Consider the following 47703-nt stretch of genomic DNA (forward strand, 5'->3'; position numbering starts at 1 on the left):
ATACTGCGTCCAGCACCGGGAAACCGACCTGCAGTTCCTGGAACGCCTGGCCGCCGAAGAAGGCTGGCACTACCGCTACCAGCACGGCAGCGTGGATGGCGAAGAACAACCAGCGTTAATTCTCGCTGACCACCACGGCGACGCCCCGAAACTGGACCCGGTTACCTGCAACACCAAAGCCGGTGGCAGCACAAAGCAAGCCTGCGTGTTCCAGTTCGCCTACGAAGAACGGGTCAAAGCCGCTTCCGTGGCCATGAAGGACTACACCTTCAAGAACCCCGCCTACGCCCTGATGCATGAGCAAAGTGCCGGCGGTGTTAACCACCGGGAAGACTACCAGCACTACGACTATCCCGGCCGCTACAAAGCCGACGCCAGCGGCCAGCCGTTCACCCAGAACAAACTGGATGCGCTTAGAAACGACGCCGCCATGGCCAACGGCAAAAGCAACCGCCCGGACTTCACCCCCGGCGCCAAAGTGGAACTGCAGGACCATGACAGCCAGACCCTGAACCGGGAATGGCTGCTCACCGCTATTACCCACACCGGCAACCAGCCCCAGGCCCTGGAAGAAGAGGGTGGCAGCGAGCCCACCAGCTACCACAACACCTTCAGCGCCATCCCGGCCGACAAAACCTGGCGCCCCCTGTGTAATCACAAACCCGTGATGGACGGCCCCCAGATGGCGCTCGTCACCGGCCCCGAGGGTGAAGAAATCCACTGCGACCAGTACGGCCGGGTAAAAGTAAGATTCCCGTGGGATAGATACTCGAAGAACGACGAACACAGCAGTGCCTGGCTGCGTGTGGCCCAGGGCTGGGCCGGTGGCCAATACGGCTTCATGGCCCTGCCCAGAATCGGCCACGAAGTGATCGTGTCTTTCCTCGACGGCGACCCGGACCAGCCCATCATCACCGGAAGAACCTACCACGCCACCAACACACCGCCGTACGCGCTGCCGGAGCACAAAACCCGCACCACCCTGAAGACCAAAACCCACAAGGGCGAGGGCAGCAACGAACTGCGGTTTGAAGACGAAGCCGGCGAAGAACAGATCTACGTGCACGCCCAGAAAGACCTGGACCTGCTGACGGAAAACAACCGCACCGAAGTCATCAGGAACGACAGCCACCTGACGGTGGAGAACCACCAGTTCAGCCACATCAAAGCGGCGGACCATTGCACCACCGACGGCGAAAACCGGCTGTCCGTTGGCGCAGACTGCAGCCAGACCGTGGGCGGCACCTACCATCAGAAAACCGCCCGCACCATGGCCTCAGAAGCCGGCACCGAAGTGCATCACAAGGCCGGTGCCAAGGTGGTGCTGGATGCCGGGGCAGAGCTGACAATTTCCGGGGGTGGAAGTTTTATCAAGCTGGACCCCAGCGGCGTGACCTTGAGTGGGCCGGGGATCAAGATTAATTCCGGGGGCAGCCCGGGGAGTGGTTCGGGGCAGAATACAGTTGCTCCGGAACTGCCTGCAGTGCTTGATAGAGATCGGGCAGCAATGCAGCGGTCTCCTGAACTGGGAATGGTTAGTCAGCGTAAAGGTGCCTCTCCCGACCAAACGGAGTTTGAACAGTTACCGGGCTCTGATCGAAAGCTGATTATTGATGTGATTGGTGGGCACTTGGAGCGGGATTCAGTAGAGGCGGTGAAAGGAAGCGAAGGAGGGGAGAGCGTATGACGGACACGGTGGATTTTTCAGATGAGTCTCTGGATCGCTCAATTCTCAGAAGAGCGGACTACGACGATACAGATCCCAAAGACCTGGTGCTGACGATCCCCAAGCGTGATGGAGGCAAGATATCTGTTCCTCTTCTTAAGCATGCAAGATCCAATATTGAACGGGACGATTATCAGGAAAATACCCTACTTCGAGTAAAGCCTCTGGCTGAGATCGCCAGTAATCTGCCGGTTAACAGTGGCGGTGTTACCGTCTATCAAGGCAAAGGTGTGGCAATGCTTCGTCCAGGGTATTTGTACATTTTTCGCAAAGGCCGACTGTGGCGTGAGCTGGAGATCGGCGAGCAATCTCGCTTTAGTGACGTGGATCTTGAAGCAGTTCGCGCTGAAGTGATGGACCCTGGCTCTGGACTTCGGGTTATCAGGCCATCCAGCGGCGACTGGCTCGACGATCTATTGATACCGGTTTTCCTCCAGGGCCAGGCAGTCATGCACGACTTCCGCATGGCGTATAGCGAAGTACAGTGGGATTGGTCCTATATCGAGCAGCTTGAACAGGATGAACTCGCCTGCGACGCTAGAACAACGGGTGTAGGTCCTGCCTGGGCGACCGCTGGTGTGGAGGGTTTGCGCTTTAGTGGTGGCTTTTTGGCCTCACGGGTCGAGGATGTGGAAGAGCTCCGGGAAAGGGATCTGGGCATTGAGTTGATGCTGGAGAACCCTAGTGACTTCGCAATGGGGTTTGAGAGGCCCGGTGAGGATGAGCTATGTGTCAAGCTCGGTCGGCTGCTCGAGACTCCATTTGATCTGAGCTGTGAGCCAGGTGAGGATCAGCTCAAAGATCTGCGGCAGAAGAAGGGTGTGGCATGCCTGGCGCTTGATGATCCTTTATTCACTCTTCGTCACTCTATGTCTCAGCTACATCTGGCTCTCCACTATCTGGATGCCGTCGATGCCTCTATTCAGGACAATCCGATGGCGCACTCAGCGATGCTCATCCGTCAGGCTGTGTTCGACCCATCGCACCGTGGTCAGAACCCGTTGGCAAGATATGCATCTGCAATTGATCGATCGAAGCTGGATGAGGTGCTAAAAACCGACCAGAAGCAACAAGCTATCGACATTATTGATCGGCATCTTGAAAAGTTGCGAGATATGCTTGGCAGCGGAACTCTTGATGCGGTGCTTGAGGATTATCGAACTTGCAATGATGTTGCGGTCTGTGAGGGGTATCTGCTGGTCGCAGATAAACTCAATCTACTTCAGCAAATTCCCGGAGTGCTTAAGGCTCAGGGTGTAGACAAAGGAGGCCAGGTTCTATCCGATCTTCGTCGCTGGGTTCTTGAAGGCTCATTTTTAAGCAAATGGGCACCGGAAACTGTTGAGGGGGATGCGGAACCTCTTATCAGGAGACTGGAAACGTTGGCCAAGGACACGGCTGAGATCGATGGCGAGCTGTTGAAACGACTCAATCTTCAGTCTCTGGCCTATCTCGAAAAACAATTGAGTGAGCAAAATGGTGAAGTAGAGTCTGGTATTAAAGGTGTAGCCAATGCAGGCAAAGTAAGCGGGATGATAGCCGGGTCACTCAACGAATGGAGTGCTGCGCTTCTTACCGTAGGTAAACGCCTGGTGGAAGAAGACCTTATCGAGAGTGTTGAACTGCCCCGTCTTATGCAGGGAGCCTATTCTAATTTTGCGCTGGTGGACTCAAGCTTGAGGCGTATCAAGTTAATGGATAGGTCGGGGGCAATGAGGTCTGGTTTTATCATCGGCGTATCTGGCGACGGGATTGAACGCGGCCTGACGGACTTTGACCGCACGGAGGGCATGCTCACCAGAGCAAAGGATTATCTTTACGCAGACTTGCTGGATGACTCTGACGACTTGATGGCTTCCACCAGCCCCAAGCGTGCGTCGGAGGCGTTAGAAGAGGCTATCCATAAAGTTGCGGGTTCCTCCATGGTATTTTTCGCGCCGGATGATCATCCGGAAGTGCGTAAGTTGAGTTTGTTGAAGGTAGATTTAGCCAAGAGAGCGAACAGTATTGTGGATGGGCCAGTGGTGTCCCGTGGCATAGTCGTGTTTGCAGCGTTTAATCTTTTTCTTGAGTTAAATAGTCTGAACCGTGCCTTGAAGTCTGAGAGCGGCAACGTTGCTTTTGGTATAGCAAAGACATTTGCCGGTGCTGGTTCAGACTTAATTGCCGCTTCGTTAAAGTACAGTGAGGTATTGGGGAGGGCTTCAGCCGCATCGGGTGGAGTTAGCACTAGAACCTATCAAATAGCGACCCGACCGCTGTTTGATATGAAAAACTGGATGCTGATTGGTAATCGGTTAAAAGCATTAAAGGCTACAACTCTCGTTAAGGTGGCAGGGTTGGCAACGTTCATTGCTGGAGCTGCAGGCGCTGGTTTGAGCTTTTGGGAGATGCGCATCAGTTTGTCGAACAAGGACTTTGATGCTGCAACTGGTCACGCCATCGCAATGACGGGGAGTTTGCTTGTGCTAGCATCTCCCCTTATGCATACCTTGCTGGCGATTCCTGGTTGGGGATGGGCCATCTTTGGTCTTGCAATGGCTGTTGGCGGAGGACTGTATGCCGCGTCAGTCACAGACGATACGTTTGAACAACTTCTCAAGCGTGGTCCTTGGGGGACTCATCCCGATCATTCTCTACCCGGTATGGACCACAAGGCCTATTACAGCCAGTTGCTTTCTCTGCTCTCGCCAATTCACGTAACGGCTCAGCGATATGCAGACGTAGAACCCGATCCCGCATTAGGCCATCCTGATTATATGCCCAGGCCAGATGATTACGTCATCACGTTCCAATTTCCATTGGTTAGCCGCATCAAGTTGCATCAGGAATGTGAGGCGGGGTTGCCTGCCAGTCCATTCAGGTTGGTAGTCCAAGAGGTTGCGTATCTATCATCCACTACCACCGTTTCGGTGAAAGGTCTTACGGAATCAAGAACGAGCACTCAGATGCTCAAAACCACCCCGCTCACTAAGGTGACAGCCCGACAGTCGATTCCACAGCAATCAGCCGTTCGTTTCCTGGTCAGGCGTGAGATTCAGGACAGTGAGTACCAAAGCCTTTATTATCAGGAATCCGTTAAAGTGCGGGTGAGGGTGGGGTTGCAAGCTACTCTGAACACAGAATTGGGGCCGCTGGTTTTTCCTGCGCCGGTGTTTGAGGATTACGAACCTTTCGATTTGGCGCGACACGAGCAGCCTCCCCCGAAGAAGCGGATGCTCATGAATCCATATGATCAGCCAAAAGCTCCGTATTGGTACTTCACTGAGGTCAACGTATGACTGAACAACATATGCGTCGTCTGGCAGATGCGGCCTTTAGAGCAACGGATGTTGGACCACTGCCACCTTCACCCAAAGACCGAATGCGCATCGGCGAGGATCTTCAGCCTGTCGGTACCTATGCCGGCATTATTCCCTATTTCGGGACAATTGAAGATGTTGAAGCGCTACAGGATCACGAAAAGACAGATCCCGAGTTCGAGTCCAAAGATTGGTGGTGGGACCACCAAAGGATTCGATTTTTGAATGACAAATTGGGACTCAAGGTTTTAGTCCTTGCATTGCCGGTCATATGGGTTTTTTTCCTATGGTTCAGCGGTATAGCGTTAGTCGGTTGGGGAATTATTGAGGCAAATAACAACTTAGATATTGCATCCGAGATTCTGGTCTTTATTGGTGGGCTTCTTTCGCTAATGTGGTTTGCGTTTGCGATTTGGGTAACTCCGGTTACCACTAACTGGATCATGAGCACCGGCATGGGGTTTGTGCTCAAGCCCTTTGAAAAAGCGATCAACAAGAAACTGGACGACACTCTCGAGGACGGTTGTAGTGAGTTCAACCGAGCCACCGGGCTGGTTCGCCTGGCTCTCGGGCGAGGCCGGTTTTTCGAAGCCCCGTTTGTGGAATTCGATGCTTATGTGGATCGGGTGATCCAGCAAAGCGGTGTGTTCTATCGGCTCATTTTTGTGCATCGCTATACACAGAAGTCATTCCATAAAACGGCTTTCAGTACCATCGAATCCAGCAAATCAGAGGTCCTGGCACTTTGGGATGTACTTCAGACCTACATGGATGTGACGCAGCCCCTGCCAGATGTACCACGGCTGGAACCATTCCGACACCTGGATCCTGTCACCGCTGAACACGACCTGCGCAGCGGTCGTAACCCTCGCTTCTGGCGCGATCTGGATTTGGAAGCCTGGAAGGAAGGAGAGGGCAAGGAATGGCTGAAGCGGCAGGAGGAATATCCCTGGAATAAGCGCAAGTGCCGGCTTACGCCGCAACTCGGCAAGATCTCGATGGCGGAATACCGAGAGCTACGTCCAGCCGATGCATGGCCGATTTGATAACACGCTCGATTCTGTAATGGCTGGACCGAAAACCGGCGCCATTACAGAATCGAAGTTGCTTTACCAACTCCCCACATTCTCCATACTCGCCCAAGGCTCCCGAGCCGGCAGCGCATCGCCTTTCTGTAGCAACTCAATGGAGATCCCGTCCGGCGTCTTGATGAACGCCATATGGCCATCCCGGGGTGGGCGATTGATGGTGACGCCGTTGGCCTGGAGTTTCTCGCACAGGGCGTAGATATCGTCCACCCGGTAGGCCAGATGGCCGAAGTTGCGGCCGCCTGTGTATTCCTCTGGGTCCCAGTTGTAGGTCAGTTCGATCATGGGCGCCTTGTCTTCCCGGGCCCGGGCTTCGTCATCCGGAGCGGCAAGGAACACCAGGGTGAAGCGGCCTTTTTCGTTACTCTTCCGGCTGATTTCTACCATGCCCAGCAAATCGCAGAAGAAGTGCAGCGTGTCGTCCAGGTTGCTCACCCGGATCATGGTGTGCAGGTATTGCATAAGGTGCTCCTTGGCTGGTCAGGTTCTGAATTGTATACGCCACAGTTTACGGTATTCTTCGGCTATGACTAAAAACGAGATTACCGAGACGTTGCTGGCATTTGAGTTGCCAGCGGTCCGGCATCTGGCCTGGTTGTGTCTGTCGCCTCAGTTGTTAAAACATGAGCTCAGTTTCGATCCTGCCGCCCATCTGCCCCCCGAATTCCTGGAGACGTTGAAACGGTGGGAGCGGAACCCTGATACCCTGCCTGCGCGGTTGACGGAAACGCCGGAGGGTCGGCTTGGCCACTATTTCGAGCGCCTGTACGAGTTGTTACTGCGGGATCTGTTGGGTTGGGACATTGTACTGCAGAATCAGCAGGTTCAGGCCGAGGGGCGAACGCTGGGTGAGCTGGATTTTCTGGTTCGCAACCGGAGCTCCGGCCAACTGGAGCACCACGAAATTGCCATCAAGTTCTATCTCGGCTTCGTAACCGAGGCAAATCAGGTCCGGTGGTACGGACCCAATGCCCGGGATCGGCTGGATCTGAAGACTGAGCGCCTGCTGAATCACCAAAGCCGCTTGTGCCAGCGACCAGAAGCCCAGGGCTTGCTGGCCAGTGTTGGCGTCTGCGAAACGGTAACGCCACGAATTTTCATGCCAGGCTATCTGTTCTATCCGATTGCTCAAACGCTACCTGAGGCCCCGGCACAGGTGCCGAGGAAGCATCTGAAAGGTCACTGGATGAGGCTTGATCAGGCCCGGCAGGAGAATATCTCTGGCTGGGTGCCCCTGTTCAAGCCGGACTGGATCGGCCCCTGGACTCAATCGGCTGCGCCGGATACAGCATTGGCGAGGGCGGCGCTTGATCGGGTGGAGAGCGCCGGGATACCCCAGTTGTTTGCCGTTTTGAACAGGCGGCCGGAATCCGATCGCTGGGTAGAGGACAGTCGGGTGTTCGTTATGCCGCCCCAGTGGCCGGGTGCAGGCGCCTAAGACCATTGTAGGGGCTGTTCGGTTCACAGAAACGGGCGTTGGTCGTTGTCACATTCGTGACACGGTTCTAGAATTCCGGGCTGTTCAGGTGGCATCAGGACGATGCCCGTAAGCCAAGGAAGGAGATGCCCCGATGGAAGATTGGCAAGGATGTCTGTCTCCGGAGTGTCAGACCGCGCTGTTGATGGCCCGAGAAAGTGTTGGGCGCCGGGGCGGTTCTGTGATTACTGCCGAAGATTTTCTGCTGGCATTGCTCGATGCCATCCCCGCGATTCCCCCGTTTTTGCAACGCCAGAGTATCGATCTGGACGAACTCGTTCGCACCATTCAGGGTGAACAGCCCATCGTGACCGAGGTGGTCGGAGACGGTGATCTGTCCTCCCAGTTGATCTATTGGATTGCCTCCGCCCGCGAGTCGGCAGAGGTCCCCTGGCTCGATTGGCCGGTGCTTCTGAAAGCCCTGACGTCCCAATGTGAGCGGCTTCAGGATAAGGCCTATGTGGCTGTACTCGAGCTTGTGACCTGCTGGCCCTCGGCACATGACGTACCTGTGCCCACTTCCGATGCCCGTTTCGTTGCGCCGGTATCGATTGCGGAGCCAGCATGGCTCGCGCTGGCGGAAGATGTTGCGGTTGCCCTGGCGGCCAATCCCGAAGCATTGATTTGGGTTCGGGGCCCCAGGGGGGCCGGCAAGTCGGCCTGGCTGCACTCGCTCCTGAGCACTCCCGGCCTGGCCTGGGTTCAGGTTGATCCTCGCCGGGAGTCCGAAGTGCTGGCCTGCGATCAACCGGTTTTACCGTCAGCTGATTCCTCCTCTGAGCATTGGCCTGCACTGGTATTGGACAATGTCAGCCCCGCCGATTTGCTGACATTGATAGCCGAGCCGCTGGGGCTGATCCGGGATCTGGTTTCTGGCTGGTCTGGGCCAATCCTGCTGATTGGTCGTGATTCGATGACGGATTCCAGCGGTGTCGTTCGGTTGGGGCAGTTACTGGGACGTGAACCTGAGGTTCTGGAGTTGCCTCCAGTGAGCGTCCGTCAGCGGAGGGCGGTACTCACCGCACATCAACCGGCAACCGAAAAGCGTTGGAATATCCAGGTTTCCCAGGCGGCTCTCGAATATGCGGCTTCCCGACAAAGCAGCTGTGTCAGCACTCCTGGTGGTATGCTGCAGTGGGTACGGCGAGCCGCCGCCCGGCTGGATTTGTTTGCCAGTCGTGGCTCGGTGTCGGCAGCGGCACTGGAAGGCGAAAAAGAGGTGTGGCACCGGCAGTCGCTGGTTGCACTGGCGCGGGGAGAAGATTGCCATCTCCCGGAGCAGAAGGCGGAGGTCCTGATGATTGAACAGGCGGCGGCGGATGTTCTCTGGCACGAGCGCAAGCGGGCCGGCACGCTCCGACGATTGCTGGTGGACGATCTGCGCGAGGAACTGGAGCGATGGGTTGCAGCGAGGCCCGGGCCGGTTCACTATGTGCGACATTGCGAACAACTGCAGGGAGAATCCTTGGGTGCAGGATCTGGAAATCTACATTCGTGACCTTGAACCGGCCGCGGTCTCCAACTGGCTGGAAGGCCAACTGGACGAATTACAGTTGGACGATACCGACGTCAGTTCCGTGGTGAAGGGCATGGCCAGGTATAGCGGCGCGCGGGTGCGCATCACGCTGTATCCGGGCGCTTTCGGCAAGCGTTTCACTTCACTGGTGATGGAAGGCGATGAGCTGCCCTGGAACAGCGACCTGGATTGCGCTCGTAGTGCCTGGCGGGCAATGGATACTGAAATCCGCTGCAGCCCGGGAGACTGGAAAGAAGGGGACCCGGTGGAGGACGATAAGTGGTGGCGGCTGGATCATCGCGGCGAGCAGTTGGTGGTCTGGAACTGACAGTCACAAGGTTTTCGGCTTGAAACAAAAAAGCAGCCCCGAGAGGCTGCTTTTTTATTGGCGCGTGCGGGAGCTGTCTCAGTCGCTCAGGATAGACACGTTGTCTGCCTGCAGGCCTTTGTCTGCCTCAACCACGTTGAAGCGCACCAGTTGGCCCTGGCGAAGCACGCGGCGACCACGGCCACGGATGGCGCGGAAGTGCACAAAGATCTCGTCGCCACTGTCACGAACGATAAAGCCGAAGCCTTTCTTGACGTTGAACCACTTGACGGTGCCTTCCTCGTTACCTTCCGGAGTGCTGTCGTCAAAATCGTCTTCGTCGTCGTCATACTGATTGCTGGGCTGGGCACTGCGAGGTGCTGCCTTGCGCGCGGCTGAGTTCCTGGCGGCAGGCTGCTTGCCGGCGAGTGCAATCGCAACAAAGGCGGCAACGGCAAAGACAACAAACGCGAACAGATAGGCCGCTATGCCACCCTGGCTGCCCAGAGCTTCCAGGCCCTGGCCCAACGCCAGGATTTTCAGGGGTTCCGGAGTGGTGGTAAGCAGAAGGCCGAGTACAAACGGTGCCGGAATCGCGATCAGAATGGCAACAAGGATCGCTTTGGCTGGATTACGCATTGGTTGGTTATTCTCCATGGTTTAACACTGACGATAAAAAGCCGGACATCGGGTAACATGGCATGTCTGGCCGGTGAACGCCGCCAACCCCGGGAAAACTGATTATCCCGGGCGCAGGCGGTAAAAGGCGGCATGATACCAGATTACAGAAAGGGCTGACCAAACCTCATGAGCAAAAACTCCCTGGAAGAACGACTGGCAGAACTGGAAATGCGACTTGCGTTCCAGGATGAGCTGATCAACACGTTGAGTGATCAGGTCGCCAAGCAGGAGATGGACATTCGGGAACTGTGGGACGCCAAGAAAATGCTGCACAAGCAACTCAAGGATATCTCGCCGTCCAATATCCGGCGGGAAGAAGAGGAAACACCCCCGCCGCATTATTGATCAGAGGCTCATTGTGAGCCTCTGGTTCGATTCTTTATGCCAGCAGCTCGACCAGAATCTGTTCGTAGATCTCGGATAGTGTGTCCAGGTCCTCAGCCTTCACACACTCGTCCACCTTGTGAATGGTGGCGTTGATCGGGCCAAGTTCGACCACCTGGGCACCGGTGGGCGCAATGAAGCGACCGTCTGAGGTGCCGCCGGACGTAGACAGTTCTGTCTCACGGCCAGTCACGGTTCGAATGGCATTCTGTGCGGCCGATACCAGCGCGCCTTTGTCGGTCAGGAATGGCCGGCCACTGAGGTGCCATTGCAGATCGTATTTCAGGTTGTGCCGGTCCAGGATAGCGACCACTCTCTCTTCCAGGCTTTCCGCGGTGTTCTCGGTGCAGTAACGGAAGTTGAAGTGCACCAGGCACTCCCCGGGCACAATATTGCTGCCGACGCCGGCCTCGACACGAGTTATCTGGAAGGTGGTAGGCGGGAAGAAGTCGTTGCCGTTGTCCCAGAATTCCTTGGCCAACGCGTCCAGTGCCGGTGCAACGTTGTGGACGGCATTCTCGGCCAGATGCGGGTAGGCCACGTGGCCCTGAACGCCGTGAACGGTGAGGTATCCGTGAAGGGAGCCGCGCCGGCCATTCTTGATGACATCCCCTACCTGGTGGGTGCTGGACGGTTCGCCAATCAGGCACCAGTCCATTTTCTCATTGCGGGCTTCGAGGGTTTCCACCACTTTTACGGTGCCATCCTGGGCCGGGCCTTCCTCATCGCTGGTGATCAGCAGGGCAATCGAGCCCCGATGATTCGGGTGGTTGGCCACAAATCGTTCACAGGCGGTGATGAAGGCCGCCAGGCTTCCCTTCATGTCCGCTGCGCCCCGACCGTGCAGGTAGCCGTCCTTGATGATCGGGTCAAACGGCGGTTGCGCCCAGTTTTTCTCAGGGCCGGTGGGTACCACGTCGGTGTGGCCGGCAAATGCCAGAACCGGCCCATTGTTGCCCTTTCTTGCCCAAAGGTTGTCGGTTTCGCCAAAGCGCAGGTTTTCCCCACTGAAACCGAGCGGCGCCAGGCGTGACATCATGAGTTCCTGGCAGCCCGCGTCGTCCGGCGTTACGGATTGGCGGCGGATAAGGTCCTTGGCAAGTTCCAGGGTGGGGGAGAGCGACATAGGGAAACCTGTTCGATAAGGAAAGAGTAGAGGGAATAACACCACAGAACCCCCGGTGTCGGTGGGTTCTGTGGCGGGCTACAGCCTTAGTTGTTGGCGTGCAGTTCTTCGTTCAGTTCAATGGCGGTCTTGTTGGTTTTGCACTCAACCGCACCGGTCTGGCTATTGCGACGGAACAGCAGATCGTTTTTGCTGGCCAGATCGCGGGCTTTCACCACTTCCACCAGTTTGTTGTGGTCATCCAGCAGGGCCACCTTGGTGCCTGAGGTGATGTACAGGCCAGCTTCAACGGTGCAGCGATCGCCCAGCGGGATGCCGATGCCGGCATTGGCGCCCAGCAGGCAGTTCTCGCCCACGGAAATAATGATGTTGCCGCCGCCGGAAAGCGTGCCCATGGTGGAACAGCCGCCGCCCAGATCGGAGCCTTTACCGATCATCACGCCTGCGGAGATGCGCCCTTCGATCATGCTGGTGCCTTCGGTACCGGCGTTGAAGTTGATAAAGCCTTCATGCATGACGGTGGTACCTTCGCCTACGTAGGCCCCCAGACGTACCCTGGCGGTGTCGGCAATACGTACACCCTTGGGCACTACGTAATCCGTCATCTGCGGGAATTTGTCGACCGACTTCACTTCCAGAATACGGCCATCCAGGCGTGCCTGCAGTTGCCGCTCCGGCAGTTCATTCAGGTCAATGGCGCCTTCGTTGGTCCAGGCCAGGTTGGGCAGCAGGCCAAAAATGCCGTCCAGCTTCAGGCTGTGGGGCTTGGCCAGGCGGTGTGAGATCAGGTGCAGTTTCAGGTACACCTCCGGCGTGCTGGAAGCGGTATCGTCCGTTGCCAGTACGGTGACTACCACGGGGCGCTTGCTCTCAGCCGCTTTCTCGGCCAGTTTGGCCTGGTCTGTCCGGCCCAGTTGGCGAAGGGCGTTGGCAAACTGTGCCAGTTGTTCTGCTTTCACGCTGATGGCCTGGTTGCCACCCTTATAGTCCAGCGCAGACTCAACCACGTCGATCAGGTCTCTGTCGGGTGTCATGATCGGCTGCTGGTAGTACACCTCCAGCCATTCGCCCTGGTTGTTCTGGGTGCCGATTCCGATACCGAATGCAAAACTCATCTGGTGGTTGCTCCTGTTGTCATTAAATAGTCAGAAAAATTCAGCCCAGCCACGCAGACCAGTCGTCTGCGTTGAACCCCACGCTTACGCCGTCTCCGCGCTCGACGACAGGGCGTTTGATGATGGAGGGGTTGTCCAGCATGATCTGGTGGGCACTTTGGGCGCTAATGGTATCACGAACCTCGTCGGGAAGTTTTCGCCAGGTGGTCCCGCGTTTGTTCAGGAGCGTTTCCCAGCCAACGGCCTGCTCCCACTGGCTGAGCTTCTCGCTGCTCAGGCCGTCTTTCTTGAAATCATGGAACTCATAGTCCACGCCGTGTTCATCCAGCCACTTCCGGGCCTTTTTGACGGTGTCGCAGTTGCGGATGCCATATATCTTCATTGTTTAAAACCTTTTACGAACTCAACGATACGTTTCGCGGCCTCAACGCATTCCTCCAGGGGAGCCACCAGCGCCATGCGCACGCGGTTTTCACCCGGGTTGTGGCCGTTTACCGTGCGCGACAGATATCGGCCCGGCAATACGTGTACGTTCTGTCGGGCGGACAGCTCCCGGGCGAATGTTTCGTCGTCCATGGGCGTCTCCGGCCAGAGGTAGAAGCCGGCATCCGGGAAGTCGACGTTCATCACTTCGCGCAGAATGGGCACGACTGCCTCGAACTTGGCCCGGTAGGCGGCGCGGTTTTCGCGCACATGGTCTTCATCGTTCCAGGCGGCGATACTGGCCAGCTGATTATGTATAGGCATGGCACAGCCATGGTAGGTGCGGTATTTCAGGTAGCCGGCCAGTACCTCGGCGTCGCCGGCCACAAAACCGGACCGCAGGCCCGGCAGGTTGCTGCGTTTGGACAGGCTGTGGAACACCACACAGCGCTTGAAATCGTGGCGGTCGATGGCGGCGCAGGTTTGCAGCAAGCCTTCCGGCGGGTTGGCTTCGTCCGGGTAGAGCTCTGAATAGCACTCGTCCGAGGCAATCAGGAAATCGTGCCGGTCAGCCAGTTCAATCACTTTTACCAGGGTTTCCCTCGGAATCACCGCTCCACTCGGATTGCCGGGCGAGCACAGGAACAGGATCTGGCAGTTCTCCCAGACCGACTCGGGCACGGCGTCGAAGTCCGGGATGAAGCCATTGCCGCCATCGCAGGGCAGATAAACCGGTGTGGCGCCGGCCAGGAAGGCTGCGCCTTCGTAGATCTGATAGAAAGGATTGGGGCTGACCACGGTGGCGGGTTTGCCAGCATCCACAACCGCCTGAACCAGGGCGAAGATGGCTTCGCGGGTTCCGTTTACGGGCACCACGTGGCGGTTCGGATCCAATGACGCCGGTGCAAGATCAAACCGGTGGGTTGCCCATGCGGCAATCGCGCTACGAAGTTCGTCCGTGCCTTTGGTCGTGGGGTAATTCGCCAGTTTATCCAGATTATCGGCAATAACGTCCTTTACGAAGGCTGGCGATGGGTGCTTGGGCTCACCAATTCCCAGGGAGATGGGCGCCAGATGTTCTGGCACCGAAATGCCGGCCTTCAGTTTGGCCAGTTTCTCGAAGGGATAGGGGTGAAGTCTTTCCAGATTGGGGTTCATTGAATCTCGTCCAGCATTTTACAGAGGTCCTGTTGCAGGGCCTGGCACACGCCCGGGTCGCGCAGGGGTTCGCCCTGTTCGTCGGTGATGAAGAACACGTCTTCAACCCGCTCTCCCAGAGTGGCAATCTTGGCGTTGGTCAGCCGCACACGGTGTTCCAGCAACACCTGGCCAATCCTCGCCAGCAGACCGGGGCGGTCCGGCGTGATCAGTTCCATCACCGTGCGCTGATTGATGGTGTCGTTGGAGAAGGTCACCTCGGTCGGGAACGCAAAGTGTTTCAACTGCCTTGGCGTTCTGCGATGGATGATGTCCGGATAGTCTTCCGGGTCGTCCAGTTCTTCAATCAGTCGCTTGCGTACGCGCTCCTTCCGGGCCGGGTCGATACCCAGCGGCTGCCCCTTGTCATCCAGAACCACATAGGAGCTGATGGAATAGGGGCCTTCGGTGGAATTGATGCGGGCATCCACAATGTTCAGGTTCAGCTGTTCCAGAACAGCGGTGGTGGCGGCAAACAGGGCGACGCGATCTTTCATGTAGATGATGATCTGGGAATAGCCGTCAGTCGGGCCACCCCGGGTGTCCCGGATCAGCACCAGAGGATCCGGGTTGTCGCCGTGGCGAATGATGGCGGCTGTTTGCCAGGCGATATCCACAGTGGAATCCTGCAGGAAGTATTCGTCGTCCACGGTATTCCAGATATGGTCGATCTGTTCATCGGTCATATTCTGGGCGTGGAGGATTTCCCTGGCTTCCTCCTGGGTGGCCCGGATCCAGGACTGCCGGTCTACCGGATTGTCAGTGCCGCGGCGCAGCGCCCGTTTGGTTTCTATATAAAGCTGGCGCAACAACGACGCGCGCCAGGTGTTCCACAGTTTGGGATTGGTGGCACTGATATCGCAAACCGTGAGGATGTAGAGATAGTCCAGGTGGGCGAGGCTGGGTACCGCGCGGGCAAAGGCCTGAATGATGTCCGGGTCGGAAATATCCTTGCGCTGCGCGGTCATCGACATCAACAGGTGGTTTTCCACCAGCCAGGACACCAGTTGGGTGTCCCGTTCACTGAGATGGTGCCGCTCGCAAAAGGCTTCGGCATCAATGGCGCCAAGCTCGGAATGGTCGCCGCCCCGGCCTTTCGCCACGTCGTGGTAGAGGCCGGCAATAAACAGGGTTTCCAGTTTGGGTAGCCGGTGTATCAGACGGGAGGCCAGGGGGTATTCGGTTCGGGCCTCGGTGCTGTTGAGCCTCACCATATTGCGGATCACCCGCATGGTGTGGGCGTCTACCGTATAGATATGGAAAAGGTCGTGTTGCATCTGCCCGATGATCTGGCCGAACTCCGGCAGGTAGCGGCCCAGCACGTTGTACTTCTTCATGGCCGACAGAGTCTGGTCCAGGGCGTGGGGCGTGCGTAGCAGCTCCATAAACAGCGTGGTGACGGCCAGGTCAGACCGGAACGCGTCATCAATCAGATGCCTGTGGGCCCGGAGTGAGCGAATCGTGGTGGCCCGGATACCTTTGATCTCCGGGTGTTGCGCCATCAGCACGAAGATTTCCATGATCGCGTACGGGGCGTAGGCGAACACCTGATTGTTCACCGCTTCAATGTAAAGGTTGCGAACCTGGAAACGTTTGTTCAGGGGGCGGATTTCATCTTCGCCGCCGCTGCCAATGATGGCTTCGTCATAATACTGCAGGATCACGTCGGCCAGCTCCGCCAGTGCAAGCACAGTGCGGTAGTACTGCTGCATCATCAGCTCTACGCCCAGACGTTTACCTTCGTCCTGGTAACCGAGCATTTGTGCCAGGGCGCGCTGGTGGTCAAATAACAGTCGATTTTCATTGCGGTCGGCCAGCAGTTGAAGGCCAAATCGGAGCCGCCAGAGGAAGGTCTCCCCCTGGTACAGAATCTGGTGCTCTTCTTCGGTCAGGATGCTGAAGCGGGTGAGGTCGGCAATATTCTGCAGGCCGAAATGGCGCTTGGTGATCCAGCCGATGGTCTGGATATCCCGAAGGGCGCCAGGAGAGCCTTTGACGTTGGGCTCCAGATTGTACTCCGTGTCGCCGTACTTCTTGTGACGTTGCTGCTGCTCTTCACGTTTGGCGAGGAAGTAGTCCCGATCGGAGCTGACGTCGTCCGAATACACCATCTCACTGAGTTCGGCCCGTAAACCATCCGGGCCTGCGATCGTGCGTGTTTCCAGCAGGTTGGTCAGAATGGTGATGTCTTCCCGGGCGGCCTGAATGGATTCCGCCAGGCTGCGAACGCTGTGGCCAATATCCAGTTTGAGGTCCCAAAGCAGGGTGACAAACGCTCCCAGGTCTTCCTGCCAGTCCTCTTCTATGCCATTGCGGGTCAGGATCAGCAGGTCAATATCGGAATGAGGGTGCAGCTCGCCCCGGCCATACCCCCCCACGGCCACCAGTGCAATGTCTGCGGAGCGGGAGAACGGGTATCGGTTCCAGATCAGCCGGAGTACCTTGTCGATGGTGTTGGCCCTGGCAAGAACCAGGGCGCGGACATCGGCACCTTGCTGAAATGCCTCGGCATCAGCGTTATAACTTTCCCGCAACAGTTCGCGTGCGGCAAACACCGGTGAGGTGTCGTTACTGATTCGGGATTCCAGCTCGCTTCGGTCCACTTAGAATGACTCTTCCGATCGGCGGGTCAGCACCTCATAGCCATCCGCAGTTACCAGAATGGTGTGCTCCCACTGTGCCGACAGTTTGTGATCCTTGGTGACCACCGTCCAGCCATCTGCCAGTAGCTTGGTCTGGTATTTGCCCTGGTTGATCATCGGCTCGATGGTAAAGGTCATGCCTTCTTTGAGTTCCATGCCGGTGCCGGGCTTGCCGTAGTGCATTACCTGAGGCTCCTCATGAAACACTTTGCCAATGCCGTGGCCGCAATAGTCTCTGACAACGGAGTAACGGTGTTTCTCGGCATGCTGCTGTATTACGTGGCCAATATCACCCAGGCGGGTTCCGGGCTTCACCAGTTCAATGCCTTTATACAGGCACTCCTGGGTGATCTGGATCAGGCGTTCGGTGCCGGGCTTGGGCTTACCCACAATCCACATCTTGCTGGTGTCGCCGTGGTAACTGTCTTTGATGACGGTGACATCAATATTGATGATGTCGCCTTCTTTCAGCACCTTCTTCTCGGACGGGATGCCGTGACAGATTACGTGGTTGACGGATGTGCAGATAGACTTGGGGAAGCCCTTGTAGTTCAGGGGAGCGGGGATTGCCTGCTGTGTGTTGACGATATAGTCGTGCGCAATGCGATCCAGCTCTTCCGTGGTGATGCCGGGTTTGACATGTTCGTCGAGCATTTCCAGAACTTCGGCAGCCAGGCGACCGGCCACGCGCATCTTTTCAATCTCTTCGGGGGTCTTGATAGTTACCTGCATCGGGCTTCCTGTTGATTTGTATCAAACCGGCATTTTAAGGGGCGGCGACATAAGGTACAAGGCGGGGAGCAGGCTATGCTGGCCATAGCCCGGGGCTAAAAATAATGGCGTTTGGCCTGGCAGATATGGTATAAACGCGCCCGCCGGAAACGAATCCGGCAAATTCACACACGTGTCAGCACGTTGTCCCAGGGTGCCGGCTCCTGTTTAAAGGAGGCTGGTTGGGGCAATCGGACGCGTGGAGGACTAACCCGAAGCTAAAAGGTAAATATCATGGCTCAGGTAAATATGCGTGACCTGCTCAAGGCAGGTGCTCACTTCGGTCACCAGACTCGCTACTGGAACCCGAAAATGTCGAAGTTCATCTTCGGCGCCCGTAACAAGATTCATATCATCAACCTGGAGCAGACTGTTCCGGCCATGAATGAAGCGCTGAACTTCATTCAGTCTCTGGCTGAGAACAAGAACAAGATCCTGTTTGTTGGTACCAAGCGCGCGGCTTCCAAGATCATCAAGGAAGAAGCTCAGCGTTCCGGTCAGCCGTACGTTAACCATCGCTGGTTGGGTGGTATGCTGACCAACTACAAGACCATCCGTCAGTCTATCCGTCGCTACCGTGATCTGGAAGCCCAGAGCCAGGACGGTACTTTCGACAAGCTGACCAAGAAAGAAGCCCTTGAGCGTACCCGTGAGATGGATAAGCTCGAGCGCTCCATCGGTGGTATCAAGGATATGGGTGGCCTGCCGGATGCCCTGTTCGTTATCGACGTAGACCACGAGCGTATCGCCATCAAGGAAGCCAACAAGCTGGGTATTCCTGTTATCGGTGTTGTTGATACCAACAGCGATCCCGATGGTGTTGATTACGTAATCCCGGGTAACGATGACGCCATCCGCGCTATCCAGATCTACGTGAAAGCCGTTGCCGATACCTGTCTGGAAGCTTCCCAGTCTGCCGGCGCTGGCGCTGACGAGTTTGTTGAAGTCAGCGAAGATGCTGCAGGCGCTGCTCCGGCCGCCGAGTAACATCCAGGCTTAACGTTTGAGTTGTAAGGTATGCCCGCCTGTATATGCGGGTATACCTCCCCACCGAATTCGGAAAAGACAAGAGGATTGAACATGGCTGCAATTACCGCTGCAATGGTCAAAGAGCTGCGTGAGCGTACTGGCCTTGGCATGATGGAGTGCAAAAAAGCACTGGTTGAAGCTGAAGGCAATGTTGAAACTGCGATTGAAGAGCTGCGCAAGTCTTCCGGTCTGAAAGCCGCCAAGAAGGCCGGCCGTACTGCCGCTGAAGGCGTGTCTCTGGTCAAGGTGTCTGACGACAACACCGTGGCCTTCATTCTGGAAGTGAACTCCGAAACTGACTTCGTTGCTCGCGACGACAACTTCATGAACTTCGCCAACGACGTTCTGAATGTTGCCTTCGAGAAGGGCGAAACTGACGTTGCCAAGCTGATGGAAGGCGACCTGGAAGCCAAGCGTGAGGCGCTGGTTCAGAAGATCGGTGAAAACATCACCGTTCGTCGCATCATCAAGGTTGAAGGCCCGGTTGTGGGTGGTTACGTGCACAGCAACAACAAGATCGCTTCCGTTGTTGCCCTGACTGCAGGTAACGAAGAGCTGGCTCGCGATATCGCCATGCACGTTGCTGCTGTTAACCCGCGCGTTGGCAAGCCTGACGACATGCCGGCTGAAGAGCTGGAAAAAGAGAAAGAGATCATCAAGGCCCAGCCGGATATGGAAGGCAAGCCTGCTGAGATCGTTGAAAAGATGATGGGTGGCCGCATCAAGAAGTTCCTGGCTGAAAACAGCCTGGTTGAGCAGCCGTTCGTCAAGAACCCGGACCAGAAAGTGGGTGACCTGATCAAGTCGGCCGGTGGCGACCTGGTTGGTTTCATTCGCCTGGAAGTGGGTGAAGGCATCGAGAAAGAAGAAGTGGATTTTGCTGCTGAAGTGGCTGCTGCCGCTGGCACAGGCAAGGCCTGATTCCTCTTCGAGGCACTGCCGTGCAATATGGCAGTGCCACCTGAGTCTGCCACGTCAGCCGGGTTCGCCCGGCTTTCGTGGCGGGCTTGTATCTGAGATACCCCTTTTTTGAGGAGTATGTCAGATACAAGCCTGCAACGGGTTTGCGCCGGATAGCCAACAGACGAGAAGGGGACCACCATGCCGACATCTTCGAAAAACCAGCCCAGATACAAGCGTGTTCTGCTCAAGCTCAGTGGCGAAGCCCTGATGGGAGAGCACGATTTCGGTATTGATCCCAAAGTTCTTGATCGTATGGCCCTGGAAATCGGTGCCCTTATTGGCATTGGTGTTCAAGTGGGGCTGGTCATTGGCGGTGGCAACCTGTTTCGCGGTGCAGCCCTCAATGCGGCAGGCCTTGATCGCGTGACTGGAGATCACATGGGGATGCTGGCCACGGTCATGAACGGCCTGGCCATGCGTGATGCGCTGGAGCGCTCGAACATCCGTACCCGCGTGATGTCTGCTATCCCCATGAGCGGTATTGTTGAGCATTATGACCGTCGCCGTGCGGTGCGGGATCTCAAGGAAGGTGATGTGGTCATCTTCAGTGCGGGTACCGGCAACCCGTTCTTCACCACGGACTCTGCAGCCTGCCTGCGTGGCATTGAAATTGAAGCTGACGCTGTTCTGAAGGCAACCAAGGTAGATGGCGTTTACTCGGCCGATCCCCATCTTGATCCTACCGCAGTAAAATACGACCACCTGACCTATGATGAGGTTCTGGACAAGAAACTGGGCGTGATGGATCTCACGGCCATCTGCCTGGCGCGGGATCACGGTATGCCGCTGCGGGTCTTCGACATGAACCGCCCCGGTGTGCTCACGCGCATTGTGACCGGGGAACGGGAAGGCACATTGATTGAATGAATAAGGCTGCCGGCGCCTGAAGTGCCGGCTTCCTGCATGGAACCAGACGAACGAATTGAGGAAGCTGACGTGATTAACGACATCAAAGCTGAAGCCGAAAAGAAAATGAAAAAGAGCCTGGAAGCTCTGCACTCGGCTTTCAATAAAATCCGTACCGGACGTGCCCATCCGGCGATCCTGGACAGCGTAATGGTGAACTACTACGGTCAGGAAACACCGCTGAAGCAGGTGGCCAGCGTGAACGTGGAAGACAACCGGACGTTGACCGTTGCGCCCTGGGAAAAGAATCTGGTGCCCACGATTGAAAAGGCGATCATGACGTCTGACCTTGGCCTGAATCCGGCCACCAGCGGCGACATCATCCGCGTGCCCATGCCGATGCTGACCGAGGAGACCCGTAAAGAAATGGTCAAGCAGGCAAAGGCGGATGCGGAGCACGGTCGGGTGTCTATTCGTAATGCTCGTCGCGATGCCAACCACATGATCAAAGAGCTGGTAAAGGAAAAGGAAATCAGCGAAGACGATCAGCACCGTGGCGAAGATGAAATTCAGAAGCTCACCGACAAATACATCGCCGAAGTTGAAAAGATGTTGAAGTCGAAGGAAGAGGACCTGATGGCGGTTTAAGCGCCCGGGTTCATACAGGAGCAGGATCAGCGGCGGGGGAGTCCCGCCGCACAGAGGATTTCATGACGGCAAAAGTTACCGCAGAAATTCCGGTGGCAGCAGATAACTGCCCCCGGCATGTCGCCATTATCATGGATGGCAATAACCGCTGGGCCAAAGCGCACCGGCTTAAGGGAGTGGCGGGCCACAAGGCCGGGGTGGATGCGGTCAAGGCGGTGGTGGAAACCTGCGCCAAAGAGGGCGTGGAGGTATTGACCCTGTTTGCCTTTTCCAGCGAGAACTGGCGCCGGCCCAAGGATGAAGTCTCCGCTCTTATGCGTCTGTTCCTGATCGCATTGGAGCGGGAAGTCCGTAAACTACATCGCAACAATATCCGCCTACGGATTATCGGTGATCGTTCAGCCTTCAATCCAGCGCTCCAGGAACATATGGAGAAAGCCGAGGCCCTGACCCGTGACAATACCCGTATGACGGTGGTGATTGCGGCCAATTACGGTGGGCATTGGGACATAACCCAGGCGACCCGTAAGGTGGCGGAGCAAGTGAAGGCGGGTCAGCTGGAACCGTCAGATATCACCGATGACCTGATCCAGGAGCACTTGAGCATCGGTGATCTTCCCATGCCGGATCTCCTTATCCGGACAGCAGGCGAACAGCGCATCAGCAATTTCCTGTTATGGCACCTGGCCTACACCGAATTCTACTTTTCCGAGGTGTTCTGGCCGGATTTCAAGCGCGAGCAAATGCTCAAGGCGCTTGATGCCTATGCCCATCGACAGCGCCGTTTCGGTCAGACCGACGACCAGATTGCTGCTCGCGCTGCACAACAATAACGACCAAGCGACCAATACCGTGCTTAAAACCCGAATCATTACCGCACTCATCCTGGCGCCGATTGCAATCGGTGGTATTTTTTTCCTTCCGCCTCTGGGGTTCGCCCTGTTTACCGGCGCCATCATCGCGTTAGGGGCCTGGGAATGGGCCAATATGTCCGGAATCGAAAGCCAGCCCGGACGCGTCGGGTATGCACTGGTTATGGCGGCGCTTCTCTATGCCCTGGGTGACCTGCCAGCATTGTTGGTGCTTTGGCTGGCGATTGCGTGGTGGCTGGTTTGTTTCTGGCTGGTCAGACGGTATCCCGCCGGATCCGAGCGCTGGGGCGCTATCCCGGTCAGGGCACTGATGGGGTTCATGGTGCTGGTGCCCGCGTGGGTGGGCCTGAATCACCTTCGCAATGGCGGCTTCCAGTTTGGCGACGTGGCCAACAATCTGGTCGTTATTCTGTATATTTTTCTGGTGGTGTGGGTGGCTGATATCGGCGCCTATTTTGCCGGCCGCGCCTTTGGTAAAGCCAAGCTGGCGCCTCGCGTCAGTCCCGGCAAATCCTGGGCTGGCGTATGGGGAGGATTGGCTGCAGTGGCCTTACTCGCCATTGTGGCCAGCCTCCTGGCCAACGCAGGTGTCGCGGAAGCCATGCTGCTGGTGGTGGCAAGTCTGGTGACCGGTTTTGTCTCGGTTCTTGGCGATTTACTTGAAAGCATGCTGAAGCGCTTTCGAGGCATCAAGGACAGCAGTCAGCTGCTGCCCGGGCATGGCGGCATTATGGATCGTATCGACAGCCTCACTGCGGCCATTCCGGTATTTGCCCTGATGATTACTCTGTTGGGCTGGTTGACCGCCGGCCAGGTCGTGGCATGACGAAACGCTCGATTACGGTTCTTGGCGCAACCGGCTCCATCGGCTTGAGTACCCTGGATGTTATTCGCAGGCATCCGGACCGCTTTTCAGTGTATGCCCTGACCGCAGGAAGCCGGGCGGATGAATTAGCAACCCTGTGCCGTGAATTTCGACCGGCCGTTGCGGTGATGGCCGATTCAGAAGCTGCTGAACGCCTGAAGGCGCTGTTGGCGGATATGCCCGAGACCCGAGTGCTGGCGGGAGAAACGGGGCTCTGTGAGGTGGCGGCTTCAGCGGAGTCGGACACCGTGATGGCTGCCATTGTCGGCGCTGCCGGCCTGGCGCCAACGCTGGCCGCAGTCCGGGCCGGCAAACGCGTTCTTCTTGCCAACAAAGAAGCGTTGGTGATGTCCGGCAAACTGTTTATGGACGCGGTTGAGCGCCACGGGGCCGAGCTGCTGCCCATTGACTCCGAGCATAACGCCATTTTTCAGTGTATGCCGGCGGACAAGGTGCGAGACCCTCATGGGGCGGGTATTACCCGTATCCTTCTGACCGCCTCCGGCGGACCTTTCCGGGAGTCTGCGGCTGAGGACTTACGGGCGGTGACGCCGGCCCAGGCCTGCGCCCATCCTAACTGGTCAATGGGCCAGAAGATTTCTGTGGACTCTGCAACCCTGATGAACAAGGGCCTGGAGTTGATTGAAGCCTGCTGGCTGTTCAATACCACGCCGGCAAACGTGCAGGTTCATGTCCACCCCGAAAGCATCATTCACTCCATGGTTGAATATGCCGACGGCTCGGTGCTTGCCCAGTTGGGAAGCCCGGATATGCGTACACCCATTGCCAATGGCCTGGCCTGGCCTGAGCGTATTGAGGCTGGTGTTGCGCCCCTGGATTTGTTCGCCATTGGCCGTTTTCACTTTGAGCGCCCGGATTTGGAGCGTTTCCCCTGTTTGCGCCTTGCGGCCGAAGCCTTTGCTGCAGGCGGTACAGCGCCAGCGGTACTCAATGCGGCGAACGAGGTTGCAGTGGCGGCGTTTCTGGAAGGCCGGCTGTGCTTTGCCGATATCCCCGTTATTATAGAGCGAACCCTGACGGCCACAGACGTTGTGCCAGCGGACAGCTTTGACACTATTTTCGCGAAAGATGCCGAGGCTCGCAGCCGGGCCAGGGAACAGATCAGCCTGCTGGCTGTCTGACGTCCCTGGGCCTGACAGGCCGCTCATTCAGCCATAAACCGGAACGTCTATGCAGATCATTCAAACCGTACTGGCACTGGCGCTTACCCTCGGAATTCTGGTAACGCTGCACGAATACGGCCATTTCTGGGTGGCACGCCGATTCGGTGTGAAGGTGCTTCGTTTTTCAGTGGGGTTCGGCAAGCCTCTGTTTTCGTGGTATGACCGTCACGGAACCGAATATGCGGTAGCGGCTATCCCCCTGGGGGGATACGTGAAAATGCTGGATGAGCGGGAAGGCCCGGTACCGGAAGAGCTACGTGATCAGGCGTTTACCTCGAAACCTCCTTCCCAGCGCATCGCCATTGCGGCTGCCGGCCCAATTGCCAATTTTCTGTTCGCGATTCTCGCTTACTGGGTGTTGAGTGTTGTTGGCGTTACCACCGTCGCTCCGGTGGTTGGCGAGGTGGCCCAGGGCAGCGTTGCGGAACGGGCAGGGCTGGAAAGCGGGATGGAAATCCATACCGTTGACGGCCATAGGGTGACCTCCTGGCGAGACGTCAACATGCGGCTGCTCGAGAGGGCGGGGGAGTACGGTCAGGTTTCGCTGGAGATTTCCCGGGATGGTTCCAGGGGCACTGTGGCGGGTCCATTGGACGGCTGGCGCCTGAGTGATGATACTCCGAACCCGCTGGCGGAATTCGGGATATCCCCCTGGCGTCCGGATGTGCCCGCGGTGCTGGGTGAGGTGACTGCCGATGGTCGGGCAAATGCGGCCGGGCTGCAAGGCGGTGACCGCATATTGGCTGTTGATGGCGAGCCGGTACCGGACTGGTTTGCTCTGGTGGAGCATATTCGGAATGCCCCGGAACAGACTCTGGAACTGACCATCGAGCGCTCTGGCGATGAATTGAATGTTCCGGTAACACCTGCTTCGAGAACGCTTGAGGATGGTCAGGTCGTTGGTTTCGTAGGTGCCGGCGTAAGCGCAGTGAACTGGCCTGATGAACTGTTGCGGGAGGTCCGCTACGGGCCGTTGGCGGCGATACCGAATGCTGTGAATGAAACCTGGGCCGACACCCGCCTGACACTGGTGGCGATTAAAAAGATGGTCACCGGGCTGCTGTCTCCGACCAATCTCAGTGGACCGATTACCATTGCCCGGGTTGCCGAGGCGAGTGTCAGCTCGGGGTTCGAAGACTTTGTGCGCTTTCTGGCATATCTGAGTGTCAGTCTTGGCGTGCTTAACCTGCTCCCCGTTCCGGTTCTGGATGGTGGGCACATTGTGTACTACACCATCGAAGCCATTCGCCGGAAGCCACTTTCCGAGCAGGCCCAGGCCTTTGGATTACGAATCGGTATGGCTTTGATACTGACTTTAATGGTGTTTGCTCTTTACAACGACCTGATGCGGTTGTGAGAATTGCGGGCTCCTTACCGCACATTAACCAGGCGAAATAACTGAATGAGACGTTCCCTTCTAGCTGTAGCCGTTGGCCTAGCAATTACCGCAACCGGTATAAAGCCAGCGCTGGCGGATGAATTCACGGTTGCGGATATCGAGGTAGAGGGCCTTCAGCGGGTTTCAGCGGGTTCTGTGTTTTCGGCTTTTCCGGTGAACATCGGCGAGCGTATGGACGAGACCCGGTTGGCCGACGCCATCAAGGATCTGTTCCGGACCGGATTGTTTACGGATATTCAGGCCAGTCGTGATGAGGGTGTGCTGATTCTGTCGGTGCGTGAACGCCCGTCGATTTCCTCCATTGAGATCGAGGGTAACAAGAATATCGAAACCGAGATGCTGATGGATGCCCTGGCCGGTGCGGGCCTGGAGGAAGGTCAGGTATTTCGGCGTGCTACCCTGGAGAAACTGGAACTGGAGATCCTTCGCTCCTACATCGCCCAGGGCCGCTACAACGCAAGGGTAAAAGCCACCGCGGAAGAGTTACCCAGGAACCGTGTTGCCATTCGCCTGGACATCAACGAGGGTTCTGTCGCTGCCATTCAGCACATCAATATTGTTGGGAACGAAGATTTCAGTGATGAAGAACTCATCGGCCTCTTCGAGTTGCGTACCAGTAGCTGGTGGAACTCGCTGACCAACAAAGATAAATACGCCCGGGAACGTCTGAGCGGGGATCTGGAGTCTCTGCGTTCGTTTTATCTTGATCGGGGCTATCTGGACTTCAACGTTGAATCCAGCCAGGTGTCCATCTCGCCGGACAAGCAGGAAGTCTTTATCGCCATCGCCGTTAATGAAGGCCCCCAATACACCATCTCCGACATTCGCTTGCGCGGTGAGCTGATTGTCGGTGAGGAAGAGCTACGGAAATTCATTCCGGTTAAAGAAGGCGATGTATTCTCCCGTGCACAGATGACGGCGATTTCCGAAGCGCTCTCGTTCCGGCTCGGCCGCGAAGGCTATGCGTTTGCCAACGTCAATGCGGTACCGGAGCCGGGTGAAGACAATACAGCTGCGGTTACCTTCTTCGTGGAGCCCGGCAAACGGGCCTATGTACGCCGGGTGAACTTCGACGGCAACGTGTCCACTAAGGATGAGGTGCTGCGCCAGGAGATGACCCAGATGGAGGGCGGGGTAGCCTCGTCCGACCGCATCGAGTTCTCCAAGACCCGTCTTGAGCGCCTGGGTTACTTCCAGACTGTTGATGTTGAAACGGTCCCGGTACCCGGCACCGATGACCTGGTCGATGTGAACTACAGCGTGCAGGAACAACCAACGGGCAGCTTGTCCGCATCGGTGGGTTTCTCGCAAAACTCGGGCGTGATTCTGGGCGCGTCTGTGTCCGAGAATAATTTCTTCGGTACCGGCAAGCGTGTCTCGTTTGGTGTGAACTTCAGTGATTCGGTAAAGAGCGCCAACGTTTCCTACCTGGATCCATACTACACGGTGGATGGGGTAAGCCGGGGCTTCAGTTTATTTGCCCGTGAAACCGATTACGAGGAAGAAGACATTTCCTCTTACCTGCTCGATGAGTACGGTGGCCGGGTAACGTTCGGGTATCCGACAGATTCCATTACGCGGTTGAATTTCGGTGCTGGCGTTACCCAATCAAACATTAAGCCGGGTGTATTCTCAGCCCAGGAAGTTCGCGATTTTATCGCCGACGAAGGGGATTCGTTCACCAATTACTTCCTGTTTGGTAGCTGGCGGCGGAGTACTCTCAACCGAGGTGTACTGCCAACCAAGGGTTACAGTCATTCCCTGTCGCTGGATGTCGCTGTTCCAGGCAGTGACCTGACCTTCTACAAGGCGACCCACAAAACGGATTTCTATTTCCCGCTGACGGATTCCGCCAACTGGGTCTTCAGAGCGCGATCGGAGATCGGGTATGGGGACGGCTACGGTGACCGCAGTCAGATGCCGTTCTTCGAGCATTTCTATTCCGGGGGCTATGGCTCTGTTCGGGGATATGAAGCAAACTCTTTGGGTAACAAGGCGGAGCGTGCAGCAGGCGACTTCTCGGATCCCGATCCGTTCGGTGGTAACGTTCTGACAGAAGGCGGGCTGGAGTTGATCTTCCCGACGCCTTTTGCAGGAGATTCGCGTTCGATGCGCACGTCGTTCTTTGTCGATGCCGGTCAGGTGTTTGATACCGAAAGAGGTTTTGACCCTGAGTTGGGTGAGGTACGGACTTCAGCTGGTATCAGTTTCCAGTGGATCACCGCGGTAGGTCCCTTGGCTTTCAGTCTGGCCAAGCCGCTGAACGATAAATCCGGTGACGATACCCAGGTCTTCCAGTTCTCACTGGGGCAGACGTTCTGACCGGGCTATAAAAAAAGAAAGAATGAAACAAAGGAGAAGATTGATGACCCGTTTGATGACTATCCTTGCCGCCGCTCTCATGGCCTTCTCGGCCCAGGTGGCGGCGGAGACCCGTATTGGTGTGGTGGATCTGCGCCAGGCCCTGTTCTCTTCCAATGATGCCCAGGCCTTCAGCGAAAAACTCCAGCAGGATTTTGCCGGCGACGAAGCCCAGGTGCGTGAAGCTCAGGAGGCCGCTCGCAAGTTAAAGGATCGGCTGGAGAAGGACGGCGCCATGATGAACGAGAGCGAGCGTAATCAGTTGGCCGCCGAGTTTCAGGAAAAGGTAAAGGAGTTTAATTTCCTCAAGCAGCGCCTCGACGCCACCGTTAACCAGCGCAAGCAGCAGTTTCTGGAAGGTGCGCGCCCTGAGGTGGACGCCGCTGTGAAGGAACTCCTGGAAGAAAATGACCTTGATCTGATTCTGCCCAGCGAAGCGGTGGTTTACGTTAAGCCGGAGATGAATCTGACCACACAACTGCTTGAAAAACTGAACCAGTGATGTAGAAAGGGGCTCCCCGGCCCCTGTGTTTGGAGAAAACGATGACACAGAAGTCCTATCGGCTGCAGGAGATTGCCGAGGCATTGGGAGCGAGCCTCCGGGGAGACCCCGATATCCGTATTACCGGGCTTGCCACCTTGCAGGCGGCGGTTCCGGGCCAGATCAGTTTTCTGGCAAATCCCTCCTATGCCAAATACCTGAAAGATACCCGGGCGTCAGCGGTGATTGTGTCCTCGGCTGCGGCGGATGATGTTCCGACCAATGTCCTGTTACTGGACAATCCCTACCTGGGCTATGCTCACCTCAGTCATTGGTTTGATCCGGCTCCCAAGGCTTCCCCGGGCATTCATCCAACTGCCGTGGTTGATGAGTCTGCCAGTATTCCTGAATCTGCATCCATAGGCCCGCATGTTGTGATTGAGGCCGGGGTTTGTATTGGTGAGCGCGTAGCGATCGGTGCAGGTGGTTTTGTCGGTGCGAGAGCGAGTATCGGGGACGACAGTATCCTTCGGCCCCGGGTCACGCTTGCACATGATGTGGTAGTCGGTAAGCGCTGTCACATTCTCAGTGGTGCGGTGGTTGGTTCCGACGGCTTCGGCTTTGCCAACGAAAAAGGCGTCTGGCACCGCATCGCGCAGCTTGGTGCCGTGGTGCTGGGCGATGACGTGGAGGTTGGCGCCAATACCACCATAGACCGTGGCGCCCTGGACGACACCACAATAGGCAACGGCGTAAAGCTGGACAACCTGATTCAGATTGCCCACAACGTACAGATTGGTGATCACAGCGCAATGGCGGCGAAAGTCGGAATTGCAGGTAGCACCCGGATTGGCAATCACTGCGTGTTTGGTGGCGCCTCTGGCGTGGCTGGTCACCTTGAAATAGCCGACCAGGTTCACCTCACCGGCATGACCCTGGTAACCGGTGATATTCGTGAATCGGGGGTCTACTCCTCCGGCACCAGTGCGGATACCAATCGCCAATGGCGGAAAAATGCCGTCCGTTTTCGTCAACTGGATGCTCTGGCGCGACGGATCAAAGAACTGGAAAAGAAATTAGAGGGCTGAGGCCGATCAAGATGATGCACATCGATGAAATTCTGGAGTACCTGCCGCACCGTTACCCCTTTTTGCTGGTGGATCGGGTGACTGAGGTCGAAAAAGGGAAGTCGATCAAGGGGTACAAGAATGTATCGTTCAATGAGCCCTTTTTTACCGGTCACTTTCCGGACAATCCGATTATGCCGGGTGTCCTGATTATTGAAGCCATGGCGCAACTGTCGGGGATTCTTGGTTTTGTGACTGTGGAACGGAAACCGTCGGACGGCGTGGTACAATATCTGGCTGGATCCAGTAAAGCGCGTTTCAAGCGCCCCGTTTTACCGGGTGATCGCTTGGATATGGAGTCTGAGTTTATCTCTGGCAAGCGCGGTATCTGGAAGTTTGATTGCCGTGCCCTCGTAGATGGCGAGGTAGTATGCGTGGCAGAAATACTTACCGCTGAGAGAGAAGTTTGATGGCGACAAATGACTGGTCGGGTGTCCATCCTCAAGCGATTGTGGACCCGTCAGCCAAACTGGCGGATAACGTGACGGTTGGCCCCTGGAGCTATATTGGTCCGGGGGTGGAGATTGGTGAAGGCACCGAGATTCTCTCTCACGTGGTCATCAAGGGGCCGACGGTAATTGGCCGTAACAACCGAATCTTCCAGTTCTCCAGCATCGGCGAAGAGTGCCAGGACAAGAAATACGCTGGTGAGCCGACCACGCTGGTCATTGGTGATGACAATGTTATCCGCGAGAATTGCACTATTCATCGTGGCACCATTCAGGACCGGGGTGAGACCAGGATCGGTAATGGCAATTTGCTGATGGCTTATGTGCACGTGGCTCACGACTGTATTGTCGGCAACCATACCATTCTGGCCAACTGTGCCACGCTGGCAGGGCATGTATCGGTAGGAGATCATGCCATTCTGGGCGGCGGTACGATGGTGCATCAGTTCTGCCATATCGGGCCCCACAGCATGGCTGCCGGGGGCAGTATCGTGCTCAAGGATATTCCCGCCTATGTCATGGCCAGCGGCCAGTCTGCCCAACCTCATGGAATGAATGTGGAAGGGCTGAAGCGTCGTGGTTTTGCCAAGGATACGCTCCTGAGTCTCCGCAGAGCCTATAAGGTGGTCTACCGCCAGGGTCTGACGACGGAGCAGGCCATCGAAGAGCTTGAGCGCAACTTTGCCGATGTCCCTGAGGTTCTCCCGCTGATTGACTCGCTCAAGGGAGCGGATCGCGGCATCATCCGTTAAGCCAGCCGGAGGCCGCTGGTGACACAGCTAAAGGCCAATTCGGCCACATTCTCAGGGCGAACCATCGCCATCATTGCCGGCGAGGCATCGGGAGATATTCTCGGTGCCGGACTGATTCGTGCGCTACGAAAGCGTTACCCGAAGGCTCGTTTTGTCGGCATCGGCGGTGATGAAATGATCGCTGAGGGTTTTCACTCGCTGGTGCCAATGGAACGGCTTTCCGTGATGGGTCTGGTGGAAGTGCTTGGCCGGATCCGTGAGCTGTTCAGTATCCGTGCGCGCTTGCTGGATTATCTGTTTACTACCCCTCCGGATGTTGTGATTGGAATCGATTCACCGGATTTTACGTTGGCCATCGAACGTCGGTGCCGGGAAGCAGGCATTCCCTCTGCACACTACGTGAGTCCTTCAGTTTGGGCCTGGCGCCAGAAGCGTATCTTCAAGATTGCCAAGTCTGTCGACCTTATGCTGACGTTGTTCCCCTTTGAGGCCCGGTTTTATGAGGAGCACCATGTGCCCGTGTCGTTTGTGGGGCACCCCCTGGCTGACAGGATAGCGCTGGAACCGGATACTCTGGCTGCGCGTGAGAGCCTCGGTCTTGAGGTGGACAAACCCGTGCTGGCGGTATTGCCGGGTAGTCGGGGTGGTGAGGTTGAGCGCCTCGGCACTCTGTTTATCGAGGCGTCCCGTTGGCTCCAGGCTCGTCGCCCGGATCTGCAGCTGGTTATTCCCTGCGTCAATCGGGACCGTGAGCGGCAGGTGCGTGATCTGGTTGAATCCCTGGAGGTGAGCTTGCCGGTCACGCTGGTTCGTGGTCGGTCGAGGGATGTGATGGCTGCCAGCGATGTGGTGCTGCTGGCATCAGGTACCGCGACACTGGAGGCGATGTTACTGAAAAAACCGATGGTGGTAGGTTACCGGCTCAGCGATTTCAGTTACAAGATATTGTCCAGGTTGGTCAAGGTTCCCTGGGTGGCGCTTCCTAATTTGTTGGCCCAGGAGCAGCTGGTGCCCGAGTTGTTACAGGACGACGCAACGCCGGAGAAGTTGGGGGCGGCGGTTCTGGAAAGGCTGGAAAACGAACAGGAACGCGACAGGCTGCACCAGGCGTTTCTGGAGTTGCACCAGGTGCTGCGCCAGGGCGCCGACGAACGTGCGGCGGCAGCGGTGTCTGAGCTGCTGGAGTCTCGAAGCTGATGGTGGCCAAGGCACTTCCTCCTTTTCAGTGTTCCTATCGCGGCTCGCTATTGGCGGGTGTGGACGAAGTGGGGCGTGGCCCGCTCATCGGGGCGGTTGTGACGGCCGCTGTGATTCTTGATCCAGTGCGGCCTATCCCCGGGCTGGCGGATTCCAAAAAGCTTACCGAAAAGAAACGCCTGCGATTATATGACGATATTCTGGAAAACGCGGCTGCCTGGAGCCTGGGCCGATGCGAGGCCAGTGAAATCGACGAGCTGAACATTTACCAGGCGACAATGCTGGCCATGAAGCGTGCCGTTGAGGGGCTCTCGATAGCCCCGGAGTACGTTCTTGTGGACGGGAACCGTTGCCCGAAGTGGCGCTGGCCATCCGAGCCCGTGATCAAAGGTGATAGTCGGGTTGAGGCGATCAGTGCTGCCTCCATCCTGGCAAAGGTGACGCGAGATCGCGAGATGGAGGCGCTGGATGTCCGGTTTCCGGGTTTTGGGCTCGCCCAGCACAAAGGGTACCCCACGCCTGTGCATCTCGAGGCGCTCAATCGCCTTGGGGTGACCCCGGAGCATCGCCGATCCTTTCGGCCGGTAAAAATGGCGCTGGATGCCGTCGGGGTTTATGGAGGTTCGTCCGCGTCTGTTCAGGAGTTGAACTATCCTGCCGATTTATTTGAAAATATCGATTGACAGGGTGCGGGGCCGGCGGTAGTATACGCGCCACGTTGACAGGGGCAACCCAGTTAACAAACAGTTTGATGCGGGGTGGAGCAGTCTGGTAGCTCGTCGGGCTCATAACCCGAAGGTCGTTGGTTCGAATCCAGCCCCCGCTACCATATAAAAGAAAGGCAGATCAGTAACTTACTGGTCTGCCTTTTTTGCGTTTGGGGTGGCAGAAATTCCCTGTGACGTATATGTGACATATATGTGCCAATCCTTGTGACACGCCATTTGGGTGTTCAGGTGAGAATGACCGTAAGTCTGTTGGTGTCACACTCGAAAATCCACGCAGTTAAAATCTTGTTTTAGCTTATCCTCGGCAAATCCATCCCGGTAATTGCCGACCGCACTTTTCTTTATTACCTACTCGTCCTTCTGAAATTCCAGCAAATCGCTGACTTCGCATTTGAACAGCGTGCAGAGTTTGTCGAGCGCTTCGAGATCGATGCGCTGAGCGGTTTCTTTATAAAGCAGTGTCACGGTATTCCGGTTTAAACCAGTCTCTCGAGCTACGTCCACAATCTTCATCTTGTGCTCGCCCATGAGTCGGGCCAGGTGGCATCGAATCATTCTAAAATCATCCTTAATAAATAAATGTCATCCAGAATGGCAAAAAGTGCTTGCAAATGTACTTTTGTTGCCTAAAATGTCATTTAGGATGACATTCTGATATGGGGAATGTCTTTTGTTGATCTAGCGTAGCGCAACAGAAGGAACAATTCGATGGAAAATTCCTACACCTACCTGACTACTGAAGAACTCGCAGGACGCATTAAGTACGACTGCAGAACCATTCGCCAGTGCCTGAAAGACACCGTTTTGCTTGAGGGAAAACACTACATCAAGCCCTTTGGCCGTCGAAAGATTCTTTTCCTCTGGGAAGAGGTTGAAAAGGAAATGCTGGTTACTGCCCGTGAACATGAACACTTGGCGATTCCGATGGCTAGCGGGGTGGTTTGCCATGGGTAAGGTCAGATCACGTAAAGAAACGGGCCGGCTGTATCTCGACTTCATGTACGCGGGTCATCGCTGTCGTGAGCAAACAGCGCTGAAAGATACGCCAGCAAACCGTAAGAGGGTACAGGCGCTGCTGCAGAAGGTCGAAGCCAAGATCCTTCTTGGCGACTTTAACTATGCAGAGTATTTCCCAGACAGTGGTAATCTTAAGAAAATTGAACAAAAAGGTGGGGGCTCCCAGGCTGCGGCCGGCTCTGGCGATCTCGATACTCCGCTTTTCATAGACTTCGCCGACCAATGGTTCCTGGAATCCAAAATTCAGTGGCGGAACTCTCACACCCGTAACGTGGAATCCATTTTAGAGAGTTCCTTGAAGCCTGCCTTCAAAACCAAGCGGGTCAGAGAGATCACCAAGGCGGATATTCTTGCGGCCCGCAACAAGATGGCCCGGCGCAAGGGCAGGGGCGCGAGTGGTTTGATGGCGCCCAAGACCATCAATAGTCATATGACAATCCTGAGGATGATCCTGACCGAAGCGGCGGAACGTTACGACTTCACGAACCCTTATCTCAATATCAAGCCGCTGAAACAGCAGAAGGTCCATATCGAGCCGTTTTCCATGATGGAAGTGGAGACCATCCTCAATTGTGTGCGAGAGGACTACCGCAACTACTACCTGGTGCGGTTTTACACCGGCATGCGCACGGGAGAGGTGGATGGCCTCAAGTGGGAGCATGTGGACTTTGAGCGCCGCGAGATTTTGGTTCGCGAAACCCTGATCCACGGCAAGACGGAATACACCAAAACGGACGGCTCCCAACGGGAGATTCCCATGTTTGGTCCGGTTTACGACGCACTGAAGGCCCAGTACGAGGCTACCGGCAAGCTCAGTAAATTCGTGTTTTGCAATCGGCTGGGAGAGCCGTTGGATCATAATAATGTGACTAAGCGTGTTTGGTATCCGCTGCTAGAGCACCTCAGGCTCAAGAAGCGCCGGCCCTACCAGACGCGACACACGGCGGCGACGTTGCTTCTTGCCGCCGGGGAAAACCCGGAATGGGTTGCCCGCACGCTGGGCCACTCGTCCACCGAAATGCTGTTCAAAGTGTATTCCCGGTATATCCCGAACCTGACACGTATGGATGGCAGTGCCTTTGAACGCCTGATCCAGAGCCGTGTGATCGACAACGATAAGGAGGTTGGCGATGAAACTGAATGATCTGCGCCCGTTAACGCAAGAAACCTTCAGGGGCACCTACCGCCTTACCGGTCGCATCGCCTGTTTCGATGACGAAGGTATTCCATACCTGAAGCTGCGCCTGAGCAGTTGTGCCAGCGATATGGTGGTGCTGGCAGTCATTGGCTCTATCGTGATTCCAGAACACTTGGGTCACATGGATCTGGTGGTCGTCAAAGGGCAGGTGTGTGTCGGTCCGGAGGACAGCGAGGTGCTGCTGACTGAAATCCGACGCCCGCTACAGGCGGATGTTGCCCGCTTGCCGGCACTGCAAACTCTGCCGCGCACCTTCTGCCCGAAACCGGAAGCACTGGATCAGTTGATCGCGGCAGTCCGCTCTCTGGAGTGCGACTACTTGCAGGTCTTCATCAAACGGGTGCTGGAGCGCCGGGATCGGCTGGAGGTGTTCCTCAAGGCGCCAGCCAGCAAGAAATACCATCACAACGATCCTGGCGGTTTGCTGGCGCACTCTCTGGAGGTGGCGCAGAACGTGTTGCGAATGGCACAGATAAACGAGCCGGAGATGCCGCGATCTCTTCAGGAGCTTGGCTTCGTCGCTGGCCTGTTGCACGACATCGGCAAGACCTACACCTATGATATGTACGGTAAACCCACGGCGGCTGCACGACTGTGTGACCACGCCGATCTCACCCTGGAAGCCTGTGCTTTGGGTTTGGCTTATCTCGATAAAGTGGATTCGGGCGCAGCACTGGCCCTAAGGCACATCTGGACCTGCGCCTCGCCGGGTGCTCGCTATGGCAATGCTCCCGCCATGACTCTTGCCCGTTACGTTCGGGATGCCGATGCCCAGAGTGCCATGGCCGACAATCAGCGTAAGGCTTACCGGAAACGCCAGCCTGCTGGCTTTGGCCGACTTGGAAACAACGTGTACTGGAGGCCGTCAATCGAGGCCCATGGATGAGGCAATGAATCAACAGGCTGAGGGGTGTGAGCACAGTGTGGCCACACCCCTTTTTCGTAGTGTGGCAACCGAAAAATGCTCAGATGAACAGACAGGTATTTCCTGCTGAACGGTGATAAGGTCTGATAAAAGCCCAGAGTGAAAGATATGCTGAAGACTTATTACCTTCACGGTTTCGCCAGCCGGTTTGATACCACCAGTGAAAAACTCAAAACCCTCGCCAAGCTGGGCCCGGTGTATGGTCACGACATTGACTACACCCAAGGTTCGGAAGACGTTATTGAAGAGAGCTTGGACAAGCTGATGCAAGTGAACCCGGACCTTCTGGTTGGAACCTCGATGGGGGGATGGCTGGCGGGCATTCTGGGAGCCGAATCCGGCATTCCGTTTGTTGCCATCAATCCAGTGACGGATCCTGCTCACATGCTCAAACCTTGGATAGGGCAGGGTTTAGATCATCAGGGGCAGGCCTATCAACTGGCGGACGAAGTGGTTTCTAGCTACTACCCATTCACCCACTATGGCAGCGGGTTAGTGCTGCTGGATAAGGGGGATGAACTGCTTCCGTGGAATGACACCGTCAGGGTGCTTGGAGACTATTTTCCGGTTCATAGCTTTGAGGGCGGCAGCCACCGGTTTGAACACATGGAGCAAGCTTTGAGGCTGATTCGGGAGCATGTGAAGGATTAAAACCAGGATTGGATAAAGGACGAACCGAAACCATGAACTATGACACTCTCAAACAGCGTCACCGTAACGAACGAGCAGGCTATTCCTCTAATCTCAGCCTGCGAGTTCACCGGTCTCTGAGTTGGTTAAAGCGAGCAGAGCAACTTGACGATCCAGACAGCCAGTTCATCTTTCTGTGGATTGCTTTCAACGCGGCCTATGCCACAGAGATCAACGAAGAATACCGGACGACGGAGAAAACAGCCTTCCGTGGATTTCTAAAGAAGTTATCCGATCTTGATGCGGATAAACAGCTGGATGGACTGACCTGGACAGAATTCCCCCGAAGTATTCGGGTGCTGCTCGGTAATCGCTTTGTGTTTCAGCCGTTCTGGGATTATCAAAACGGAAAACTCAGCGAGGATGAGTGGCAGGATCAGTTTGCCCGGGCAAAAGTCGCTGCCCAATCAGCCTTGGGTTCCGAGGATACCGCGACGGTGCTGGGCATTGCGCTTAGCCGAATTTACACACTGCGAAACCAGTTGATACATGGCGGTGCTACTTGGGGTAGCAAGGTGAACCGCGACCAAATTCGTGACTGCGTCGGTCTGATGAGCAAACTGGTTCCCATCATCCTGACAATTATGATGGATCACCCCGAGACGCTTTGGGGCGATGCCTGTTATCCAGTTGTGAAGGATTAAAGCTAATAAGGGGGGAGCTAACGGCAAGCTGAGGGTTTCTCCCTCGGTTTCGGGACAACCGAATGCGTCAGAGCACGACCAATCACATAACCGGCTGCCACACCCACCAGCGCCGTCACTGGCCCGATCAGGCCGCCCACTAAGCCGCCAACAAACATCAGTATTACGCTTTTCATACAGACTCCTCCCGCCTTCCTGGCAGCTGCACTATTCCGAGTATAGGGCATTGTGCCCAATGATGGGTTGACCCGCTGATATTGTCTCTCCAAAATACTGTATATTCAACCAGTATCAGGTGTAAAGCATGTCCTGCATTCTGCTTGGCGACTACCAATCCGTCTCACGGCTAAATATCCCAATGTTTCTGGAGCGGGTCTCCGCTGGCTTTCCGTCACCAGCGGAAGATTACGTTGAGAAAACCATCGACCTGAACGAGCTGTGCATTCAGCATCCTGCCGCCACGTTTTTCGTGCGGGTTCAGGGAGAATCCATGATCGACGCCGGCATCTATCCCGGCGATGTGCTGGTGGTGGATCGATCGCTCATAGCAAAGCATGGCGATATCATCATCGCCAGTCTGGAGAGTGAGATGACGGTGAAGCAATTGCACGTGACGCCTCCGCCCGTTCGCCTCCTTCCACGAAATTCGGCGTACCAGCCCATCACCATTGAGGGCGATATGGTGATGGAAGTGTTTGGGGTGGTGACCAATGTGATCCGTTCTTTGAAGCGGGGAGGGCCGGGATGATGTCTGTATGTCTGAGGGAGACCAAGGTGCAATGAAGCAGCCTGTATTGGCGCTGGTAGACTGCAATAATTTCTACGCCTCCTGTGAGAAGCTATTCCGTCCGGATCTGCGCAACACGCCTGTGGTTGTGCTATCCAACAACGACGGCTGCGTGGTCGCCCGCTCGAAAGAAGCCAAGGCACTGGGGATCAAGATGTTTTGTACCACAGACAATGTAACTTGCCTGTTGCAGTCTTAAACCACCCTTTTATACTGAATAAAAATACAGTATTGGAGATTCGAGGGTGGAGTTCCTTCTTGCTACGTCAGAGTTTGAAATCAGGGGCCACTGCTATGAAGGGTTCCCGATTCTTCTCAAAGCCAATCATGATGTGTTTGTCGAAGGAATGGAATTTCTCGTTCATCACTGCTTAAAACGTGGAAGTGTGCAAAGCCGAGGTAGCTGGGAAACGTTTGGAAGAGATCTGTGTGATTATTTCGAGTTCATCGAAGCCAATGGGTTTGATTGGAGAGAGCTTGATCACCGAAATCACGAAACTCTGTTAGCCCTGTATCGGGACATTTCCTTTGATCGATTTAACCTCAATGCCTCAACCGTCAATCGACGACTTCATCTAGTAATCAAGTTCTATCAATTTGCTCTCAAGCAAGGTTGGGTAAGCACACTGCCTTACGACCTTGAGACAGTGAGAGTGAGGCAGACAAAGGGTTTCCTGACACACAAAGATACCTCCGGGGGATATGCAGTAAAGCCGGATGTGCTGCTGAAAACCACGCCAACCAGGATCAAAGTCCTCAACAAAGAGCAGGTCGATGAGCTGCTCAAAACTATCAAGAACAAAACTCTCCGATTGATCGTTCGGTTGGCATTGCTGACGGGTTTGCGAAAAGAAGAGCTGCTGACGTTTCCAGTTACCTCTGTGTCGGCACCTCAGTCGGTCTCGGCCCGGAGTCATGTGAAGGTTGAGCTAGATCCCCAACAGATGAAAACCAAGGGAGACGTTCCACGGACGATCCATGTGCCTATTTCATTGATGGCGGATCTCTGGGATTACCTGATCCACGAACGTCATGAGACGATTAGACAGCGCGGGACGCACCCGAAGACGCTCTTTGTCACGGCAAAGGGAAAACCCTGGAGTATTCGGACCTCACTCAACAATCAACTGAACAGACTGGACTTATCGTTTGCCTGTCATCCCCATGTACTGCGTCATACCTATGCGACACACACCCTGAAATCGCTGATGACCCGCAAAAGCAATACGTTCAATCCGTTGCTCTATGTGAGAGATCGACTGGGGCACAGTAGCATCGTGACCACCGAAAAATACCTGCACTTTCTGGATGATATCGAAGACGATCTGCGCACCAGCTATCAGGAGGAAATTGAGGACACGGCCAGGGAGGTAGCCTGCGCATGAAAAAAGACTTTACGTTGGTGAGCCAGGAAACTGGGGTGCAGGACGCCGGCAAATCCACGAGTGCGGCGAAGGTCAGTATCGTCGATCAGATGATACCCTCAAATCCGGCAAACACCGTGGTTTCTTTTCCCGAAAGTGCCTCCTCTATAAGAACCGCTGACTTCGGGCCGTTTTACGGTCAGGGCTATGACGACATCACTGCGGCCTGTCAAAGTGCGATTGAAAAGCTGGTTGCTGAGAGCTTGGAGACGAAGGGTAACTCCCTGGCGGTTACAACCGTTGTAGGTTACTGGCTGTACGGTTTTCGCAAAGCTACGCCGTTTCTTTCTTTGCTTCATACAGCCAGTGGCAAAAACCTCTCCATGGGGGACCTGAACACCCATACAATCAATCAGTTCGTGCAGTACCTGAGAAACGAGCCCATCGGATACGTCACGCAAAAGAGCTATTACACGAAGGCCATAGCCCTGCTCAGAGCCTGTTATCGTTTCGGCTTTTGGCCGGAAGTGGATATTAAAACGGTGTGGCCAGCCAACCCCTTTCCGAACTCCAACAAGCGTTCCAAAGGTCAGAAAGCGCTCAGCAAGAACGAGAAACGCCGGGTGGTCAAAGCCCTGCGAAAAGAAATGGAACGGATCGTGGCACACTCTGATCCGCTAGACAGCTATGATCTGGCGGTGTGTGTGCTTTCCATCGCATTGTCTACGGGTATGAATCGTACGCCCATTCTGGAGCTGGTGACGGACTGTGTGCAGCCCCACCCGTTAAAGTCCAACCTACGGCTTCTGGTGAGCTTTAAGCGCCGTGGAAATGCCACTCAGGTTGTCGCCTTGAGAAAATCCGAGGAAGTGTCCGAGATGGCCAGTATCCATTTGTATGCGGCTGATGCAATTGATCTGATCGTTGAGCGAAACGCGAGCATCCGAGGCCAGTTCAGTGACCCGAATCGCTTGCTGGTTTATGAATCCATGAGCAAGCGTTGTCAGCGGAAACCAACCCGACTGACCAAGAATATGCTTACAGAAAGAGTCAACAGGCTTGTTGATGAACACCAGCTCCAGACCGACGATGGCAGGCCGCTCAAACTGAATATTAGTCGATTGAGACAAACGCTCCTGAACCGCGTCTGGGAAATGTCCGGGCAAGACCCTTTGGCGACGGCCAGAACAGGCCGACACGCCATCTCAACAGGGAACGCTCATTATTGGGAGGCTCCTCCGGAGGCCGAAAAGAATATGCGGTTCTTGGGCGAGGTCCGCGTTCAAGAACTTCTCGGCGCATCCACCATCATCGCCAGTGATCGGACCCCCGTGGCGTCCTGCCAGGATATGCGGCGGGGGCATCGCGCTCCAAAAAACGGTGAGCCCTGTCAGGACTATTTAGGATGCTTCCGGTGCAAGAGCTTTGTCGTCACCGGCGATGACCTCTATCGCCTGTTCAGCTTCTACTGGGCCGCCCTGCGAAACTACCACAGCTTTGGTGGCAAGCGCTGGACCAAATACCTGAAGCAAGTCGTTCGGCTGATCGATGAAGAGATTGCGCCCCACTTTGATGAGACTCAGGTGAACGAGCAGCGCGAAAAAGCGAAGACGAATCCACACCCCTTCTGGCGAGACCTGAGCATGGCGAGGATGGCGATATGAGCATGGTATCCAAGGCAGTGGTGCTGGCCGACCGTCAACGGCTTCGGGAAGCCCTGCCGAGCGGCGAAGGCTTACTCGGCATTGTCACCACCGATCGGGCAGAGGGGGTACTGTATGTGCTGTCTCGCTACGAAGACATGGTTTGGTGGTTACCGAAGACCGGTTGCCCGACAAGTCTCGTGGACTGCAAGCGCAAGTTGGATTTTGCCCGCATCAGATGTAAACAACTCCGGTCCGAATCCAAAGCAGTCATGGCGAGACTGATCTGGGCAAACACGAAGTTAGCGGTCTCAACAGTTTCTGGCCAGTTCATGAAACTTGTGGTTTGGTTGAACTGGCTGCACGACCAGGGTATCCGAAGCCTTGCCCAAGTCACGCCTATGGTTGCAGACCGCTATGTTCAACACGTAAACCAGCTCACCTCACCTAACAGGATCGGTGGGCCTCTGGCTCCTGGCACGAAAGCACAACGACTCCTGGTTGTGGAGACGTGCTGGCGCCACCTGCTGGATACACCAAACGGTTTCGACCACCCCTGGCCCGAGAACTCCGCAAGTGCGCTGGCCAAATTGAAACAAGCAACTAAGCCGAAAACCGACATCATTCCGGAAGAGGTGCTGCACCCTCTCTTCCAACAGTCCGAATCCCTGTTGAGCAGGGCTACCGAGTTGCTGGGACATCGAGACGCGGTGGGCGACTATCAATTACGCTACAAAAACCTATCTGGTCAGATAAAGGAAAAATCTCGCTTCCTGAAAACCCGCGGCTGGGATCTGGGTTTTGGAGCCTTAAACAACGCCCTTCGCGAGCTGCGCGATGGTTGCTTCGTGATCATCCTGGCCACCACCGGCATCCGGGCTCATGAGTTGGGCAACATCAGGCGGGATCACTGGTACAGCGAGGTTCGGGATGGTGAGCGTTTTTACTTCCTCGGCTCGCGCTCGGATAAAACCCATGAGGGCGAAACGTCATGGCTGTGCCCCGAGATCGCCATTCACGCCGTGAAGACGCTCGAACGGCTTTCAGAGCCCATGCAAATTGAGCTTGAACAGGCTCTGGAACATGCCATAGCAGTCGGTGATCATCAGGAGGTGACTCGCTTACAGGAGTGTTCTGAGTGTGTTGGGCTGACTAGAAGCATGAAAAAGGGTAATCCCATAAGTGTGATCAGTTGGCAATCATTGGATGATCGGCTGAAGAGATTTGCAACAAGCCTGAAGCTTGACTGGAAACTGGCATCGCACCAGTTCCGCCGCACATTTGCGAATTACGTTGTCCATCACAAGCTGGGCGACCTTCGTTACCTGCGAGACCACTTCAAGCACTGGAGCCTGGATATGACCATCTTGTATGTAATGAACGAGGCGCAGGATCTGGAGCTTTATGATGAAATCTATGCCGCGTTTGATGAAAAGCGTCAAGCCATCGTCGGTCACTGGCTGGAGCCGGACACACCGCTCTCCGGTGGCATGGGGGAGCATGTCCGTCAGATGCGAAGCCGCACAGAGAAGACTCGCACCTATAAAGATCGTCGGGAAATGGTTCAGGCCATCAGTGAACTGGTGTACTTGCGGTCCACAGGCATTGCCTGGTGCACCAATGACACCGGCGTAGACTGTGCAGGTGGCCAGTGCGAGAACTGTGAGCACGGTTGCATTGACGATAACCACAAGCCGTTCTGGGAAGGCCTTTACCAGCAACAAATTGAGCTGCGCCAGATCGAGGATCTGGACGCCTCGGGATCGAAGACCGTCGAAAGGACCATGGATCGATGCGAGAAGGTCCTGGCCGATCTCGGCGTAGACATCAACCGCCTCAAGGAGCAACTGGCCGATGTCGAAACCATCTGAGTCAGAGACTCACAAACGAATCCGCATGGCCATCGTGCGACTGGAAAAAGGCCAGCCCAAGTTAGTTGAGAAAGGGCGGAAGGTCTCGGTGGCTGCCGTGGCTGAGGAAGCTGGAGTCAGTCGTGCCCTGATTCACAAAGACTATCCTGACTTGATGGAACGCATCCGGGGCAATGCCAACAAAGCGATCCAGAGCCAGCGTGACGAGAAGCATCTCCAGCTCAAACAGGAGCGCTTCAAGAATCGTCAGCTACGTTCAAAGATCGTGGATCTAACGGAGCAGCGCAATGCACTTGCCTCAAAAAACGCTACCTTGGCACTCGAAAACCGTCGTCTGTTGGCTATTTTAGAGAGTAAAAACGTGACAGTTTTTAGGGGGAAACCGAGTGAGTAGTGCTATACATGTTTTGGCCGCCCGGTATTAAACAAAAGCGGACATTCGCGTTCTATCCTTTACTCTCGTTTTTGCCCTGAGTAGCTGTGAATGGTCTGACTTTGGATCTTAAAGAAAGCGACTATAAGAGGTCAGGCTCGGCTGATGGGCGATACTGCGGCCGAAGCTCTGACAGCGTTACTCTGCAAAACCCTGAAGGTCTCTACCTTGGGGTATTATTTGCCACTAGGGTATGTGGGCCGGCTACCAGAATGCCCTAGATAATCCAGCCGCCAGAATACCTGAAGTAATCGCCAGTAATGGTCTTTTAATCAGTAACATCACAACGGCTGTACTCGCTAACGCCAGACGGGCTCCATGATCCCCTTCGACTGCCATGGGGGCAATAATAGCCACTAACACGGAACCAGACATGGCATGAATGAACTGTTTGACTCGAAAGCTGATCGGCACAAAAGACATCACGTAAACACCGCCCCAGCGGGTGGCCAACGTAACCAATGCCATCGCCAGCACAATAATTAGTACGCCAATGCTGCTGGTTTCAATGTTCATCACGATCCTCCCATACCAGCCCGGCAAGACCACCGGCCAGTGCGCCAGTAATGACATGACTGTTTTCCGGTAGATACCAGTGAGCGAGTAGTGAGGACGTAGCTGCAACGACCCAGATGGCAAGCATTCTCAGATTCTTTTCACCGCCAACAACCATGGCTAGCAGGAAGCAGCCCATCACCATATCCAATCCCATACTTTTCGGATCGGTGACCACATTACCAAAGTAAATGCCGAGCCAAGTGCCAAAAACCCAGAACGACCAGAGTGCGAGGCCACCGCCAAATAACAAGCCTAACCCCGGCTCTTTACGACTGAACGCTTGCATGGCAGTGGCCCAGTTGGCATCCGAAGCAACCATCATGATGCCGTAACGCTTTGTTGGTGTGAGTTGACTGAGCCAGGGATAAAGAGTGGCTCCCATCAGAAGATGTCGAGCATTGATGGCGAATACCGTAATCGTCATGGTGAAAAACGGCACCTGAGAGCCCCAAAGGTCGAGGGCCGCAAACTGCGCAGCACCCGCAAACACCAGGGTACTCATGAGCACAGCCATGCCATCACTTAGCCCGGTCTGATTCGCTGCGAGCCCGAATGCTGCACCAAATGCAATGACGAACAAGGAGATGGGCACCAATTGCTTGAAGCCTGACCATACCAATGGTTTGTCGAGCCGATGTAATTCAGTGTTAGTGACGTCCAATTTTCACTCCGTATTAGTCTCACAAGTCTGGCAACTATGGATTTAGACGAAGCTTTAGAAAAGCGCATATATCGACTAGGATCTATTTGATATTCGAATGCTTCCGGAGGTGTAGGTGAATTACCACGATCTTCAGATTGACTGGCTGAAGTGCTTCGTAGCGGTGGTGGATGCTGGCTCTTTGTCTGCGGCCGCACCGGAGGTTCATCGCTCCCAGTCGGCTGTCAGTATGCAACTTAAGAAACTGGAATCTGCATTAGGGTGCCGGTTAATGATGCGGGGCCCACGCCAGCATCAACTGACTCCGGATGGGCAGAAGCTGTTGGGCTATGCCAGGCGCATGCTGGACCTGCATTCTGAGACTCAGGCTGCGTTTCATGGAGAAGAGCTAAAGGGGCGCATTAGACTTGGCGTACCAGACGACTATGCGGCGAAATACCTGACGCCCGTCCTGAAAAGGTTCGCGCCACAACACGGTTCGGTAGAAATTGAGCTGGACTGTGAACAATCCACCTCGCTCATCCCCCGCGTTGAGTGTGGTGAACTGGATCTCGCATTGGTTTCTCGGGATCACCCCCGACATGGCACTCTATTATTTTATGAACCTATGGTGTGGGTAGGATCGGCGCAGTTTCAGGTCTGGCGCAAAGATCCACTGCCCATTGCGGTCTATGAAAGTACCAGCCTTGCCAAAAGGAGCGCTATCAACTCACTGGGCTTGCAAGGGCGCCGCTATAAAGTGGTTTACAACAGTTCCAGTCTAGCTGGCCAGGTTGCGGCCGTGGAGAGTGGTCTTGCGGTCGCGGTGCTGACTCAATGTAGTGCACCTGCCCACCTGGAAGTCCTTGGCAGAGACCATGGGCTGGGTCCGCTTGAGCCAATGGAGGTGTCGGTGTTCCGTAGTCAGGCATCTCAGAATTCCGAGGCAGTAGACCGACTTCACGCGCTATTGGTTAAAACACTCCGCATGGCAAGCCCCTAGGACATACGGCCCTCCCAATACGTACCGAAAGGAGGAGTTGAGATAATAATGGTTCGACATTTTGACCGGTGGAGGCTAGTGGGCCGGAGTGAGTCCAGGTCAGCGGTTGATAAGAAGGTCGTGAACGCCCATCCTGAATATCCGCTTTGCGACCAGGCCGAGCTTCCCAAATAAACAAAGCGAATATTCGAGATTCATCTTCCGTTTAATAACGCTTGACGTTAATGTTGCATCACGTCACTATTGAATCATGATCATATCGTTCAAGTGTAAGGACACCGAGAAGTTGGCAAGCGGACGCCGCGTCAGGCGCTTCGTCAATTTTGAGCGAGTTGCGTTAAGGAAGATCCGGCAACTCCAAGCTGCGAGCCAGTTGGATGATCTTAAAGTGCCTCCCGGAAATATGTTGGAGCCATTGCATGGTGACCGCCAAGGCCAGCACAGCATTCGAATCAACAAACAGTTCCGGGTTTGCTTCCGCTGGACCACGGCTGGCGCGGAAGATGTCGAAATTGTTGATTACCATTAGGAGGTGGCTCATGCGCAACATTGATGCTGTCACGCCAGGCGAGTTGCTCAAAGAAGATTTTCTGGAGCCGATGGGCATTTCTCAATACCGCCTGGCCAAAGAAATTGGGGTGCCTGCTCAGAGAATAGGCCAGATCATCGCGGGAAAGCGTTCGATTACCGCAGATACGGACCTGCGACTCTGTCGTTTCTTTGGCTTGTCTAACGGCTACTGGTTGCGCGCTCAGGCAGCCTACGACACTGAGATTGCCAAAGATGCCCTGGAGGATCAGTTAAAGACTATTCGTCCGTGGACTGAGGTAACTGAAATCAGACACAGGGTATAACCAAAGGCTTCACAGCTATCGATTTCCCGCCGCTTTGCGACCAAGGCTACTCACGTATCTCAGCTAAACAAAAGCGGACATTCTAGCCACAAACCGTTTGGGCTAGCTCAAGAGATACTTCGTGACTGTGAATTTGCCGCGTTTTTACCATGAACCGGTCGGATCACGGATGAGAGATGGGTGAAAGAGTGGTTCTGTGATGACTCTCCTGTGTTTCTGATTATACTGGTCGCATGAAGCACTCTGAGATCGGCTTGCATATACGAACCTACGAAGACGAGGGAAAAAGCCACTCCCACGACCATCACCAACTGGTATTGCCGTTGGTGGGAACGTTATCTCTGTCAGTGGATGCCAAGGAAGGAAAGGTTGCACAGCATCGAGCGGCAATCATTCCCGCAGGAATTGGCCATGGATATGCTGCGACGGACGATAATCGGTTTTTGGTTGCAGATGTCCCCGAAGGCTTGGCCCCGGCGCTAGACAAGCTACCTTGTTTCGTAGACCTCGATCCGGCATTGCTCCATTACGTCCAGTTCCTTCACGCACAGCTCCAACATGGGACTGAGTCGGATTTTACCCAGCATCAAATGCTGCTTCTGCTGATTCAGTTGCTTCAGGAGCGCCATGGAAGTCAGCTGAAGCTGGACCGCAGAGTCCTCGCCGCGAAACAATTGCTGGACGAACACTTCAGCCGACCGCTGTCCTTAGCTGAGGCGGCTGCCGTGGCACATCTGAGCATTCGGCAGTTGAACGATCTGTTTCGGCGCCAGGTCGGCATGACGCCGCATCAATACCTCACAGAGTTACGAATGAAAGAAGCTTGGCGGCTTCTGGAGCAGTCGGGGCTCAGCGTCCAGCGAGTTGCCGACGCTGTTGGCTATTCATCTTTATCGGCCTTTAGCGACCGGTTCAGAGCCCACTTTGGCAAAGCGCCCAGCCACTTCCGCCGTATTTCGAAATAGTTCCGCCAGGATTTGAAAGTTCCTACCCTTCGCACTGGATACCCTTCTGCAATCATTCACACATGAGAGTTTCGGGAGGGTTTCATGGCATCCGTTACCGCCGCAACCTGGATCGGGTCAATTTCGGTTCTGTTATGGGGCACTTTGGCATTGCTGACCAAGCTTTCCGGTGGTGAGATTCCTGAGTTCCAGCTCATGGCCATGACCTTCGGTATCGCTTTCCTGCTGATGTGCGGTCGCTGGGTCTTCTCGGGACATTCCGGTGTGCATTATTTACGGCAATCGCCGCTTGCATGGTGCATCGGCATCGTTGGTTTGTTCGGGTATCACTTTGCCTACTTCAAGGCCATGACACTGGCCCCGGCCGTTGAAGTCAGCCTTCTGGCTTACCTATGGCCGCTGCTAATCGTCCTGCTGTCGGCCTTCCTGCCGGGCGTGCATATTCCGGCCCATCG

Annotated in this window: 50 protein-coding genes and 1 tRNA gene; 39 read left to right on the forward strand and 12 right to left on the reverse strand. The window is 55.5% G+C overall.

Translation table 11 applies throughout. From position 1 onward, the window contains the following. The 3 genes from Q669_RS05540 to Q669_RS05550 form a co-directional block, all read left to right on the forward strand. The coding region (locus tag Q669_RS05540; RefSeq protein ID WP_022991533.1) for a type VI secretion system Vgr family protein at positions 1 to 1687 on the forward strand (1687 nt) is incomplete at its 5' end. Next, positions 1684 to 5007 (forward strand): hypothetical protein, encoded by a 3324-nt coding sequence (locus Q669_RS05545; protein WP_022991534.1) that lies wholly within the window; start codon positions 1684 to 1686, stop codon positions 5005 to 5007. The genes Q669_RS05540 and Q669_RS05545, both read left to right, overlap by 4 nt. Continuing rightward, a complete protein-coding gene (locus Q669_RS05550; protein ID WP_081699713.1) occupies positions 5004 to 6074 on the forward strand; it encodes a hypothetical protein in 1071 nt (356 codons plus the stop codon). The genes Q669_RS05545 and Q669_RS05550 overlap by 4 nt, the downstream gene beginning before the upstream one ends. A gap of 63 nt (positions 6075 to 6137) precedes the next feature. Here Q669_RS05550 and Q669_RS05555 read toward each other — a convergent pair whose 3' ends face one another. Continuing rightward, positions 6138 to 6578 carry a VOC family protein gene (locus Q669_RS05555; protein WP_022991536.1) on the reverse strand — a complete coding sequence of 147 codons (441 nt, stop codon included), beginning with the start codon at positions 6576 to 6578 and terminating at the stop codon, positions 6138 to 6140. Positions 6579 to 6642: 64 nt separating this feature from the next. Here Q669_RS05555 and Q669_RS05560 point away from each other — a divergent pair, with 64 nt between their 5' ends. From Q669_RS05560 to Q669_RS05570, 3 genes are all read left to right on the forward strand, one after another. Then, complete coding sequence (locus Q669_RS05560) at positions 6643 to 7554, forward strand: DUF1853 family protein (protein ID WP_022991537.1); 912 nt, start codon at positions 6643 to 6645, stop codon at positions 7552 to 7554. Between the two features lie 133 nt (positions 7555 to 7687). Next, positions 7688 to 9091 (forward strand): hypothetical protein, encoded by a 1404-nt coding sequence (locus Q669_RS05565; protein ID WP_022991538.1) that lies wholly within the window; start codon positions 7688 to 7690, stop codon positions 9089 to 9091. Then, on the forward strand, positions 9063 to 9437 hold the full coding sequence (locus tag Q669_RS05570) for a hypothetical protein (RefSeq protein ID WP_011786016.1): 375 nt from the start codon (positions 9063 to 9065) through the stop codon (positions 9435 to 9437). Before Q669_RS05565 ends, Q669_RS05570 begins: the two co-directional genes overlap by 29 nt. A gap of 78 nt (positions 9438 to 9515) precedes the next feature. Here Q669_RS05570 and Q669_RS20050 read toward each other — a convergent pair whose 3' ends face one another. Continuing rightward, positions 9516 to 10055 (reverse strand): cold-shock protein, encoded by a 540-nt coding sequence (locus Q669_RS20050; protein WP_011786015.1) that lies wholly within the window; start codon positions 10053 to 10055, stop codon positions 9516 to 9518. Positions 10056 to 10223: 168 nt separating this feature from the next. Here Q669_RS20050 and Q669_RS05580 point away from each other — a divergent pair, with 168 nt between their 5' ends. Beyond that, on the forward strand, positions 10224 to 10442 hold the full coding sequence (locus Q669_RS05580; RefSeq protein WP_011786014.1) for a SlyX family protein: 219 nt from the start codon (positions 10224 to 10226) through the stop codon (positions 10440 to 10442). Positions 10443 to 10476: 34 nt separating this feature from the next. Here Q669_RS05580 and dapE read toward each other — a convergent pair whose 3' ends face one another. The 6 genes from dapE to map form a co-directional block, all read right to left on the reverse strand. Continuing rightward, complete coding sequence (dapE, locus tag Q669_RS05585) at positions 10477 to 11607, reverse strand: succinyl-diaminopimelate desuccinylase (RefSeq protein WP_022991539.1); 1131 nt, start codon at positions 11605 to 11607, stop codon at positions 10477 to 10479. 86 nt (positions 11608 to 11693) lie between these two features. Then, a complete protein-coding gene (gene dapD, locus Q669_RS05590) occupies positions 11694 to 12722 on the reverse strand; it encodes a 2,3,4,5-tetrahydropyridine-2,6-dicarboxylate N-succinyltransferase (protein ID WP_022991540.1) in 1029 nt (342 codons plus the stop codon). Positions 12723 to 12762: 40 nt separating this feature from the next. Next, a complete protein-coding gene (locus Q669_RS05595; RefSeq protein ID WP_022991541.1) occupies positions 12763 to 13104 on the reverse strand; it encodes an ArsC family reductase in 342 nt (113 codons plus the stop codon). Beyond that, the gene (gene dapC, locus Q669_RS05600; protein WP_022991542.1) at positions 13101 to 14303 is read right to left on the reverse strand and encodes a succinyldiaminopimelate transaminase; all 1203 of its coding nucleotides are present in this window, start codon (positions 14301 to 14303) and stop codon (positions 13101 to 13103) included. The genes Q669_RS05595 and dapC overlap by 4 nt, the downstream gene beginning before the upstream one ends. Then, on the reverse strand, positions 14300 to 16945 hold the full coding sequence (locus Q669_RS05605; RefSeq protein WP_022991543.1) for a [protein-PII] uridylyltransferase: 2646 nt from the start codon (positions 16943 to 16945) through the stop codon (positions 14300 to 14302). The genes dapC and Q669_RS05605 overlap by 4 nt, the downstream gene beginning before the upstream one ends. After that, positions 16946 to 17716, reverse strand: coding sequence for a type I methionyl aminopeptidase (gene map, locus Q669_RS05610; protein WP_022991544.1), 771 nt, complete (start codon positions 17714 to 17716; stop codon positions 16946 to 16948). A gap of 273 nt (positions 17717 to 17989) precedes the next feature. Here map and rpsB point away from each other — a divergent pair, with 273 nt between their 5' ends. From rpsB to Q669_RS05690, 16 genes are all read left to right on the forward strand, one after another. Continuing rightward, a complete protein-coding gene (rpsB, locus tag Q669_RS05615; RefSeq protein ID WP_011786007.1) occupies positions 17990 to 18742 on the forward strand; it encodes a 30S ribosomal protein S2 in 753 nt (250 codons plus the stop codon). Between the two features lie 93 nt (positions 18743 to 18835). Further along, entirely contained in the window at positions 18836 to 19705 is an 870-nt protein-coding gene (gene tsf, locus Q669_RS05620) for a translation elongation factor Ts (RefSeq protein WP_014421998.1), read from the forward strand. A 180-nt stretch (positions 19706 to 19885) separates the two neighbouring features. Continuing rightward, positions 19886 to 20614: a UMP kinase gene (gene pyrH, locus Q669_RS05625; RefSeq protein WP_011786005.1), complete on the forward strand. Its 729-nt coding sequence runs from the start codon at positions 19886 to 19888 to the stop codon at positions 20612 to 20614. Between the two features lie 69 nt (positions 20615 to 20683). Further along, complete coding sequence (gene frr / locus Q669_RS05630; protein ID WP_031210096.1) at positions 20684 to 21241, forward strand: ribosome recycling factor; 558 nt, start codon at positions 20684 to 20686, stop codon at positions 21239 to 21241. Positions 21242 to 21303: 62 nt separating this feature from the next. Next, positions 21304 to 22074 carry a polyprenyl diphosphate synthase gene (gene uppS, locus Q669_RS05635; RefSeq protein ID WP_022991545.1) on the forward strand — a complete coding sequence of 257 codons (771 nt, stop codon included), beginning with the start codon at positions 21304 to 21306 and terminating at the stop codon, positions 22072 to 22074. Positions 22075 to 22093: 19 nt separating this feature from the next. Beyond that, on the forward strand, positions 22094 to 22939 hold the full coding sequence (locus Q669_RS05640) for a phosphatidate cytidylyltransferase (protein ID WP_036148938.1): 846 nt from the start codon (positions 22094 to 22096) through the stop codon (positions 22937 to 22939). After that, positions 22936 to 24120: a 1-deoxy-D-xylulose-5-phosphate reductoisomerase gene (ispC, locus tag Q669_RS05645; protein WP_022991547.1), complete on the forward strand. Its 1185-nt coding sequence runs from the start codon at positions 22936 to 22938 to the stop codon at positions 24118 to 24120. The genes Q669_RS05640 and ispC overlap by 4 nt, the downstream gene beginning before the upstream one ends. Before the next feature lie 49 nt (positions 24121 to 24169). Next, on the forward strand, positions 24170 to 25519 hold the full coding sequence (gene rseP, locus Q669_RS05650) for an RIP metalloprotease RseP (RefSeq protein WP_022991548.1): 1350 nt from the start codon (positions 24170 to 24172) through the stop codon (positions 25517 to 25519). A gap of 45 nt (positions 25520 to 25564) precedes the next feature. Beyond that, entirely contained in the window at positions 25565 to 27883 is a 2319-nt protein-coding gene (bamA, locus tag Q669_RS05655; RefSeq protein ID WP_022991549.1) for an outer membrane protein assembly factor BamA, read from the forward strand. Positions 27884 to 27926: 43 nt separating this feature from the next. Then, positions 27927 to 28424, forward strand: coding sequence for an OmpH family outer membrane protein (locus Q669_RS05660; RefSeq protein ID WP_014421992.1), 498 nt, complete (start codon positions 27927 to 27929; stop codon positions 28422 to 28424). Positions 28425 to 28465: 41 nt separating this feature from the next. Next, positions 28466 to 29491 carry a UDP-3-O-(3-hydroxymyristoyl)glucosamine N-acyltransferase gene (gene lpxD / locus Q669_RS05665; RefSeq protein ID WP_011785997.1) on the forward strand — a complete coding sequence of 342 codons (1026 nt, stop codon included), beginning with the start codon at positions 28466 to 28468 and terminating at the stop codon, positions 29489 to 29491. Between the two features lie 11 nt (positions 29492 to 29502). After that, positions 29503 to 29940, forward strand: a complete 438-nt coding sequence (gene fabZ / locus Q669_RS05670; RefSeq protein WP_011785996.1) for a 3-hydroxyacyl-ACP dehydratase FabZ — start codon at positions 29503 to 29505, stop codon at positions 29938 to 29940. Beyond that, entirely contained in the window at positions 29940 to 30731 is a 792-nt protein-coding gene (gene lpxA, locus Q669_RS05675; RefSeq protein WP_011785995.1) for an acyl-ACP--UDP-N-acetylglucosamine O-acyltransferase, read from the forward strand. Before fabZ ends, lpxA begins: the two co-directional genes overlap by 1 nt. 18 nt (positions 30732 to 30749) lie before the next feature. Further along, a complete protein-coding gene (gene lpxB, locus Q669_RS05680; protein ID WP_022991550.1) occupies positions 30750 to 31928 on the forward strand; it encodes a lipid-A-disaccharide synthase in 1179 nt (392 codons plus the stop codon). Further along, positions 31928 to 32611 (forward strand): ribonuclease HII, encoded by a 684-nt coding sequence (gene rnhB / locus Q669_RS05685; RefSeq protein WP_022991551.1) that lies wholly within the window; start codon positions 31928 to 31930, stop codon positions 32609 to 32611. Before lpxB ends, rnhB begins: the two co-directional genes overlap by 1 nt. A 69-nt stretch (positions 32612 to 32680) precedes the next feature. Then, positions 32681 to 32757: transfer RNA gene (locus tag Q669_RS05690), tRNA-Met, on the forward strand. A 247-nt stretch (positions 32758 to 33004) separates the two neighbouring features. Here Q669_RS05690 and Q669_RS05695 read toward each other — a convergent pair. After that, on the reverse strand, positions 33005 to 33211 hold the full coding sequence (locus tag Q669_RS05695; protein ID WP_022991552.1) for a helix-turn-helix domain-containing protein: 207 nt from the start codon (positions 33209 to 33211) through the stop codon (positions 33005 to 33007). Between the two features lie 153 nt (positions 33212 to 33364). Here Q669_RS05695 and Q669_RS05700 point away from each other — a divergent pair, with 153 nt between their 5' ends. The 5 genes from Q669_RS05700 (at position 33365) to Q669_RS05720 (ending at position 37130) form a co-directional block, all read left to right on the forward strand. Further along, positions 33365 to 33610 (forward strand): hypothetical protein, encoded by a 246-nt coding sequence (locus Q669_RS05700; RefSeq protein ID WP_022991553.1) that lies wholly within the window; start codon positions 33365 to 33367, stop codon positions 33608 to 33610. Further along, on the forward strand, positions 33603 to 34817 hold the full coding sequence (locus tag Q669_RS05705) for an Arm DNA-binding domain-containing protein (RefSeq protein ID WP_022991554.1): 1215 nt from the start codon (positions 33603 to 33605) through the stop codon (positions 34815 to 34817). The genes Q669_RS05700 and Q669_RS05705 overlap by 8 nt, the downstream gene beginning before the upstream one ends. Further along, complete coding sequence (locus Q669_RS05710) at positions 34804 to 35757, forward strand: TraI domain-containing protein (RefSeq protein WP_022991555.1); 954 nt, start codon at positions 34804 to 34806, stop codon at positions 35755 to 35757. Before Q669_RS05705 ends, Q669_RS05710 begins: the two co-directional genes overlap by 14 nt. 147 nt (positions 35758 to 35904) lie before the next feature. Beyond that, entirely contained in the window at positions 35905 to 36447 is a 543-nt protein-coding gene (locus Q669_RS05715; protein ID WP_022991556.1) for a YqiA/YcfP family alpha/beta fold hydrolase, read from the forward strand. A gap of 32 nt (positions 36448 to 36479) precedes the next feature. Next, on the forward strand, positions 36480 to 37130 hold the full coding sequence (locus Q669_RS05720) for a HEPN domain-containing protein (RefSeq protein WP_036148940.1): 651 nt from the start codon (positions 36480 to 36482) through the stop codon (positions 37128 to 37130). A gap of 17 nt (positions 37131 to 37147) precedes the next feature. On the opposite strand, the gene Q669_RS19625 is transcribed toward Q669_RS05720, so the two are convergent. After that, the gene (locus Q669_RS19625) at positions 37148 to 37306 is read right to left on the reverse strand and encodes a hypothetical protein (protein WP_022991558.1); all 159 of its coding nucleotides are present in this window, start codon (positions 37304 to 37306) and stop codon (positions 37148 to 37150) included. 128 nt (positions 37307 to 37434) lie between these two features. Between Q669_RS19625 and Q669_RS05725 the strand changes: the two genes are divergently transcribed. From Q669_RS05725 to Q669_RS05750, 6 genes are read left to right on the forward strand one after another with little or no spacing between them, the layout of a single operon-like run. Further along, positions 37435 to 37878, forward strand: a complete 444-nt coding sequence (locus tag Q669_RS05725) for a LexA family protein (RefSeq protein WP_022991559.1) — start codon at positions 37435 to 37437, stop codon at positions 37876 to 37878. 31 nt (positions 37879 to 37909) lie between these two features. Further along, positions 37910 to 38116 carry a hypothetical protein gene (locus tag Q669_RS05730; protein ID WP_022991560.1) on the forward strand — a complete coding sequence of 69 codons (207 nt, stop codon included), beginning with the start codon at positions 37910 to 37912 and terminating at the stop codon, positions 38114 to 38116. Between the two features lie 46 nt (positions 38117 to 38162). Beyond that, a complete protein-coding gene (locus Q669_RS05735) occupies positions 38163 to 39302 on the forward strand; it encodes a tyrosine-type recombinase/integrase (protein WP_022991561.1) in 1140 nt (379 codons plus the stop codon). Continuing rightward, on the forward strand, positions 39299 to 40945 hold the full coding sequence (locus Q669_RS05740; RefSeq protein ID WP_011784718.1) for a hypothetical protein: 1647 nt from the start codon (positions 39299 to 39301) through the stop codon (positions 40943 to 40945). Before Q669_RS05735 ends, Q669_RS05740 begins: the two co-directional genes overlap by 4 nt. Before the next feature lie 17 nt (positions 40946 to 40962). Next, positions 40963 to 42795: a tyrosine-type recombinase/integrase gene (locus tag Q669_RS05745; RefSeq protein WP_160170554.1), complete on the forward strand. Its 1833-nt coding sequence runs from the start codon at positions 40963 to 40965 to the stop codon at positions 42793 to 42795. Beyond that, positions 42779 to 43189 carry a DUF6262 family protein gene (locus Q669_RS05750; RefSeq protein WP_022991563.1) on the forward strand — a complete coding sequence of 137 codons (411 nt, stop codon included), beginning with the start codon at positions 42779 to 42781 and terminating at the stop codon, positions 43187 to 43189. The genes Q669_RS05745 and Q669_RS05750 overlap by 17 nt, the downstream gene beginning before the upstream one ends. A gap of 243 nt (positions 43190 to 43432) precedes the next feature. On the opposite strand, the gene Q669_RS05755 is transcribed toward Q669_RS05750, so the two are convergent. Both Q669_RS05755 and Q669_RS05760 read right to left on the reverse strand, forming a co-directional pair. Next, the gene (locus Q669_RS05755; protein WP_022991564.1) at positions 43433 to 43744 is read right to left on the reverse strand and encodes an AzlD family protein; all 312 of its coding nucleotides are present in this window, start codon (positions 43742 to 43744) and stop codon (positions 43433 to 43435) included. After that, positions 43734 to 44447, reverse strand: coding sequence for an AzlC family ABC transporter permease (locus tag Q669_RS05760; protein WP_022991565.1), 714 nt, complete (start codon positions 44445 to 44447; stop codon positions 43734 to 43736). Before Q669_RS05760 ends, Q669_RS05755 begins: the two co-directional genes overlap by 11 nt. A gap of 115 nt (positions 44448 to 44562) precedes the next feature. On the opposite strand from Q669_RS05760, the gene Q669_RS05765 reads away from it, so the two are divergent. The 5 genes from Q669_RS05765 to Q669_RS05785 form a co-directional block, all read left to right on the forward strand. Next, positions 44563 to 45429 (forward strand): LysR family transcriptional regulator, encoded by an 867-nt coding sequence (locus Q669_RS05765; protein ID WP_022991566.1) that lies wholly within the window; start codon positions 44563 to 44565, stop codon positions 45427 to 45429. A gap of 250 nt (positions 45430 to 45679) precedes the next feature. Beyond that, positions 45680 to 45958 (forward strand): type II toxin-antitoxin system RelE/ParE family toxin, encoded by a 279-nt coding sequence (locus Q669_RS19250; RefSeq protein ID WP_081699714.1) that lies wholly within the window; start codon positions 45680 to 45682, stop codon positions 45956 to 45958. 10 nt (positions 45959 to 45968) lie between these two features. Further along, positions 45969 to 46283 (forward strand): HigA family addiction module antitoxin, encoded by a 315-nt coding sequence (locus Q669_RS05775; RefSeq protein ID WP_022991568.1) that lies wholly within the window; start codon positions 45969 to 45971, stop codon positions 46281 to 46283. Positions 46284 to 46516: 233 nt separating this feature from the next. Then, positions 46517 to 47248: an AraC family transcriptional regulator gene (locus Q669_RS05780; protein WP_022991569.1), complete on the forward strand. Its 732-nt coding sequence runs from the start codon at positions 46517 to 46519 to the stop codon at positions 47246 to 47248. 84 nt (positions 47249 to 47332) lie between these two features. Further along, a partial coding sequence (locus Q669_RS05785) for an EamA family transporter (RefSeq protein ID WP_022991570.1) occupies positions 47333 to 47703 on the forward strand: 371 nt, incomplete at its 3' end.

The sequence above is a fragment of the Marinobacter sp. C1S70 genome, assembly GCF_000475355.1.
GTDB lineage: Bacteria > Pseudomonadota > Gammaproteobacteria > Pseudomonadales > Oleiphilaceae > Marinobacter > Marinobacter nauticus.

What these genes read in the sequence shown, in the direction of transcription:
- Q669_RS05545 (WP_022991534.1), top strand. Translation starts at nt 1,684, where the DNA reads ATGACGGACACGGTGGATTTTTCAGATGAGTCTCTGGATCGCTCAATT.
- Q669_RS05550 (WP_081699713.1), top strand. Translation starts at nt 5,004, where the DNA reads ATGACTGAACAACATATGCGTCGTCTGGCAGATGCGGCCTTTAGAGCA.
- Q669_RS05555 (WP_022991536.1), bottom strand. Translation starts at nt 6,578, where the DNA reads ATGCAATACCTGCACACCATGATCCGGGTGAGCAACCTGGACGACACG.
- Q669_RS05560 (WP_022991537.1), top strand. Translation starts at nt 6,643, where the DNA reads ATGACTAAAAACGAGATTACCGAGACGTTGCTGGCATTTGAGTTGCCA.
- Q669_RS05565 (WP_022991538.1), top strand. Translation starts at nt 7,688, where the DNA reads ATGGAAGATTGGCAAGGATGTCTGTCTCCGGAGTGTCAGACCGCGCTG.
- Q669_RS20050 (WP_011786015.1), bottom strand. Translation starts at nt 10,055, where the DNA reads ATGCGTAATCCAGCCAAAGCGATCCTTGTTGCCATTCTGATCGCGATT.
- Q669_RS05580 (WP_011786014.1), top strand. Translation starts at nt 10,224, where the DNA reads ATGAGCAAAAACTCCCTGGAAGAACGACTGGCAGAACTGGAAATGCGA.
- dapE (WP_022991539.1), bottom strand. Translation starts at nt 11,607, where the DNA reads ATGTCGCTCTCCCCCACCCTGGAACTTGCCAAGGACCTTATCCGCCGC.
- dapD (WP_022991540.1), bottom strand. Translation starts at nt 12,722, where the DNA reads ATGAGTTTTGCATTCGGTATCGGAATCGGCACCCAGAACAACCAGGGC.
- Q669_RS05595 (WP_022991541.1), bottom strand. Translation starts at nt 13,104, where the DNA reads ATGAAGATATATGGCATCCGCAACTGCGACACCGTCAAAAAGGCCCGG.
- dapC (WP_022991542.1), bottom strand. Translation starts at nt 14,303, where the DNA reads ATGAACCCCAATCTGGAAAGACTTCACCCCTATCCCTTCGAGAAACTG.
- map (WP_022991544.1), bottom strand. Translation starts at nt 17,716, where the DNA reads ATGCAGGTAACTATCAAGACCCCCGAAGAGATTGAAAAGATGCGCGTG.
- rpsB (WP_011786007.1), top strand. Translation starts at nt 17,990, where the DNA reads ATGGCTCAGGTAAATATGCGTGACCTGCTCAAGGCAGGTGCTCACTTC.
- tsf (WP_014421998.1), top strand. Translation starts at nt 18,836, where the DNA reads ATGGCTGCAATTACCGCTGCAATGGTCAAAGAGCTGCGTGAGCGTACT.
- pyrH (WP_011786005.1), top strand. Translation starts at nt 19,886, where the DNA reads ATGCCGACATCTTCGAAAAACCAGCCCAGATACAAGCGTGTTCTGCTC.
- uppS (WP_022991545.1), top strand. Translation starts at nt 21,304, where the DNA reads ATGACGGCAAAAGTTACCGCAGAAATTCCGGTGGCAGCAGATAACTGC.
- ispC (WP_022991547.1), top strand. Translation starts at nt 22,936, where the DNA reads ATGACGAAACGCTCGATTACGGTTCTTGGCGCAACCGGCTCCATCGGC.
- rseP (WP_022991548.1), top strand. Translation starts at nt 24,170, where the DNA reads ATGCAGATCATTCAAACCGTACTGGCACTGGCGCTTACCCTCGGAATT.
- bamA (WP_022991549.1), top strand. Translation starts at nt 25,565, where the DNA reads ATGAGACGTTCCCTTCTAGCTGTAGCCGTTGGCCTAGCAATTACCGCA.
- Q669_RS05660 (WP_014421992.1), top strand. Translation starts at nt 27,927, where the DNA reads ATGACCCGTTTGATGACTATCCTTGCCGCCGCTCTCATGGCCTTCTCG.
- lpxD (WP_011785997.1), top strand. Translation starts at nt 28,466, where the DNA reads ATGACACAGAAGTCCTATCGGCTGCAGGAGATTGCCGAGGCATTGGGA.
- fabZ (WP_011785996.1), top strand. Translation starts at nt 29,503, where the DNA reads ATGATGCACATCGATGAAATTCTGGAGTACCTGCCGCACCGTTACCCC.
- lpxA (WP_011785995.1), top strand. Translation starts at nt 29,940, where the DNA reads ATGGCGACAAATGACTGGTCGGGTGTCCATCCTCAAGCGATTGTGGAC.
- rnhB (WP_022991551.1), top strand. Translation starts at nt 31,928, where the DNA reads ATGGTGGCCAAGGCACTTCCTCCTTTTCAGTGTTCCTATCGCGGCTCG.
- Q669_RS05695 (WP_022991552.1), bottom strand. Translation starts at nt 33,211, where the DNA reads ATGATTCGATGCCACCTGGCCCGACTCATGGGCGAGCACAAGATGAAG.
- Q669_RS05700 (WP_022991553.1), top strand. Translation starts at nt 33,365, where the DNA reads ATGGAAAATTCCTACACCTACCTGACTACTGAAGAACTCGCAGGACGC.
- Q669_RS05705 (WP_022991554.1), top strand. Translation starts at nt 33,603, where the DNA reads ATGGGTAAGGTCAGATCACGTAAAGAAACGGGCCGGCTGTATCTCGAC.
- Q669_RS05710 (WP_022991555.1), top strand. Translation starts at nt 34,804, where the DNA reads ATGAAACTGAATGATCTGCGCCCGTTAACGCAAGAAACCTTCAGGGGC.
- Q669_RS05715 (WP_022991556.1), top strand. Translation starts at nt 35,905, where the DNA reads ATGCTGAAGACTTATTACCTTCACGGTTTCGCCAGCCGGTTTGATACC.
- Q669_RS05720 (WP_036148940.1), top strand. Translation starts at nt 36,480, where the DNA reads ATGAACTATGACACTCTCAAACAGCGTCACCGTAACGAACGAGCAGGC.
- Q669_RS19625 (WP_022991558.1), bottom strand. Translation starts at nt 37,306, where the DNA reads ATGAAAAGCGTAATACTGATGTTTGTTGGCGGCTTAGTGGGCGGCCTG.
- Q669_RS05725 (WP_022991559.1), top strand. Translation starts at nt 37,435, where the DNA reads ATGTCCTGCATTCTGCTTGGCGACTACCAATCCGTCTCACGGCTAAAT.
- Q669_RS05730 (WP_022991560.1), top strand. Translation starts at nt 37,910, where the DNA reads ATGAAGCAGCCTGTATTGGCGCTGGTAGACTGCAATAATTTCTACGCC.
- Q669_RS05740 (WP_011784718.1), top strand. Translation starts at nt 39,299, where the DNA reads ATGAAAAAAGACTTTACGTTGGTGAGCCAGGAAACTGGGGTGCAGGAC.
- Q669_RS05750 (WP_022991563.1), top strand. Translation starts at nt 42,779, where the DNA reads ATGTCGAAACCATCTGAGTCAGAGACTCACAAACGAATCCGCATGGCC.
- Q669_RS05755 (WP_022991564.1), bottom strand. Translation starts at nt 43,744, where the DNA reads ATGAACATTGAAACCAGCAGCATTGGCGTACTAATTATTGTGCTGGCG.
- Q669_RS19250 (WP_081699714.1), top strand. Translation starts at nt 45,680, where the DNA reads ATGATCATATCGTTCAAGTGTAAGGACACCGAGAAGTTGGCAAGCGGA.
- Q669_RS05775 (WP_022991568.1), top strand. Translation starts at nt 45,969, where the DNA reads ATGCGCAACATTGATGCTGTCACGCCAGGCGAGTTGCTCAAAGAAGAT.
- Q669_RS05780 (WP_022991569.1), top strand. Translation starts at nt 46,517, where the DNA reads ATGAAGCACTCTGAGATCGGCTTGCATATACGAACCTACGAAGACGAG.